The sequence below is a fragment of the Flavobacterium suaedae genome (genome assembly GCF_014642915.1).
Lineage (GTDB): Bacteria > Bacteroidota > Bacteroidia > Flavobacteriales > Flavobacteriaceae > Flavobacterium > Flavobacterium suaedae.
Genome location: NZ_BMJE01000002.1, coordinates 346,029 through 403,699 on the forward strand (window position 1 = coordinate 346,029; position 57,671 = coordinate 403,699).

Here is a 57,671-nt window from a genome sequence, read left to right on the forward strand (position 1 = left end):
TTTCTCAAAAACTTGATAACTTATTAAAAGAAGCTAAAATAGATGGAGAGTTAATGGCTAGTTTAGGAAACAGCATTAAAAACTTCGAATCTGCAGCTAAAGGGATTTCTCCAACAGTAGATTCTATCGCTTCTCAGAAAAAGTATAGTGAAGAAATGTCTTCAGCAGCAGCTCAAATGGAGTCATTAAACAGTCTTTATAAAGTACAGTTAGAGAGCGCATCTCGTAACGCTGAGGCTAATAAAGAAATAGCTGAAAATGCAGCTAAATTACAGCAGGAAATGGCTAATATGACTAAGAATATCGCTTCACTTAATAATGTATATGGCGGTATGCTTTCAGCAATGGGTAACAGAGCCTAATTAGTAGGTTTATTGTAATTTAAACTAACAAAAAACTTAAAGAAGACTAATTAAATGGCAGGAGGAAAACAAACCCCAAGGCAAAAGATGATTAACCTGATGTATCTGGTTTTCATCGCGATGTTAGCATTGAACATGTCAAAAGAGGTACTATCCGCTTTTGGACTGATGAATGAACAGTTTGAGGAAGCAAATGCTCAAGCTATTAGAAGTAATGAAGCTTTATATGAAGCTCTTAAAGCAAAAGCAAACGAAAATTCATCTTTTGAAGCTGCACAACAACTATCTCAAAAGGTAAAGGGAATTTCGAATCAATTTTATGCTTACCTTGAAAAAATTAAAGGAGACATTACCAGTGAATTTGAAAGGGAAGAAGTGAATGGAGAAATGAAACTCCCTTACGAAGCGATGGATAAAGGTGATATGATTGACGAAAAATGGTTTCAAGGTGATGGTTTATCTCCAAAAGGGAAAGAAATTATCGCTACTATCGAGAAATATAAAAATGACATGATAGCCGCTATTGGTAATGATGTAAAATATGTTCCGATTGCAAAAGAGATTAAAAGTAAATTTGATCTTTCTGATGTTGTAGATGGTGATAATGTAAAGAAAAACTATCTTGACTACCATTTTAAAGGCTTCCCGGCAATAGCTTCTTTAACAAAGCTTACTGCTATGCAAAATAACGTAGAAGTTATTGAAGCTAATGTTTATAATATTGCTCTAGGTAAAGCAGCTTTAGAAGCCACTTCACTAAATAAGTATCAGGCTATTGTTGTTCTTGACAAGAATGCTTATTTTCAAGGTGAAAAAGTAACTGGTAAAGTAGTACTTGGGCGATATGATGAAAACACAAAACCTGTGTCTTTTGAAGGTCCTGGTAAAATAGACCCTGCTACAGGTCAGGCAATGATTGAGTTAAATGCTGGCGCTATAGGAGAACAAACTATTGAAGGTAAATTTAACTTTATTGAGGACGGTAAGCAGGTTCCACTTGCTTTTGAGGGTACATATGTTGTAGTTCCTCGTCCTAATGAGGCAACAATATCTGCTGATAAAATGAATTCTGTATATAGAGGTGTTGAAAACCCAATGACAATTTCATTTGCAGGTATCCCTGATAGTGATGTTTCCGCGAGTGCTCAAGGACTTAGGAAAGCAAGTGGACAAGGTAAATACAATTGGGATGTTACAGGTGTTTCAGGTACTGAAGCTACTGTTACGGTAACCGGTAAATTACCTGATGGGAAAGCGGTAACCTCTAAAAAAGTTTTCAAAGTAAGAGATATTCCTGCACCGGCAGCTTCACTTAGAGGTAAAACAAACTCAGCTAAAGGACGTGCTCAAGATTTAGCAGTGTCTACTGTAAATGTTTCTTTTGAAGATTTTGTTTATAATCTAGAAGTTGACGTTGTGTCATTTGAACTTTATGTTCCTGGTCAGCCTGGTATGATTATACAAGGAAACAGATTTGATGCTAGAGCCCAATCAGCTATTAACAGAGCTAAAAGAGGAGATCAGATAACTATTACAGGTATAAAAACTAAATTAAAAGGTAATAGTAAATACATAATTAAGCCTTCTACACCATTTATTTGGGAAGTACAATAATATAATTAAAAGAACGTTTTTTCTTTTACAGAATAAATTAAGTATATGAAAAGCAGAAATTTTTTATTAGCAACTTTATTTTTTGCAGGTATTGGAACATCAATGGCTCAATCGAACTTATTGAATGCCAAGACACCTGATGAAATAGGACAGAAAACTGCTGAACAGGAATTGTTAGATAATGATAATCCATTACCTTACGGCTATGTAGGTGACAGAGATATATTATTTGCAAGAAAGATATGGGAAACTATTGATTTAAATCAAAGAGTTAACTTCCCAATGCTTTTTCCTGTTGAGGAAAATATAGGTGATGATAGAAGGTCGCTTTTCAGAGTTCTTATTACAGCAATTGAAGACGGAAGTCTTACTGAAGTATATGGAGATTCATACTTTACTGAAAAGAAAAGTTTAGAAGAAATTAAAACTAACTTTTATGTAAGTATGCTTAATAACTATGGTATTGATACTATGAACCAATATCCCGGTGAAACAGAAGAGGATCTTAAAGCGAAAGGTATTCTTACTGCTGAACATTATGATACTCAGGAGGTAACCGCTAATGATGTTGCTGCATATAGAATAGTAGGGACTTGGTATTTTGATAAAAGACAAGGCGAATTAAAATACAGAATATTAGGTATTTGCCCTATGGCTGTAGATGCTCTTAGTAAAATGAGAATGGGAGATGCTGCTGAGCCTATCGAATTGTTCTGGGTATTTTATCCGGGAGCAAGAGATGTGCTTCATCAAGCAAAAGCATTTAATGAGAAAAACTCAGCTATGCCAATTACATTTGACCACTTATTAAATTCACGTCGTTTTAGTGCTGTAATTTATAAAGAAGAGAATGTATACGGAGATAGATTAATCAAAGACTATCTTCAGGAGAATGCGCAAATGCAGCTTCTTGAATCAGAGCGTATCAAAAACAAGATACGTAACTTTGAGCAAGATATGTGGAACTATTAAGATAGAACATATTTTATATACACTAAAAAACTCTTACCCTTGTGGTAAGAGTTTTTTATTTTTGTACCCATGAAAGACTTTATTATTGTTGGTGCAGGTATAGCAGGGGTAAGCTTTGCTGAAACCTGTCTTTTAAACGGTAAAACATTTACCGTTATAGCGGATAATTCTCAAAATTCTTCAAGGGTTGCGGCTGGAGTGTACAACCCTGTAATCCTTAAAAGGTTCAGACCGCCTGCTGATGCTGAAAAACACCTTAATTATATAAAGCCTTTTTATAAAACTATGGAGGAACGTTTAAATGTTCAGTTTATGCATGAAGTTCCTGTGTATCGAAAATTTGCTTCTGTGGAAGAGCAAAACATGTGGTTTGAAGCTGCAGATAAACCTCTTTTAGAGCCATTTTTAAATACCACAATACAACATAAAAAATACAATGGAGTATCATCGCCTTTTGGTTTTGGGAAAGTAAACCATACAGGTTATATGGATACTAATCATTTTTTGGACTCATATCGTGACTTCTTGAAGAGTGAAAATTTATTTTTGGAGGAGTCTTTTGACTATGATGCTTTAAAGGTAGAAGATGATAGGGTAACATATAAAGACATTACAGCAAAACATATAGTATTTGCAGAAGGTTATGGTATAAAGTCAAATCCGTTTTTTAAAGACTTACCGCTTAACGGTACTAAAGGCGAAGTGCTTGTTATAAAAGCTTCTGAACTGGATATAGATGTGATAATTAAATCTGGGGTATTTGTATTACCTATAGGGGATAACATATATAAAATAGGTGCAACTTATGAGTGGGAAGATAAAACAACTATCCCTACACAAAAAGGGCGTGAAGAACTGGAACAAAAACTACAGGAAATTATAACTTGTGACTACGAAGTTATAGATCAGTTAGCAGGTATTCGTCCAACAGTAAAAGACAGAAAATCATTAGTAGGTACTCATGCAGCGTATACAAATGTTCACTTGCTTAATGGGTTAGGTACAAGAGGTGTTTTATTAGGTCCTCCTATGGCTGCGTTATTGTATGATGCGGTAATTAACGGAAATGAAGTTCCTAAGGAAGTAAACTTAAACAGGTTTACTTCTTAAATTCTTTCCAGTTTTCGCGGTACTTAATAAAAAAGTTAATCCATATATTACGGCTCAGTCGCATAATAATAGGCATGAAAACAATAAGTGTTCCTATAATAGCATAGAAGGAAACCTCTAAAGATGTTTCTAAAAAAACTTTAGCAATAATAAATGCCGCAACACTAAAAGCTACACCAAGACCGTAGCTTACATACATAGCTCCGTAAAAGAAAGAAGGCTCTATTTTATAATGTAATCCGCAATGGCTGCATTCTTCGTGCATTTTGTATACCTTGCTCAGCTTATACGGGTTTTTGTCTAAATACATGCTTTCCTGATGACAACGCGGACAGGTTCCTGTTAAAATACTATATAATTTGGATCCTTTTTTTAACATTTGCAAAATGAATTTGAAGTACTCAAATTTACAACTTAAATAAGATATATTATAATGCTTAACATACATAATTTGTCGGTTTCCTTTGGCGGAACATATCTTTTTGAAGAGGTTACTTTTAGAATGGGTGCCGGTGACAGAGTAGGGCTTGTAGGGAAGAACGGAGCGGGAAAATCGACAATGCTTAAAATATTATCGGGAGACATACCACCTGATTCGGGTGTAATAGCTACCGAAAAAGAAGTGAAAATAGGTTTCTTAAGGCAGGATATTGATTTTGAAAAAGGTCGTACTGTTTTAGAAGAAGCGTATCAGGCTTTTACAGAAATTAAAGAGGCAGAAGCGAAGATAGATGAAATAAACGAACAGCTTGCTACCCGTACTGATTACGAAAGTGAATCATATTCTAAACTTATAGAAGACTTATCGGACTATACACATCATTATGAAGTTATAGGTGGATATAATTATGTAGGTGATACAGAGAAGATTCTTTTAGGGCTTGGTTTTAAGCGTGAAGATTTTGATAAGGCTACCGATACCTTTTCAGGAGGGTGGCGTATGCGTATAGAGCTGGCAAAGCTTTTATTACAGTATAATGATGTGTTGCTACTGGATGAGCCTACTAACCACTTGGATATAGAAAGTATTATTTGGTTAGAGCAGTTTTTAAAATCCTATCCCGGAGTTGTAGTTATAGTATCTCACGATAAAATGTTCTTGGATAATGTAACGAACCGTACTATAGAAATTTCACTTGGTAAAATTTACGACTTTAATAAACCGTACTCTCAATATTTAGAACTTAGAGGTGAAATACGAGAGAAACAACTTGCTACACAGAAAAACCAAGAGAAGAAAATAGAACAGACTGAAAAGCTGATTGAAAAGTTCAGAGCGAAGGCATCTAAGGCTTCAATGGCGCAGTCATTAATGAAAAAACTGGATAAAATAGACAGAATAGAAGTTGATGAAGATGATAACTCAGTAATGTCAATATCATTTCCTGTTTCCATCACTCCCGGTAAAGTTGTGGTAGAAGCTGAAAATGTTACTAAAAAATATGGCGACAGAACGATATTAAAAGACATAGATTTACTTGTAGAACGTGGTAGTAAAATTGCTTTTGTGGGGCAAAACGGTCAGGGTAAATCTACACTTATAAAAGCAATAACAAAAGATATTGATTACGACGGTAACATTAAGCTGGGACACAATGTTCAGTTAGGGTATTTTGCACAGAACCAGGCAGAATATTTAGATGGTGAAATAACACTGCTGGAAACTATGGAAAATGCTGCGAACGATACTAACCGTAGCAGAGTTCGAGATATGCTTGGAGCTTTCCTTTTCAGGGGAGATGATGTAGACAAGAAGGTAAAAGTGCTTTCAGGTGGAGAGAGAAACAGACTTGCGCTATGTAAATTGCTTTTACAGCCTATTAACGTGCTTGTAATGGATGAACCTACAAACCACTTAGATATTAAGTCTAAAAACGTTTTAAAGGCTGCATTACAAAAATTTGAGGGTACTTTATTGCTTGTATCGCACGACAGGGATTTCCTTCAGGGTATGGCTAATACCGTATATGAGTTTAAAGACCAGAAAATAAAAGAGTATTTAGGAGATATTAACTTCTATCTTGAACAACGAAACATGCAGAATATGCGTGAGGTTGAAAAAGGTAAAGAGGAAAAGAAACAAGAACCTAAAAAGGACAAGAAGCAAACACAGGTTTCCTACGAAGACCAAAAGAAAAATAAAGCACTTAAAAATAAACTCTCTAAAATAGAAAACCAAATACAGGATTTAGAGAAGGCTATTAAAAAAGATGATGCTAAATTGGCAGCATATCATGAAAAACTGATGCAGGATAGTGCCTTTTTTGCAGCTTATGAGAAAAAGAAAGAAGATTTGGAAGCTTTAATGGAAGAGTGGGAAGAAGTACATGAAGCGCTTGAAAACGCATAATAAAAAAGGGAGCTTAACAGCTCCCTTTTTTATTTAGTCAGTATTTATTTCAAGTTCTTTCTTGTCATCAGTAACTGTTACATTACTTTCGTTTTCTCCGTCTTTGTTTTTAACACTAACACCATCTTCATTAAGTTTTATAGATGTTCCATCCTCATCCTCTACCTGTGGTTCAGGTGCGGGTGGTGGGGCAGGGCTTTCTGCCGGTGGTGGTGTAGCTGGTGGAGTATCTTGTTTTTTATCCTTACATGAAGCAAAAAGCATCATTGCTAATACTCCTGTAAGCGCAACTATTTTCTTCATAATTTCAGTCTTTTAAAGTTTAATTATTTATAAAAGTAGTTTTTTAAATATTAAAATGTAAGAATTATAACCTTATTTTAAGAAATGATACCTATTTTTTTAGAGTGAGTAATTGCTTCATTACTGTCTTTAAAATAGCATGTCGCCACTCCTAAGTCTGCTATGTTTTGTAATGCGGTTACGGTTTTTCTTTTTTTGTTTCTGCCTGTTTGCCTTATGTAAACAGCTTTTACCGTACAGGGAAAAATTTTACAAATGTTTTCATACAAGTGCGGATCCTGCTGAGAATCGTCGCCTAAAAGTGTATATTGTAAGTGCGGGTAAAACTCAAGTATATGTTTTATTTTCTCAAACTTATGATTGTGACTACCCCTGCCCGTTACTAAAAAATCCAGTAAACTGGTTTTAATATCTTTCAGTAACATAACAGCCCTTGGCATTTTATGTATTTTGGTAAATTTTACAATAAACGTATATAAATTCCACTCACTGCTTGATACATAAAAGAAAGCATTCCGCTCATCTTTATTATCTCTGCCTGCTGTACTTAATGCCTGATAGTGGGGTACTACACCTTCAAAAATATGACGGTCGTTTATATTTTTCCAAAGTAATATGTACAATTTTTTAAAGAAACTCTTAGTATGCGATACTAAGAAAGTATCATCAATATCCGATATAAAAGCTAAGTTACCTTCATAAGGGCGTATATAAGTTCCTTTCTCGGTTACTTCTTCTCCTTTATGGCTTACAGTCACAGAATAATCAGTCCAGCCACGTTCGAGCTCATCTTTTATTGGAATACAAAATTTAAAGTAGCCGTCGTTAAGTGATTTGGTATGTATTTTTTCTCCTTTATAATCCAAATAAACATCTGCATTAGCAATAGTACTAACCATAAACATTTTTATTATGGAACGTGCATTTTTAAATCTCTTTTTTTCAAATTCATAACTATTGGCAATATTAGGTTTAAAAATATGCCCAAAAACAATAAGCTCCTCTCTGTTGGCATAGCCCCTGTAGAGCTTTATAACTGGCTTCATTAAAATTTATATATTTAGTAAGATTATTGATACTACAATTTAATTAAATTTATTCAAAAAAAGTAAATGAGTAATCAAGATGTTTTTTTATTAGTTGTTAACCCTATAGCAGGAGGTAACGATAAAGCAGAATTAATAAATACGGTGCAGGAGTTTGCAGATACTCATAATATATCACTAAAACAATATAAAACTACTGGGGAAAATGATGACAAGGCTATTTTTAAGCTTTGTAAAGAGCATAGACCTGAGCGAATATTGGTAGCAGGAGGAGATGGTACCATAAAAATGGTAGCAGAAGCAGTACAGGATTATGATGTGGTTATAGGAATACTCCCTGTAGGTTCTGCCAATGGACTTTCGGTAGATTTAAATTTACCTGATGCTATTGAAGAAAATTTAGAAATAGCGTGTTCAGGTGATTTTGCTGAAATAGACATGGTAGATATTAACGGTAAGAAAAGCCTTCACCTTAGTGATATAGGGGTAAATGCAGAATTAATTAAAAATTATGAATGCGGAAGCATAAGAGGGAAACTGGGATATGCATTGCAGGTAATAAACACCCTTAAAGAACTTGAGGACCCTTTTGAAGTTACTATAGAGGCTAATAATAAGATTTTAAATAGCCCGGCACGTATGGTTGTGATAGCAAACAGTAACCGTTATGGCACAGGGGTAACTATTAACCCTATAGGTAAAATGAATGACGGTAAGTTTGAAATAATAGTACTTAAAAACCTTGATGTATTGGTTGTAGGTAAAATAATGGCAGGTAAAATACCTGTTGAAAGTAATGAAGATGTAGAGATTATATCCGCTGAGAAAGCAGTTTTAAAAACAAATAATCCTGTAAGCTTCCAGATAGATGGTGAGTATTGCGGTGAGCTGGACAGGCTTGATATAAAAATAGTACACAAAAAGATGAAGATAGCTGTACCGAAATAAACTGATTAAATAGATTATTTAAAAGGAGAGCGTTTTTTCCATGCTATTTCCGGTTCAAAATATTTAAATAGTTTTCCTGTAAAAATGTTTATTAAAGGATTGGTGTGCTTAATTATGCCAAAAGTTTCTATAGCCTCAGCACCAACTGAGCTTTTTATTTCCATTGCAGAACGGGCAAAAACAACCTGTTTAAAATTGTATTTTATGCCGTAGTCAACCATATCATAAAGCATATTAAGGTAAAGCATTTTGTCCTTCTGTATAGTATCATTATATCCTAAAAAATAACTGGCTATTTCACTATCGTTTCTTATCAAAGTACTAAAACCAATCATTTTGTTATCTAAATAATAACCATAAAAATGAAAATGATCATTAAGTTCATTTTTTAAAACTTCAAAATGATTCTCAGGTAGGTAAAAAGTATTGAAAGAGGCTTTGTTAGCAACAGTCATATACAGATTATGAATTTCTTTTTCATGTATCTTTATAGCTGTAGCATTCAGTTCTTTTTTTATTAAACCCGAGCCTTTTTTTCTGGCTCTGTTGTATTGTTTGCGGTATTTAGGGTTTAAATCAGTAATATAATCTTCAATACACTGCCAATTATTCCTAACATAGAAAATCATGTTAGGCTGTGTGCAAAATTGATAATAGTTTTTATATCCCGCAGTTTTAAAATCAGGTAATTCGGGAGCAGTAAAATCTTTAACCGAAATTAAGTTTATTTTTTCTCCCTTTTTATCATATCGTTTTTTTAAGGCAACAAGCGCTTGTTGCAATAAGTGTAAACCATCTGTTTCAGCTATTTTATCAGTAAATATATAAGCGTTTTGCCCTGTAATAGTATTATTACCTGCTATTACAACCTTTGAAGTAAATGTTTTAAATAAGTAATCTTTAAGGCAAAATGTAGCTTTTTCCTCTTTAAAAGTCTTTACATTATTTAAATCGATGTATTGTAGTAAAGCTATTCCTGAAAGCTCTTGATTTTTAAATAGTCCAATGGGGTAACACTCCATTTTTTCGGGAGGAGCTTTTCGCAGAACAGCAAGCATACTTCTGGACAGAAAAATATTGCTGCTCGCTATACTATCCCATTCAGCAGGAAGCTCTTTATATGAATTAAAAATTGTAAAGGAAAGTTTAGTCAAATTTCAGGAGGTTAAAAAATTATCAATACTCTTGTGTATTACATCCGTTTCACTGCTAATATTAAATATTTATTTGTAATAACAAACATTAAATGTAAAGTTTATAAATTTGTTACCATGTACGATTTAGACCCTAATAATTTAGTGGAAGGAGAAGATTACTATCTTACTCCCGAAGGCTATAAAGTTTTTACAGAGAAATATCACCTAAAACGCGGATATTGCTGTAAAAGCGGTTGCAGGCATTGCGCTTATGGCTACGATAAAAAAACAGATAGTTTTAAAGATAAAAAATAGAAAAAGAAATAAACGAACAAACAACAACTATATATGACTTTTAAGGAACAGATACAGGAAGGTATACCGTCGGTTTTACCCGAAGCTAAACAGTATGATCCTACTATAAATCACGCACCAAAGCGAAAAGAAATACTATCAGCAGAAGAAAAGAAACTTGCTTTACGCAACGCGTTGCGTTACTTCGAGCCTAAACACCACGAAGTGTTAATAAAAGAATTTTCTGACGAATTAGAAAAGTACGGGCGAATTTATATGTATCGTTTACGCCCTGATTACGAAATGTATGCAAGACCAATTTCAGAATATCCTGGAAAATCAGAGCAGGCAAAAGCCATAATGCTGATGATACAAAATAATCTGGATTATGCTGTAGCACAACACCCGCATGAGTTAATTACGTATGGTGGTAACGGTGCAGTGTTCCAAAACTGGGCGCAGTACAGGCTTACTATGAAATACCTTAGCGAAATGACCGATGAGCAAACATTGGTTATGTACTCAGGTCACCCAATGGGGTTATTTCCATCACATAAAGATGCACCAAGAGTTGTTGTAACCAATGGTATGATGATACCTAACTACTCAAAACCGGATGATTGGGAAAAGTTCAATGCACTTGGTGTTACCCAATACGGGCAGATGACAGCAGGTAGCTACATGTACATAGGACCTCAGGGAATCGTACATGGCACAACCATTACCGTGCTTAACGGAGGCAGGAAAATTTCTAAAAACGGAGAAGGACTGGAAGGTAAACTGTTTGTAACTTCAGGTCTTGGTGGTATGAGCGGGGCACAGCCAAAAGCAGGTAATATAGCAGGCTGTATTACAGTTTGTGCAGAAGTAAACCCTAAAGCTGTACATACACGTCATTCGCAAGGCTGGGTAGATGAAGTTATTACTGATACAGATGAGCTTGTACAAAGAGTAAAGAAAGCAAAAGAAGATAAAGAAGTAGTATCTATAGCGTACCAAGGTAATATTGTAGATGTTTGGGAAAGATTTGACACAGAAGATATTTATATTGATTTAGGTAGTGACCAGTCTTCATTACACAACCCGTGGGCAGGAGGATATTATCCTGTAGGAATGTCATTTGAAGAAGCAAATGACATGATGGCAAATGATCCTGCGACATTTAAAGAAAAAGTGCAAGAAACTTTACGCAGGCATGCTGCTGCTATTAACAACCATACTGCAAAAGGAACGTATTTCTTTGATTATGGTAATGCTTTCCTTTTAGAAGCCTCGCGTGCAGGAGCTGATATTATGGCTGAAAACGGTATTGATTTTAAATACCCGAGCTACGTACAGGATATAATGGGACCAATGTGTTTTGATTACGGTTTTGGTCCGTTCCGTTGGGTATGTGCATCAGGTAAGCCGGAAGATTTAGCTAAAACAGATGAAATTGCAGCTAATGTATTAAGCGAAATGGCTAAAACAGCTCCAGACGAAATAAAGCAACAAATGCAGGATAACATCCGTTGGATAAAAGGAGCACAGGAAAATAAACTGGTAGTAGGCTCGCAGGCACGTATTTTATATGCAGATGCCGAAGGGCGTATTAATATAGCTAAAGCTTTTAACGAAGCTATTGCAAAAGGCGAGATAGGTTATGTAATATTAGGTCGTGACCACCATGACGTGAGCGGTACAGACTCTCCGTACAGAGAAACATCAAATATATATGACGGTTCCCGTTTTACAGCCGATATGGCGATACACAATGTTATTGGCGACAGCTTCCGTGGTGCTACATGGGTAAGTATCCATAATGGTGGAGGCGTAGGCTGGGGAGAAGTTATTAACGGAGGCTTTGGTATGGTTCTTGATGGTTCTGAAGATGCTGCAAGGCGTTTAGAATCAATGCTTTTCTGGGATGTGAATAACGGAATTTCACGCCGTAGCTGGGCACGAAATGAAGAGGCTGTTTTTGCAATAAAAAGAGCTATGGAAAGCCAACCTTTATTAAAAGTTACACTCCCGAATAACGTTGATGACGCTTTATTGAATTAGTAGGCTAACGGTTAGCAAATAGGTAATTGTTAGCAGTAAAATGAAAAAGAAACAATTAACTCACGGAATTATGAAAAAAATAAAATTGCTATCGTTATTATTTATTACTGCTTTCATAGCTTCCTGTACTTCTATTCGGGTTGCTTCAGACTATGATGATGCTATAGATTTTAGTAACTACAAAACTTATGCTTTTTTTAAAGAAGGTATAGACAAGGCTGAAATATCTGATTTGGACAAGAAGCGAATATTACGTGCCGTAGATGCTGAGATGCAGAAAAAAGGCTTTACAAAAAGTGAAAACCCTGATATGTTGGTTAATATATTTACACGCTCTACCGAGCAGGTAAATGTAAACAACTGGGGCTACAACTACGGTTGGGGCTGGGGTTATACTCCTTGGATGTGGGGTGGCGGTTACAGTACCGTAAATTCATCTACTGAAGGAACACTTTACATTGACCTTATTGATGCACAAAAGAAAGATTTAATATGGCAAGGTGTAGGTACAGGAGTACTTACTTTTGAGCGCGATAAAAAGCAGGAGCGCATTAATGAATTTGTACAAAAAATTATTGCCGAATTCCCACCGCAAAAGAAATAATAGTCTTTATTAGAATGTAAATATTTAAGCCCTTACAACTTGTAAGGGCTTTTTTAATTTACTGAAAATTAAACAACAGTAAATACAGTATCAGAAAAATAGTATTATTTTAGCTGAAAATCTAAAACTTACCAAAAACAAAATGTTATGAAAAAACAATTACTATTCTTTTTATTATTAATTGCAGGCATAGGTAATGCACAGATTGTAGATATTCCTGATGCTGCCTTTAAGAATCTTTTGATACCAATACCCCCTGATGGGCTGGGGTATTATCCAGCAAAAGACGAGGAGGGAAATGCTATGGTTATTGATAGTAATGGCGATGGGGAAATACAAGTAAGCGAAGCAGAAGCTGTATGGGAGTTGAAAATACAGAATGATTATGATATTATTTCTACTGCTGGGATAGAAGCATTTGTTAATCTTCGTAGTCTTACATTTATAGAATGCCAATATTTAAGTGATGTTGATTTAACAGCATTAACAAACTTAGAATATTTAAAATTTGAGGCTACTAGTAGCTATGCTGATCCATATAATATTAATATAGAGGGGTTAATTAATTTAAAAGAATTATATGTACGTTCCGCTTTATATGATACATTTAATACAGGAACATTTAATGCAAATGGTGTAACAGGATTAGAAAAACTTATTTTAGACTCTACTGAAGTTTTCTTCGATGTTACACAACTTACTTCATTAAAATATTTGATAATATCAGATAATTTTAATGCTCCTCCCGAAGTGATAGATTTAACTAATCTTTCTAATCTTGAAACGTGTGCTATTATGAATATTTCTTCAGAGGTAGTATTTGGGGAAAAGCCTAATTTAACTTATTTAAACATTAATGATAATAATTATTCAGCTATAGATCTAAGCGGATGTACAGCACTTACTACTTTAACAGTATACTATCATCCCTCTGATACTCCAAGATTCCTTAATTTGAAAAATGGGATCAGTAGTTACGAAACATTATTTTTAAATTTCTATTCAAACACAGATTCTCCCTTATATATATGTATTGACGAGGGTAACGAGAACCTGTTACCTGAACCAAATGCTAACAATACCCAAATGTTTGTAAGTACTTACTGCGATTTTATCCCGGGAGGTAACTATAATACTATAACCGGTAATTTTACTTTTGATGCTGATAATAACGGGTGTGATGAGAGCGATTTCCTAACTAAAAATTTCCGTGTTGATATAGCTACAGAAAGCGAAGAAGAATTTGCAGTATTCAGTAACAATTTAGGTGAATATAATTTTTATTGGAGCGAAGGTACATTTACATTAGCCCCCAGTATAGAAAATAGCGATTGGTTTACCATAACCCCCTCTACTGCTACAGTAACTTTTGAAGATGATAATAATAACATTGAATCACAAAATTTTTGTGTAACTGCTAATGGAGAGCATCCTGATGTAGAAGTTGTAATTGCTCCTATTGTTCCTGCTCAGCCGGGATTTGATGCGGTATATAAAATAACGTATAGAAATAAAGGAAATCAAACTCTTTCAGGGAGTGTATCAATGACTTATGATAATACTATATTAGACTATGTATCTTCTACATCGGGAGTAGCGGATACAGGAGATGCTTTTATATGGAATTATAGCGACCTGCAGCCTTTTGAAACCAGAATTGTAAACCTTACGCTAAATGTAAATAGCCCTGCTGAGAATCCTGCTGTAAATATAGATGATATATTAAATTTTACAGCAACGGTAACACCAATTACAGGTGATGAAAATGAAGGAGATAATACCTTTACATTAAACCAAACAGTAATAGGTTCTTATGATCCTAACGATATAACCTGTCTGGAGGGTGAAACAGTACACATGAGTAGAATAGGGGAATACCTGCATTACAACGTGAATTTTGAAAATACAGGAACAGCACCTGCTACTTTTGTAGTAGTAAAAGATGCAATTAACGAAGAGCAGTTTGATGTAAGTACATTACAGTTAATGTACGCCTCTCACAATGTGCAAACCAAAATAGAAGGTAATCAAGTGGAGTTTTACTTTGGCGACATAAACCTTGCTGCAGATGGCGGAAAAGGAAATGTAGTATTCAAAATAAAAACACTGGAGACATTAGAAGCGGAAGATGTAGTTACACAACAAGCTAATATTTTCTTTGACTATAACCTGCCAATTGTAACCAACGAAGCCAATACTATATTTGCTACCCTAAACAACACTGTTTTTGCTAAAGACAGCACTGTAAAACTATACCCTAACCCAACAGCAGATAATGTAACTATATCAGCAAAAGGAATGGTAAAGTCAGTAGAGTTATACGATGTTCAGGGAAGACTGTTACAAGTAAATGCAATAAACGATACGCAAGCTATTATTAACCTATCATCGCAACCATCAGGTTTATACTTTGTAAAAGTAATTACAGAAGAAGGTTCTGTAGTTGAAAAACTGATTAAGCAATAAGAAATGTAAACTTATATATAATGAAAGCCGTAGCCTTGTGTTACGGCTTTTTACTTTAAAGTATTTTGTTTATTTTTTAATATACAGTTTTTATACCCTGGAATAAAGATATAATTTTTATCATTTGCTTTATATTGATGATAAATTCGTAATTTTACGCTATAATTTCAATCGTCAGGAATATGAATACGTCAATAGAGACAAATCCATTAATAGACAAGCTGCCAAAACATTTAAAACAGTTTATAAAGCCACAGGATTATGAGGATTACACACCCATAAACCAAGCGGTTTGGCGTTATGTTATGCGTAAAAATGTAGACTATTTGAGTAAAGTAGCACATAGCTCATATCTTGAAGGACTGAAAAAAACAGGAATAGAAATAGACAGCATACCAAGTATGTACGGTATGAACCGTATACTTAAAGAAATAGGCTGGGCTGCCGTAGCAGTAGATGGCTTTATTCCGCCGAATGCCTTTATGGAATTCCAAGCATATAATGTACTGGTAATAGCATCAGATATTCGTCAGTTAGAACATATTGAATATACACCGGCACCGGATATTATACATGAAGGAGCAGGCCATGCACCTATTATTGCCAACCCTGAATATGCCGAGTATTTACGTCGTTTTGGCGAGATAGGCTGTAAAGCGATATCCTCAGCAAGAGATTATGAGATATATGAAGCAATACGCTTACTATCTATATTAAAAGAAGCAGAGGGTACACCGGAAGAAGAAATTGAAGCTGCTGAAAAGCGTGTTGATGAATTACAAAAAGATTCTGGCGAACTTTCAGAAATGGCGCTTATTCGTAACCTGCATTGGTGGACAGTAGAGTACGGTTTAATAGGTACTGTAGAAAATCCTAAAATATACGGAGCAGGATTACTTTCATCAATAGGAGAAAGTACCTGGTGTATGACGGATAATGTAAAAAAACTGCCTTATACTATAGATGCTGCTTATCAAAGTTTTGATATTACTAAACCGCAACCGCAACTTTTTGTAACACCTGATTTTGCACACCTTAGTTTAGTGCTGGAAGAATTTGCTAATAAAATGGCTATACGAAAAGGAGGGCTAAGTGGTATACAAAAATTAATAGAATCGAATGCTTTAGGCACTATAGAACTTAGTACCGGCTTACAGGTTTCAGGAACATTTACTAATGTTATAGAGGAAGATGGAAAACCTGTATATATGCAGGCTACGGGACCAACAGCATTATCATACAGAGAGAAAGAACTGGTAGGGCATGGTACAGAATACCATGCAGAAGGTTTTGGTAGCCCTGTAGGTAAGCTAAAAGGTATTAACCTTGCCATAGAGGACATGAGCCCGAGAGATTTAAAAGCTTATGATATTTATGAAGGACAGCGTGTAACACTTGAATTTGAAGGTGATATTACCGTTTCCGGAGAAATAATTACAGGTACACGAAACCTACAAGGTAAGATTATACTAATCAGCTTTAAAGATTGTACCGTTACGCATAATGACACAGTGCTGTTCCAACCGGAATGGGGTATTTATGATATGGCAGTAGGAAAGAAAATAGTTTCGGCATTTTCCGGTCCTGCTGATGTAAATAGTTTTGATTTGATAACACACGTTCCGTCAAGCCAGACTATTAAAGCTAAAAAATCTCCTGAGAGGCAAGAACTGGAAGGTTTATATCAAAACGTTAGAAACATAAGAGAAGGTAAAGATGCTTCACTTTCTTTGAAAGAAACGTTTGAGAAAGTAAAACAAAATCATAGTAATGACTGGTTGCTTTCAGTAGAAATAGCTGAGTTATTACATAAAGATAATAACAGCGAACTACTAAATGAAGTGTTACTACATTTAGATGATGTTAAAAATAGACGCCCTGCAATAAAACATCTTGTTGAAGGCGGATTGGAATTAATACTTGAAAAAGAGAAATCAATTTAATAATTACAGCTATTTGGTTTAATCAAAAAAGGGAGCTTTTATAGCTCCCTTTTTCTTTATAATAGTGTTTCTTATTTTGCTAAAAGTCCTGCTCTTTTCAGTAAAGCATCTGGTTTTGGTTCCTGCCCCCTAAAACGTTTGTATAAAAGCATAGGATGCTCTGTACCGCCTTTAGAAAGTACATTCTCTTTAAATAATGTAGCTGTTTCTTTATCGAATATTCCTTTTTCTTGGAATAATTCAAAAGCATCAGCATCTAGTACTTCTGCCCATTTATAACTATAGTATCCTGAAGAATAACCTCCTTGGAATATATGGCTAAATGCAGGGCTCATGGCATTTTCTGACACATCAGGGTAAAGTTGTGTAGCTGCAAATTGTTCCTGTTCAAATGTTTTTACATCGGTAATACCGGCGGGGTTAAAACCATGCCATCCCATATCCAGCATACCAAAGCTAAGCTGGCGTAAAGTTGCCATGCCTTCCATAAAACTTGCACTTTCTTTTATTTTCTCAATGTATTCCATTGGTATAACTTCGCCTGTTTTGTAGTGGTGCGCAAAAAGTGCTAATGCTTCAGGTTCGTAGCACCAGTTTTCCATTACTTGGCTTGGTAATTCTACAAAATCCCAATACACGCTAGTCCCTGAAAGGCTTGGGTAGGTTGTGTCTGCAAGCATACCGTGCAGTGCATGCCCAAACTCATGGAATAGGGTAGTAACCTCGTTAAACGTAAGTAACGAAGGTTTCGTTTCCGTTGGTTTGGTAAAGTTGCATACTATAGATATGTGCGGACGTTCATTCACACCGTCTTTTACATACTGTGGTTTGTAGGAAGTCATCCATGCACCATTACGTTTCCCTTTACGCGGGAAGAAATCTGCATAAAATATAGCGACTAAATTACCTTCTTCATTTTTAACCTCATAGGTAGTAACGTCTTTATGGTATTTATCAATGTCGTTAACCTCGGTAAAAGTTAAACCGTATAGTTTGTTAGCAACCGTAAAGGCACCATTTAAAACTTTTTCCAGTTGAAAGTAGGGTTTTAGCTTTTCATCATCAAGGTTAAAAAGCTTTTGTTTTAATTTTTCAGTGTAGTAAGCACCATCCCATTTTTCAAGGTGGCTTATCCCGTCAAGTTCTTCGGCAAATTGCTCCAGTTCATTAAACTCTTTTTGTGCGGCAGGCTTTGCTTTTTCCAGTAAATCGTTAAGGAAATCAGTTACTTTTTCAGGGCTTTCTGCCATACGCTCTTCCAGTACAAAATGCGCATGAGAATCATACCCTAAAAGCTGTGCACGCTCATAGCGTAACTTTACAATTTTAAGTACAATTTCCTGATTGTCGTATTCGTTTTTCTGGAAACCTTTTGCACCAAATGCGATAGCCAGTTTTTTACGAAGTTCGCGGTTATCAGCATAGGTCATAAAAGGGATGTAGCTAGGATAATCTAAAGTGATAACCCAACCTTCTTTATCCATGCTTTTAGCAACTTCGCGTGCGCTTTCTACAGCTCCTTCAGGTAATCCCGAAAGGTCTTTCTCATCAGTAATATGTAAATGGAAATTATTTGTTTCCACCAGTACATTTTCACCGAATTTCAGACTTAGCATTGAAAGCTCTTTATCAATACTTCTTAGTTTTTCTTTTTTATCCTCAGGCAGGTTAGCTCCATTTCTTGAAAAGCTTTTATAGGTATTGTCCAGTAATGTTTGTTGCTCCGGTGTAAGGGTTAGGCTTTCTTTCTTATCATATACAAATTTTACTCTTTCAAAAAGTGCTTTGTTGAGCCTTACGTCATTACCAAATTCTGAAAGTAATGGGGATACTTCTTGTGCTATTTTTTGTAGCTCATCATTAGTTTCTGCTGAGTTCAGGTTAAAAAATATAGAAGATATCCTGTCCAATCTTTCTCCGCTATAGGACATTGCAGCTATAGTGTTATCAAAATCAGGTTCAGCCTGATTGCCAACAATAGCATCAATCTCTTTTTTAGCTTCGCTTATGGCTTCCTGAAAAGCGGGGAGGTAGTCTTCATTATTTATTTTACTAAAAGGTGCAGTATCGTATTTAGTATTGAATTTTTGTGTAAGTATGTTCATAGTATTATTTTAAATACGACCATAGTGTTTTCGTATTTCTGCTGTTATTTTTTTAAAATTTGTTCGATTATCGAATAAAGTAATAACTTCAATTTCGTTATTATTTATTCTATATAGCAAAGAAGTTTGCTTGGTAATTATACACATTCGAAGATTATCATGAGTATTAGACTTTATACAACTCTCCGGAAAATCTGAAATTTGTTCAATCTTTTCATTTAAGATAGTTATAAACTTTTTCTTTACTTTCTCAGACCATTCTTCCTCTAAATATTCTAATATATATCCCAGTTTTCTGTATGCAAGATTTGAAAAAGATACTTTCATAACTAAGAGATTTTTTTATAAATCTCTTCCCACGATGTTTTTTTTCCTTTCTCTAGTTGTTCAAGACCGTATTTTATTTCAAGTTTCTCATCCTCTGATAAATCATCATAAAAATCTTTTTTTTCTTTTATGATTAACTTGCGTATTTTGTCTATGACCTTAGAATCCTCTAAGTCCAAAATCATTTTTACAACTTCTATTTTTGAGGCTTGGATATCCATTAGTTTCTTTCTTTTCTATCAAAGTTACAAAAACTATTCCTTGTTTTTTAGCTCTTCCGAAGCTTTAATAACCTTCTCTTTAAGCGACTGTTTATACGCTATTATTTTTGCCTGTACTAATTTATCCTGACTGCCCAGTATTTGTGCTGCCAGTATACCTGCATTTTTAGCTCCGTTAAGGGCTACAGTAGCTACTGGTACACCTCCCGGCATTTGTAGTATACTTAATACACTATCCCACCCGTCAATAGAGTTGCTTGATTTTACCGGTACACCAATAACAGGAAGTGGCGACATAGAGGCTACCATACCCGGTAAGTGTGCTGCGCCACCCGCACCGGCAATAATTACTGATACACCGTTAATGTGTGCTGTAGTGCTGTATTCATATAATTTTTCAGGAGTGCGGTGTGCCGAAACAATATCAACTTCTGTTTCTATTCCAAGTTCTTTTAATACATCTATTGCATCCTGCATTACGGGCATATCAGATATGCTGCCCATTATAATTCCTACTTTCATTGTGTTATAGTTATTGCGTACTAATTACTTTTATTGAGTTTTTTACTTCTTCGGCTACACGTCTTGCTTCATCAATATCTCTGTTGGTGATAGTAACGTGTCCCATTTTACGGAAAGGTCGGGTTTGCTTTTTACCGTATATATGCGGGGTAACACCATCTTTACCTAAAATTTGTTCAATGTTTTCATATTTTACATTGCCTGTATAGCCTTCTGCACCTACAAGGTTTACCATAATACCGGCTACTTTGCTATCAGTATTGCCTAGTGGTAAATCTAACACTGAGCGTAAATGCTGTTCAAATTGTGAAGTATAACTTGCCTCAATAGAGTAATGTCCGCTGTTGTGTGGTCTTGGTGCTACTTCATTTACCAGTATATGGTCATCTTCTGTCCTGAACATTTCCACAGCCAGTAAACCTACATGGTTAAATGCTTCCGAAACTTTTAACGCAACATCTCTTGCCTCTTCCGAGGCAGCATCGGGTATACGTGCCGGACAGATAACATACTCTACTTGATTGGCTTCAGGGTGGAACTCCATTTCCACTACAGGATATGTTTTTATTTCTCCCGATGGATTACGTGCCACAATTACAGCTATTTCATGTAAAAACGGAACCATAACTTCGGCAATACACTGTACATCAGGTAATCCTTCAAAGCTTTCCGCAGAGCGAATTACTTTTACACCGTTCCCATCATAACCACCCTCGGTACTTTTCCATACAAAAGGCATTAGTATTTCTTCTTCTTCAACAGCCAGTTTCAAGTCGGTTAAGTTTTCAAAACGTCTGTAGTCAGCCGTTGGTATTTCATTAGCAATGTAAAAGTCCTTTTGGTCGCCTTTATTTTTTATTTGCTTTAAAGTAGCAGGCGAAGGATATACTTTTACACCTTCTTGCTCCAGTTTTTCAAGGGCTTCAATATTTACGTGTTCAATTTCAATAGTAAGTACATCAACTTGTTTACCGAAGTTATAAACGGTATCAAAATCGTTAAGACTACCTTGAAAGAATTTATCACAACCTATTTTACAAGGTGCTTCCTCACTGGGGTCCAGTACATACGTTTGTATATCAAATTTACGGGTTTCGGTAAGTAACATTTTACCCAGTTGTCCTCCACCTAAAATACCCAGTTTAAAATCAGAAGAAAAATAATTCATTTTGTGTGTTGTTTTTAGCAATGCCAAAGATACTCAAAGTGTTAAAAAGTTACAGGATATTAGCAGTAATTTATAACAGTAAAGGCTATAAATATAGCTTATACCTATATTTGCGGTAAATAAAAGCAAGGTATGGCAAAGAATGAAAGCGGAAAAAAAGAGAGCCGTTTCTTTAAAAAGAACCCCGTTCTTAAAATCCGTGAATTTCGATCGTTTATGACGATACGGTTCGGGCTTATTTTTGCCCTGAACATGCAAATAACTATTATATTTTACTGGATATACCATATCACTCAGGATAAATTAGCTTTAGGCTTTGTAGGGCTTTCGGAAGTTATACCTGCTATTGGCTGTTCACTGTTTGCCGGGCATATTGTGGATCTGTCTGAAAAACGAAAAACCTTGTTGACTTGTATAGCTGCTTATGTATTACTGGGAGCCACTTTGTTTTTTCTTACTACTGATTATTCTTTTCAAAATCTAGGCTTAAAGCCGACCCTTTACCTGATATATTTTTTGGTTTTCTGTGGTGGAGTTATTCGCTCGTTTGTAAGCCCTTCTATGTTTTCATTATTCGGGCTTATAGTGCCGAGAAAACATTATGCCAATGCCACTAGCTGGAGTACAATGGGGTGGCAATTGGGTTCTGTAATAGGACCATTAGTAGCAGGGGTAGTTATTGCTTTATTTAATGTTACGGCAGGTATGTTCATGGTGCTTTTGGTGGAACTGCTGATGCTGATACCTATACTTTCCATAGAAACAAAACCAATTATCAAAAAAGAGAAAGAGCCTATTTTACAAAGCCTTACCCAGGGAATAAAATTTGTGGTTAAAACCCCGGCTTTATTAGGAGCACAAATGCTGGATATGTTTTCGGTATTATTTGGAGGAGCGGTAGCTTTATTACCGGTTTACCAAAGGGAAATACTGCATGTAGATGAAGTAGGGTATGGTATGCTTAGGGCAGCGCCGGGCATAGGGGCTATTTTAACTATGAGTATATTAGCCTTTCTGCCGCTGAAAACCCATCCCGGCAGGAAATTGTTTTTAGCGGTTACAGGTTTTGCCTTATCCATTATAGTATTTGGTATCTCGAAAAATTTTATACTTTCCTTTTTTATGCTTTTGTTCTCAGGAATGTTCGATGCGGTGAGTGTAGTGGTAAGAGGTACTATTTTACAATTAGTAACACCCGAACACATGCGGGGGCGTGTAGCGTCGGTAAATACTATGTTTGTAAGCTCTTCTAACGAACTGGGCGATTTTGAAAGTGGTGTTATGGCACACTGGCTGGGTACTGTACGTGCTGTTGTGGTTGGCGGATGTTTAACACTTGGTGTGGTTGCTGTTACCTTTTTTAGCGCTCCGCAATTACGAAGGTTTGGTTTTGATGATGAAGAAAGTGAAGAACCGGAAACTACTTAACCTTTTCTGTTTTCCTGTTTAGTAATGTGTTGTAAAACATATTTAGCGGCGGCTTTATAAGCAGCGGTATGTTCGCCTGCGTTTTGGGGTAATATGTGTTTTAGTTCAGGATAAATCCAGTCTTGCTTTTTCCCCAGAATGTATAAAGCTCTCATAGCATAGGCTTTAGCAGCTACTTTTTCATCAGGGTTAATTAGCCAGTCAAAACAGGCTTCGGTAATAACCTGAATATGTTTACTATCTAAAAAACTGGTGTTTTTTTCGTTTTCCTGTACTGCGAATAAACAGACTTTTGAAATTGTACGGATAGCACTGCTATCTCTGTATTTTGGTAGGGTTTTACAAAACTCATCTAAAAATTCTTGTAACCATTCTATTTTCACTTCAAATATAAGTTCCAGTATCCAGCAGGCTTTGTGATGGTTTTCATCATCAATATTTACAGCCATAGCAAATACCTCAGGTAATAATGCTTTGTCCTGTAACACCATTTCTGAAAACTCATCACGTGCATTTCTATACGCTTTTATAGTAGAAAGCCTTTTGGTAAATTCAAAGTTCATACTTGATAAAAATGGGTTTTCCTCAAATGTATTAAAATCAGAAGATATAGTTCACGGAAAGGTTGCCATAATAATTTACAGGCAGGGCAGGGTAGTAGTAACGGGGCGAAGCACCATTAAACCCTGTAGCATTAACCAAAACCATACTGGCATAATGGGTGTCTGTTACATTGTTTACTCCAAAGGCGATGTTAGAAGTTAACCCCTTTAAAATAGCAAACTGGTAGCCTGCTTTCAGGTTCAATAAGTTGTAAGAACCAGAATAAAGGCTGTTAGCATCATTAAGCGGCATACCGTCTAGATAATAATAATCTGCAGTGAGGTATAGTCCGAAATCCATTTCCGCCCTTAACCCGGCATTGATTTTATTTTTAGGTACTCCTGTAAGTTCATTGCCGGAATAATCATTACCGTTATCATTAAATTCTTTAAATTCATAGTTCCCTATGGAAGCTGCAAAGTAAGGCTGAAGATTACATTTACGGCTTACTTCCCAATAGTAATTAGCGCCTATTTCTATACCCCGGTGTAAAGTTTCGCCTGCATTAACCCCTACATACTGGTCTTCACCTACACGTTGGGCTACTAATAAATCATTAACCTGCATGTTGTAAACTGCAAATTCAGTAAATAGTTTTTTGTTAAGGAAATAAAACTTCCCGCCTACTTCAAAGTTATAGCCATTTTCAGGTTTAATATCAGGGTTTATAGTTCCCTCGGGGTTCAATGTTTCCTCTATGACAGGCAGGGAGAAGCCCCTGCTGGCAGAAACATACAGCGTTTGTAATGTAGTTGGTTTGTATAATAGCGAAACCTGTGGCGACCATATACCATCATAACTGTAATCGTCATTAGAAATTACTTCCTGTGGAAAAGTGTTTTTAAGTTCAAAGCTGGTTTTATTATAATTAATGCCTGCCTGTAGTTCCAGTTTTTTTATGATAGAAAATCGCAATTGGGCGAATACATTTATAAAGTTTCTGTCTTGTTCTGTACCTGTTAGCCTATTACCTTGCAGGCTGCCGTTTCCGTTGTTCGCTTCGTATAAATTTTCGTAAGTATCTGCCTCATAACCATCTTTAAAGTATTCCATTCCGGCAATAAAGTTTACCTGTCTTTCAGCGATAGTATACTGCCCTGTAAACTGAGTCCTTGCGCCATAAGCAAGTGTGTTTTGCGAAAGTATATTAAACGGTCTGGGTTCATAATTGTCTTTTACATTTACAAAAACAGAAGTAGCGTTGTTAAGCCCTGCCATTGGCTGCCATTGATAGGAAAGCCCGCCTAAGTAAGAATCATACTGTTCATAGCCTTTTGCTGATTTCCATGTATAAGCTGCGGTCTCGGGGTTGTTTTCAAAAGTTTCCTTATCCACCGAACTGGGTATGTAGGCTTTCATATAGGTATAATTACCAAAATATGTAAGGCTGCTTTTTTCCTTTTTTAAAAGTTCCCCTGCAAGGGTTATACCCTCTCTGTTATATTCACTATTTTCACGGTAGCCGTCTGTTTCCAGCTTATGGTAACTGATGTTTACATTTCCATTATCGGTAGCATAGCCATAGTTTACGGTATTTTTCATGAGTCCGAACGAACCATGTGTGGTGCTTACGCTAGCCGTGTTTCCGTTTACTGTAGTATGTTTGGGTTGTAACAATATGGCTCCGCCAAGCCCTGCACCATATAGGCTGGAAAGTGGGCCTTTTATCACCTCTGCCTGTTGCAGCAGTTCCATATCAATATCTTCAATAGTGGTTTCACTATCTCCCGATGTAAGCGGAATGTTACCGTAAAAAGCACGGATTTTATTGGTGCCGTATTGTGTTCTGGCTCCGATTCCTCTTATAGTAATTCGATTAGTATTAATAGCTCCTGACTGCATATATACTCCAGGCAGTGTATTTAATACAGGAGCAATGTTGGTATTGTTATTACGCTGAATTTCTTTGACAGAAAGCACACCAATAGCAGCAGGAGCATTTAGCAAGCTGTCATTTATATGAAAATCACTTATAGTAATTTCTTTAAGTTGATTATTGTTGAAAAGGCTATCCTGAGGTTGTTGTGCCATAATAGGCATGGTTATAAACAGGAGTAATAACCATTGTTTTTTTAGGGTGAGCATAAAGTGAAGTGTAGGTATTAAAATATAAATCCTATGATTTAATGAACCATAGGATTTATTTTAAGTTATGTTACAGCTTAGTATGAAATTATTTGTTGGCAGATATTCTCCATATGGTATTCCCGGCATCATCGTTTACTAACATAGAGCCATCTTTAATTACGGTAACGGCTACCGGACGGCCATATACTTGCGATTTTTCCCTATCAGCAATAAAACCTGTCATGAAGTCTTCCGGCTTACCGGCTGGCTTTCCATTTTTAAAAGGAACAAATAGCACTTTATACCCTACCAGATTAGAGCTGTTCCACGAACCGTGTTGCCCTACAAAAGCTCCGTTTTTATATTTAGCAGGAAAAGCATCCTTATCATAAAAAGCAATTCCTAATGATGCAGTATGGCTACCCACGGCTACATCGGGCACTATGGCTTTTTCAACCAGTTCCGGTTTTTTGCCTTTCATTCTTGGGTCTTCTATCTGCCCGAAGTAAGAATAAGGCCAGCCATAAAAGCCGCCTTTTTTAACACTTGTAATATAGTCGGGCACAAGATGGTCACCTAAATCATCACGTTCGTTAACAGCCGTCCAAAGTTCATTATTTGCAGGGTTCCAGTCCATTCCCACAGGGTTACGTAACCCGTAAGCATATATTATTTCGCCACTTCCGTCAGGATTTATTTCCAGTATATCAGCACGCCTTTTTTCTTCCTCCATTCCATATTCCCCAACATTACTGGCAGAACCTACAGATATATATATTTTAGAACCATCGGCATTGGTAAGCAGGTTTCTTGTCCAATGGTGGTTGTATCCGCCTGCGGGTAAATCAACTATTTTTTCTCCTTTACCTTCCAGTTTCAGTGCTCCTGTTTTATAGGGGTAGCGGTATAAACCGTCAGTGTTGGCTACATAAAAGTAATTGCCTACTATTAGCATTCCGTATGGTTGATTAAGCTCATTAACAAAAACTTTTCTTGTTTCATATTCACCATCGTTATTACTATCACGGAAAACGGTAATTCGGTCTGCACTACTGTGCGTGTTAGACTCCGCAACAAAAATATCGCCATTAGGTGCTTGATAGGTGTTGCGTGGGTTTTCTAAGTCTGTCGCAAATTTAGTAACAGTAAACCCTGCCGGAACTTTTGGGCCTTCGCCCTTCGGCCAGTCGGTCATTCCACTGCGTTTCGCTACCGATTCGGTACTGTACGGCGCAGGTAATTCAAGCTCTCCTACAGCAGTTTCTACAACTGTAACGCTATCCGAAGTTGTTTTTTCTGTTTCGTTTTGTGCTAATACGTTATTATCTTCATTTTTTACTTTTTCCTCTTTACAGGAGTAAAGCGAAAGCATACCTGCAAGGGCTAAAATTATAGTTACTTTTTTCATTTGTTGTGTAATTGTGTGATTTTAGATAGACGAATTTAATTATTTGGAAATGGTTTTGTTGGCTAATTCACATAATATTAGGCTAATTTTAACAGCAATAAAGTTTTATAAATTGATTTTAGTTTTATAGCTTGCTCTTTCCTAATTGCTATATTTGCATATTATATCAGTAATAAAAAAATAAATTGATACAACTTCACGACAAAACATTTGTTCCTTTTATTGATGCAGCCCAAATAGATGATGCTGTAGCTAAAGTAGCATGTCAGCTTGAAAACGACTTTAGAGGTGAAACTCCTGTTTTTGTGGCGGTACTTAACGGTGCTTTTATGTTCGCATCAGATTTTATGAAACATTACAAAAGCAATTGCGAAATCAGTTTTGTAAAATTGGCTTCTTATGAAGGGACATCATCAACTAATGATGTAAAGCAATTAATAGGGCTTAATCAGGATTTAAAAGGGAGATTGGTTGTATTAATAGAAGATATAGTTGACACAGGTAATACTGTTGTGGAGCTAAAAAAGATTTTTGAAGAAAAAGAAGTGAAATCGCTTAAAATAGCAACACTTTTCTTTAAGCCTGAAGCATATAAAAAAGACATTAAACTGGATTATATAGGGATTGAAATTCCTAACAAGTTTATTGTAGGCTATGGGCTGGATTATGATGGCTTAGGTCGTAACTTACCTGAAATATACCAATTACAATAATAAACAATACACAAAACTAATGATTAATATCGTTCTATTCGGTAAGCCGGGAGCCGGTAAAGGGACTCAGGCAGAATTTTTAAAAACACGTTATAACCTTACACATATTTCTACAGGAGATGTATTTCGTTACAACCTGAAAAATGAAACAGAACTTGGTAAGCAAGCTAAAGTATATATTGACAGAGGAGACCTTGTACCGGATGAAATCACTATTAATATGCTTAAAGATGAGGTTGAAAAAAATACAGATACTAAAGGTTTCTTGTTTGACGGTTTCCCGAGGACTATAGACCAGGCAAAAGCACTGGATGAGTTTTTTGAAAGCAAAGGTTGGAATTTAACTGCTACTGTAGCACTTGAGGCTGACGATGAAATATTGGTACAACGCCTTTTAGAAAGAGGAAAAACAAGTGGAAGAGCTGACGATCAGGATGAAAAATTAATAAGAAACCGTTATCAGGAATATAACGAAAAGACAGCTCCACTAATTGATTACTATAAAAAACAGCATAAGTTTTATGCCGTAGACGGTATAGGTTCTATACAGGAAATAACCGAAAGGTTAACCTTGCTTATAGATAAGCTTATTTAAAATTTTACCGATTGGAAATAGCTATAATATTATTTTTAATACTGCTTAACGGTGTCTTTTCCATGTCAGAAATCGCTTTGATATCTGCACGGAAAAGTCGCCTTGAAACGGCTGCAAAGCGAGGTAATTCAGGTGCGCAGGCTGCGCTTAACCTTGCTAATTCACCTAATAAATTTCTTTCTACTGTACAAATAGGTATAACACTTATAGGTATACTTACCGGTATATATAGTGGTGATAAAATAACAGATGATGTAGAAAACTTTTTTACACAGTTTGAGATTTTAAAACCGTATGCCGAACGTATTGCGGTAGTATCAGTAGTGGTAGTTCTTACGTTTTTTACTTTGGTACTGGGTGAGCTTTTACCAAAGCGTATAGGACTTATTTTCCCGGAGGGTATAGCGAAGTTGGTTTCGTTACCAATGAAGTTTATCTCTAAAGTAACAGCGCCTTTTGTATGGTTGCTTACTTCTTCAACGGATGTGCTGATGAAAATATTTAATATTCGCCCGACAGCGGATGGTAAAGTAACAGAGGAAGAAATAAAAGCAATTATAAAAGAAGGTACAGAAGGCGGAGAGGTACAGGAAATAGAGCACGATATTATGGAACGTGTGTTCCATATAGGGGACAGAAAAGTAAACTCCTTAATGACGCACCGTAAATCGGTAGCATATTTAACTTTTGATTCTGACAAAGACAGAATAAAAGAAATTATGCTGGAAGAAATGCATTCTATATATCCTGTATGTGAGGATAACCTGGATGATGTAGTAGGTGTAGTATCATTAAAAGATATGTTTGCCAATTACGAGAAACCAGGCTTTAACCTTAAAAATATAACTAAAGAACCTGTTTATTTAATAGAACATACATCGGCATACAAAGCGCTTGAAATATTTAAAGAAACAAAGGTACACTATGCTTTTGTTACTGATGAATATGGCGTTTTCCAAGGAGTTATAACACTTAATGATATTCTGGAAGCGTTAGTAGGTGATGCATCGGACTTTTATGATGATGAATTTAAATTAATAGCTAAACCTGACGGGACTTGGATTGTAGACGGGCATTACCCTTTACATGACTTCTTAGCTTATTTTGATTTGGATGAGTTAATGAGCGAGTATGATGTTACTACAGTAAGTGGGCTTATAATGACTGAACTGTCCTACATACCACAGGCAGGCGAAAAACTGGCTTGGAACCTGTTTGAACTTGAAGTCTTAAAAATGGATGGTGTTAAAATAGATAAGGTAAAAGTTAAGTCGTTAAAAGAAGAATAATACAAAAATAATAGCCGTAAATTGAAAAAATGACAGAAGGGAATTTTGTAGATTATGTAAAGATATATGTAGCTTCCGGTAAAGGAGGGAGAGGTTCTACACACTTACATAGAGAAAAATATATAGATAAAGGAGGTCCTGATGGTGGAGACGGTGGTCGCGGAGGGCATGTGTTTATAATAGGAAATAAAAACCTATGGACATTATATCACTTAAAATTTGCCCGCCATATAAAAGCAGGTCACGGAGGAGATGGTAGCAGTTCCAGAAGTACAGGTGCAGACGGAGAGGATAAATACATCGAAGTACCATTGGGAACAGTGGTTCGTGATAAGGAAACAAACCAAGTGCTTTTTGAAATAACAGATGACGGAGAAAAAAAGATATTAGTAGAAGGAGGGAAAGGAGGACTTGGTAACTGGCACTTCCGTAGCTCTACAAACCAAACACCACGCTATGCACAGCCCGGTATACCGGGACAGGAGCTTGATATTATATTAGAACTTAAAGTACTGGCAGATGTAGGTTTAGTTGGTTTCCCAAATGCAGGTAAGTCTACATTATTATCAGTACTTACAGCAGCAAAACCAAAAATTGCTGACTACCCGTTCACCACTTTAAAGCCAAACTTGGGGATTGTAGCCTACAGAGATTTTCAGTCGTTTGTAATTGCTGATATACCGGGAATTATAGAAGGTGCGGCAGAAGGTAAAGGGCTGGGGCATTACTTCCTTCGTCATATAGAGCGTAATTCTACTTTATTGTTTTTAGTTCCTGCCGATGCAGAGGATATTAAGAAAGAATATGATGTATTGTTAGATGAGTTGCGCAGGTATAACCCTGAAATGATGGATAAAGACAGGCTTATAGTAGTATCTAAGAGTGATATGCTTGATGATGAATTAAAAGCGGAGCTTAAAGAAGAACTGGATGAAGCTTTTAAAGGAATTCCGTATATGTTTATATCATCGGTAGCGCAACAAGGTCTTACTGAGCTTAAAGATAAACTTTGGAAAATGCTGAATGATTAAATAATCAGCTGTAAATATATTGTAAAAGAGGTGCTTAAAAAGTACCTCTTTTTTTATTCTTAAAATTCTTACCTTTTTATTGATTCATTTCTTCTTTCATCGTTTTAATAGGTGCTTACTTTAATAAATTCTTAAAAAAAAGTATCTTCGCGCTAAGAAAAATAAAAAAATAGGGGTTTAACTGTAACAAAATCGGCAGGAAAGCAACCTATTAACTTTACTATTATAACTATTAATTTAATACACTTACAATTCAAATGAAAAAACTGATTTTATTCGTAACCATGTTTGTTATGGTGTTGCCTGTAAAGGCAGACGAAGGTATGTGGTTCCTTATGCATATTGAGCGCCTTAATTACAGGGATATGCAAAAAATGGGACTTCAGCTTACGCCTGAAGAAATTTACAGTATAAACAACCATAGCCTTAAAGATGCAATTGTTCAGTTTAACGGTGGTTGTACTGCAGAAATAATATCTAAAGAAGGACTGGTTTTAACCAACCACCACTGCGGATATGATAAAATAGCAGAACTTTCTACACCGGAAGCTAACTATCTTAAAAATGGTTTCTGGGCTGCATCACGTAAAGATGAGCTTAAGCCAAAAGATTTATATGTACGTTTCTTTGTAAGAATGGACGACGTGTCTCAAAGAATTCTTGGCAAAGTAAATGACCAGATGACTGAAGAAGAAAGAGAAAAAATAATTAACCAGGAGATTGCTAAAATAGAGCAGGAAAATAACGAAGGCGGTAAATATACCGTGTCTGTTCGTTCTTTTTACGAAGGTAATGAGTACTACTACTTTGTTTACCAGGATTATAAAGATGTTCGTTTAGTAGGTACTCCACCGGAAAGCATTGGTAAGTTTGGTGGTGATACAGATAACTGGGAGTGGCCTCGTCATACAGGAGATTTCTCTATGTTCCGTATCTATGCAGACGAAAATGGTGAGCCTGCTGAATACTCTCCTAACAATGTGCCCTTAAATCCTAAACATTATTTACCTGTGAGTACAGCAGGTGTGCAAGAAGGCGATTTTGCTATGATATTAGGATACCCTGGGCGTACTAACCGTTGGATGCCATCAGGAGGTATAGAGCAAAATGTAAAATATGCTTATCCAGCATGGGTGGAAGCTTCTAAGCTTGGTATGGACAAAATGAAAGTTCATATGGATAAGAGTGATAAAGTAAGACTTGATTATGCTTCTCAATATGCACAAGTAGCGAACTACTGGAAAAACCGCCAGGGAATGATTGATGCTTTAACAAAGCATGGAACGGCAGCTACTAAAGCTAAAGCTGAAAAGAAATTTAATAAGTGGGCAAATAAAAAGAACAACAAAGAAAAGTATGGTGATGTTATAGCAACTATAAATAATTACTATGCTAAAACTAACGAAAAAGCCCGTCATGATAATTACTTAATAGGTCTTTTAAGAACCAGTACTTTTGCTGTTTTACCATACCAGTTAGCCAGATCTTTAGAGCATTATGCTAACTCAAATGAAAATGGTCGTAGTGCAATGCGCCCTCAGTATGAGGCAGGTATTGAAGAAACATATAAAACACTATACTTACCATTGGAAAAAGACGTACTTGCTGCACAGTTACATTTATATGCAACAAAATCTGAAGGTTATCCTATAGCTGAGTATATAAAAGAAATAGGAGAGGCTAATAATTACGATTATACAGCTTTTGTAAACAAAGCATTTGAAGAAAGTATTTTTACATCAGAGGAAAGACTTAACGCATGGTTGGAAAATCCTGATATGGAAGCTGTAAATAACGATCCGTTATACAAACTGTCTAGTGCTATCCTTGATAAGTACAGAGCACAGACAGATGAACAAAAGCAACTTGAAGATGATTTTTCAAGAGCGTTCAGGTTATTAGTTCAGGGAATGAGAGAAGCAAACCCGGACGCTAAATATTACCCTGATGCTAACAGTACACTAAGGCTTACTTACGGTAAAGTAAGAGCGTTACCGGAAGATAAAAGAAATGATGCTGAAGTTAACTACTATACTACAATGAAAGGTGAAGTAGCTAAATACAAGCCAAACGATCATGAGTTTGATTTACCTGGCAAACTTTTAAAAATGTATAAGGATAAAGACTTTGGTCGTTATGCTGATAAAAACGGATATATGCCTGTAAACTTCCTTACAGATAATGATATTACAGGAGGTAACTCAGGTTCGCCGGTACTTAACGGTAAAGGTGAGCTTATAGGTCTTGCATTTGATGGTAACATTGAAGCTATGGCAGGAGATGTTATTTTTGATAAAGACCTGCAAAGAACAATTAACGTTGATATCCGTTATGTACTTTGGATAATAGATAAGTTCTCAGGTGCAAAACACATAGTAGACGAAATGACACTTGTAGATTAATTAAAATTTAGTTGGTTTAAATAAAAAAGCCCGGCATTGCCGGGCTTTTTTATGTATGATTTTTCAGTTAAGGCTTGGTTATTACTCTCATACCTTCAGAATGCCCTGCAAATTCAGGGGCATACATACTTTGTATTGTGCTTATACCATTAGAGAATTCCCCGGCATTGTTTACCCTTACGTCATACTCTAAAACATATATTCCTTTTTCAATTCTGTCAAAAAAGAAATGAGTTGCAGCATCTCGTGTGGTATTATAATAATATAAACCATTTTGGTTTTTATGTCCTGATATTGTATTCACAGGTTCAAAACCGGCAGCACGAACATCTTTTAAGTGTACATACTCCATATCTTCCTTAATATTTAAAACAATACGTATAGTAACCAAATCACCTATTTTCATTGGGTTTTCAGGTGCTATTTTTTCCAGTTTATTACCTTCAGAGCTTCTTGTTTTTATATATAGCTCTCTTTTTATATTCATAATACCCTCCTGTGCTTGATTCACTTTGTCACTATCTTCAAAATACTGCCAATATAAACCACCGTAACCAGGTACTTTATTATTGTTCTTTATTGTAATAGTAGATAGGTTTTTAGTTACTTCATCTTTATTCCAGCGTAGTTTTATATAACCTGTACCTGCTTCGGTTTTAGCTTCCTCTAATTTTTTAGTAAAGGTTTCTTTATCACCAAAATCAATATCAGTATTATTTTCTATAGAAAGCCAGTTAGTACCGCTAGAAAGTAAAGCGTATACAGCATCAGCAGTACTTTTTGTTGTAGACCAGTTTTTATTCTGCTTATTTTTTATCAACCAAGCCTTCATAGCATCAATACTTTCAACATCAGTACTATCAATTTCCGCAAAGGCTTCAATAAGTAATGCCTGTGTTTCTACAGGAGAGTTATACCAATACCAACCTGATGTGTTATTTTTCCAGTACATACCTTTTTCCTGATTTAAAACAGCCGTATCCCTAAGGCTTTGTACTATATTATTTGCCGTTTTTTCTCTTTCAAAACGATATAATACTAAAGCAGATAGACCTTTTTCATATAAAGAGTATTCCAACCACTTTTTTTCTATAATAGCGAGGTATTTATCGATTATCTTTTTTGTATCAGGAGTTAAAGGATGCATTTCTCTATGAAAGCTACGAGCATATAGATAATGCAATACAGAACTGCTTACAGTTAACTTATCTTTTTTTCTATAAAGTTTATAGCGTTCTTCAAACTTTGAATCTAAATATTTAATACTAGGTTTAATAGTGTGGTAAATACTATTGTTAGTAGTATCTTTTATAGCTCCCATTTTTTTTAAGTGCCCAAAGCCTGCGATAATATGCCTTGTAATAAACTCATTACCTTCACCGCCTTCAAACCAAGGGAAAGCACCGTCTGTTAACTGTTTTTCGTCCAGTTTATTTAAAGTAAGTGTCGACTCTGTTTTTACCCTGTCAAGGTCAAATAACATTGCAATTCTGTTTTTCTTTTCCTGCTCGCTCAGGTTATCCAACATCCAAGGAGACTCTGTCATTATAATAGACTTTAATTCTTCATTTTGCTCCAGTTTATTAAATGATTTTCCTTGTTTATGCCATTCTTCAAAAACTTTTGCTATTTCGGGGTTGCTTTCCACTATATGAGTAGCAATTGTGTTAGCATAGTAACGAGAGAAAGTTTGTTCTGAACACTCGTGTTCAAACTCCATTAAGTAAGGTAAAGATTGTAACGCTATCCAGGTAGGGTTTGAGGTGTACTCTAAGGTAATACCATGGTGTACAAGGGTAGAGGAGGTATTGTTTTTAAGGTTTTCCAATGTGTATTCTTTAGTAAACTCTCCTTTTACCCATAACGGAATACTTTCTGTTACAAGTTCCCTATTAGTTAATACAGGGATAATACTTTCTTCACCATCACTAAAATCACCTGATTTTGCTACAATTTTGTATTGTATTGCCTGTATACCCAGTGGTGCTTTTATTGTCCAGCTTACAGTACTGTTTCCTTTTGGTGTAATACTAAAGCGTTGTACTTTTTCAGCTTTAAAAGCTGTGGCTTCAATAGGCTGCATAGTGGTAGCGTCATAAAGTTCCAGCATAGCACTACCAATTTTTTCTATAGGTGTAGTATTAGTAACCTTAGCTATTAAGGTTATTTCATCGCCCTCTCTTAAAAAGCGAGGCATATTTGGCATAATCATCAGGTCTTTTTGAGTATAGGTTGTATATTCAAAATATCCTGATTCAGCCTTTTTATTGTGGGCAAATAGTCGCATTTTCCATACAGAAAGTGCTTCTGGGGATGTAAATGAGAAACTTAAGTTTCCTTCATTATCAGTACGAAGATTAGGTAGGAAGAAAGCTGTTTCTTTAAGGTTTTTTCTTGTTTTTACTTTTTCAAGCTCATTCATTTCCTCTTGTATACCTTTTGTGGTTGTAATTATAATTACACCGTTAGCACCCCTATTTCCATATATAGCTGTTGCTGCATCATCTTTAAGAATACTGTAACCGGCAATATCATTAGTGCTAATACTTCTAAAACCATCTTCATCTACAGGGATTCCATCTACAATAAATAAAGGTTGTACATTACCGTTTATATTTCCTACTCCTCTTAATATTATAGTAGATTCACTACCGGGTTGACCGCTTCCAGTAGCTATACTGAGGCCTGCCACTTGCCCTTGGAGGCTTTGTATTAGAGAGGCCCCTGTTCTGTCTTCTATAGATACTGTTGTCATTGCTGCTGCTGAAGTTACCGGTGTTACTGAGCGATATTTATCCACTACAACACCCTCAAGCCTCATACTCGATTCTTTTAATCCTATTTTTAGTGGGTTTTCATCAGCTACTTTTGTAATATGGCTTTCAAACCCGACAAATGATGTTTCAATAATGTCTCCGGCAGAGGCAGGTATACCAAACTGACCATCAATATCTGTTTGAACACTTATTGAAGTAGTTTTATTGAAAATACTTACTCCCGGAATAGGCCCAAGTTCATCACTAACAATACCTTTAAGTATAAAGTCACTATCGCCTAGTGGTATACTGTCATAATTTATATCATTATAGTAATAATGTATACTGTTATTACTAATGTCAAAACCATAATTATTTAATTTTTCACTGGTAAAGTTAGCATTGTAGTATTTTTTATAATCCTTAAAACTACTTTTGTTCCCCCCAGTGTTTACGTGTTTATATGGCATATTATTATAACTGTATATTCTATCATGGTCTTCTTTCAAAGGATTCCAGTAACTTCTGTAATTAGCAATATAATCTATAGAAGTGTCGTACATTGAGGCTAATACCTCCATAGGAATATTAGCATCGTTTTTTATAGTAAAAGACCAAGTTTCTTCTTTACCGGGTTGTAATTTGTCTTTAATTACAGTGGTAATAAATTTAAAGGGATCTTTTAATGGAGCTATTTCTTTTGAAAAAGAAAACTCTTTATGTTCGTTTTCCCAAACGTAATCTATACTGATTTCTACCTGTCCTTTACCCTTCTTGTCTATAGGTAACTTTACTGTATTTAAACCGTTATTAACCTTATGGATTTTTGAATAAACAATTTCATTCAAATACATCATTCGTATGCTTACATATAGTTTTGGTATAGGTGTGTACAATTCAAGAGCTATATAGCCATCTTCTTTAAAGTTAGTGTTAGTTGTTTTGTATTCTATGACTTTAAGGTCTGAAAATTTAGTTTCTCTGAAACTAAATTTAGCAGAATTTTTAGCTATATAACCCAAAGAGTCCTTTGTTTTTACCTGTACCATATAGTTGCCGGTTTCCCAATCTTTAAAATTTAATATTACAGGAGTATTCTCTTTTACAATTAATGAATCGGAATAAACCAGTTCTTCATCGTCTGGGTTACCATCAGGAGAGCTATATGATAAATGAGGGAAGTTTTCTATAAAAACATTTTTTGCGATAGATTGTATTTCCGGCGTTCCCCATGGTCTACTTCTTAGCAACCTGTTTTCGAGGTTTTTTAGGTTATATATTTTTACTTTACACATTACAGGTTCAATCCCATAATTGTTATTACGGGCAGTAATGTTAATAGGTAAATTATTCTCAGTATTACCAAAGTAATTTGATTGCGCATTAACACTTAGACTAATAGTTTGGTAACCTGCATATACAGTTTTTGAACATTCATGAGTTTCTCCACTAATGTCAGTAATGGTAGCATTTACGCGATAATTAAGTTTAGAGGGGTTGTTGTCATTTGTTTCTAAATCTTTCGGAGGTGTTGCTGTAAAGCTAATTTTAAAGTTACCATTTATGTCAGTGGTTGTTTCTCCTTCTTTACTGTAATAAGTATCATATTCATAGTTATTTCCTTTAATGAAATAAGAAACCTTTGCTCCTGTAACGGGTGCTCCGTTATATGTTACAGCTTTACCGGAAACAGTAACAGAGTCATTCACTCTGACAGCTTTTTTAAAAGATTCAAAATTAACCTCAAAAGAGGGGCGTTTATATTCTTCTACTCCAAATGATATATCAGTTTCATCAAAGTAGAAATAGTCATTATCCCAGTATTCATCGTCTTTGTCTCCAATTTCTGAAGTCTCTAATACTGATATTGTAAATTCTCCGGGCATTTCATTTTTTGGGATTAAAAATTCTCCCGAAAACGAACCAAATTCATTTGTTGTGAAACTCATTGTTTTTATAACATCATAATTATCATTCTCTATTTCTACATCTACAGTCAAGTTTGGTATTGTTTTATAAATACCGTTAGTTTCAGCTATAACTATCCCTTTAAAGTACACTGTTTGCCCCGGTCTGTATATCGGTCTGTCTAAAAATATTTTAGTTTCAGCATTAATATCATTTTTGTCATCATCGTCATCATTTATATACTTATAAGACGTTGTAACATAGGTTCGTGTAGTAAGTGTATCACCTTTAAAAATAATTGTAGTTTCTTCAGTTCCGTATACAGTGTCTTTTAATGCAATTTTACCATTTCGGTCTGTATAAAAGTTCTCATTCTTACGAGTTATTTTTGCCCGTTTAACAGGCTTCCCTATACTACGATCTAAAATATGAAGGAGGTTTTTGTAATCATTTGTATCTTCAGAAATAGCGGTTATATTGGATGCCTGAATAATGCTGAAAGTATCATATTTATCTGCTTCACTGGAGTTATCGGCAGATTGAATATGAAGTAGATAAACACCCTTTTTTAATTTAGGTAATATAATTTCAGTTTCATATTCAAAATATCCATAATCAGTAGGTGTTGTGTAAAGCTGTTCGGTAACAGGTTTACGTGATTTAATTATTTCTTTATAATAACGATAATATGGAGTATCCTTTATCGTGTCAGTAAAGTATACCGGATAGGCAGAAATTTTAAATGATTTTACATTTCTATACTTAACTTTAGCCAAAATACTTCTTTCGGGTATTACATAGCTTTCAGTAGTCAGTTGTATTTCTTTTAATGTGATGTGGTGTTTTAAGTTTTCAGCTTGTGTGGTAATGTCATTGTATTTACAGTTTTTTATAATGTAGTTGCAGTTTGCAACAGCTTTTATAAAATAGTCCTTATTACTCCCTTTATTTGCTAAATCATAATATAACTCAGCTTGAACAAGTTTGGCACGATATGTATAGTAATTTTCTTTTAGCCATGTATTTATATAATCAGTAATAGTTTTAAGGTAAACTTCATTTAAATTGGCATGATGTTCTTTTCTGAAAAACTCAAGTCTTCTTAAAACAGCTCTTTGCAGGCTGGTAGTGTCTTTTTTGCTTTTATATAAACTTTCTAGTTGCTGTAATAAAACTATTTTTTTATTAAAGGGGCTAAGAGTATCATTAGGAGTGTATTTTAAAAAATCAGCAGTTTTACTATATAGCAGAGAGTTCTTTTCGTCGTAGTTGTAATAACTACCTTCATTTCCTAATAAAGAGATATAGCGTTCTACTAAAAAGTCATATAGAGATCTCTTTTCTTCTGTGTAGTTATAAATAGAGTTTATAACTTCATTGTAGTTGCTTAAAGGAGTATTATACAATATACTTTGCTGTGCTACACTACTGTCATAAGCAGCTTTTATTTCTGTTATAAAATTATCACGACTCCATTCAAAGATGTTCTCAGGAGTAGCATTCTTCAAAGTAGTCATTTTGTATATTTTATATTTTCGGTCATTATAAATAACCCCAAGATTTTCAGCATAAATGCTTTGTAAAAGCGCCTTAGTAGGAATGCTTACATTTTGTTGCTCTTCAAGTAACTTTTGCAGTATTAATTGTTTAGAGTTTTCTTCAAGAGTTAGAGAATATTTTGAAAGAAAGAAAAACGTTTTAATTAGTTGAGGTTCGTTATTGTTTTTCTTGGCTAAAGCATATATTTTTTCAACTTGTTCTTTAGCAGGTTTAACTCTGCCTACTTTTTCGTATTCACTAACTTTTTTCCATTCAGACGAATAATTTTGAGCAAAAGCAGAGGTACAGCAAAATAGAAATGCTGTAAAATAAAGTAATAATTTCATGTTTGTAGGTTTGGTGCAACAATATACTGAAATTTGTTTTCTGTAAGGTTTAGCATCTGTATAATCATTTTATTATTTTTGATTTTTAATACAGCCCTTTATTAAGTAGAGTTTATTTTTACGTATAAAGATGGAAACCTTCATTTAATTTTTTACAAGAAATAATGCATATACATTTTATAGCAATAGGCGGTGCAGCTATGCACAATTTAGCATTAGCGCTTCATGAAAAAGGATATAAAGTAACTGGTAGTGATGATGCCATATTTGAGCCAAGCAAAAGTAGACTGGACAAAAAAGGACTATTGCCAAATGAAATGGGCTGGTTTCCTGAAAAAATTACTACTGATATTGATGCTGTAATACTGGGTATGCATGCAAAACCTGATAATGCCGAATTATTAAAAGCACAGGAGTTAGGCTTAAAAATATATTCGTATCCTGAATTTTTATACGAGCAATCTAAAGGGAAAACACGTGTAGTAATAGGGGGCTCTCACGGTAAAACCACTATTACCAGTATGATATTGCATGTAATGCATTACCATAATATAGAGGTAGACTACATGGTAGGCGCACAACTGGAAGGTTTTGATACAATGGTACACCTTACCGAAGAAAATGATTTTATAGTACTGGAAGGTGATGAGTATCTTTCATCACCTATAGATCGCAGACCGAAGTTCCATTTATACCAGCCTAATATTGCGTTGTTAAGCGGTATTGCATGGGATCATATAAATGTGTTTCCCACTTATGAAAACTATGTGGAGCAATTTGAAATCTTTATTCAGCAGATAACCAATGGTGGTATATTGGTGTATAATGAAGATGATGCTGAGGTAAAGAGAGTAGTAGAAGCGTCAACTAACCCGATACGCAAAATACCATACAATACCCCTGAATATACAGTAGAAGATGGTACTACTTATTTAGAAACTCCTGATGGTGCTATGCCTATAGAGATATTCGGAGAACATAATCTGAATAACTTGGCAGGAGCTAAATGGATATGCCAAAATATGGGTGTTGACGAAGCTGATTTCTACGAAGCCATAGCAACTTTTAAAGGTGCAAGTAAACGTTTAGAAAAAATAGCAGAGAGTGATAAAAATGTAATTTATAAAGATTTTGCGCACTCACCAAGTAAGGTGGCTGCTACGACCAAAGCAGTAAAAGACCAATACCCTGACAAGACTTTAATAGCGTGTTTAGAACTACATACCTATAGTAGCTTAAATGCAGAGTTTTTAAAGCAGTATGAAGGCGCCTTAGACAGTGCAGATGTAGCAATTGTATTCTACTCGCCGGATGCTGTTAAAATAAAACAACTTGACCAGGTAACACAAGAACAAATAGCAAACGCCTTTAAACGTGATGATTTAATTATTTATACCAATCCTGCTGCGTTTAAAGAGTATTTATTCCATTTAAAATATGATACTAAAGGAACTGCTTTATTATTGATGAGTTCCGGTAATTATGGAGGATTAAACTTTGATGAACTTAAAAGTATAATTTAATATTACTTTGTTGGGTTATACCTGTAATGTCCTGATATGTTATAGTTAAAAAGGCAGTCTTCCAGTTCTTGCCCTCTGCCTATATTATGTACGATCATATAGCGTTTACCATCTGCTGATTTTCTGTTTACTACAATACCAATGTGAGGCAGGCTAGGCGTAAGCATCCATGTAACAAGGTCTCCCGGTTTGTAATCATCAGCATTTTTGGTAACAGGTAATGAAGTACCCTTTCGCGTAAAAAACACCTGTAAGTTAGGTACACGCCTATGGTCTATATTCGTATCAGTTGATTTTAAACCCCAGGTTTTCGGATATTTAGAAAAGTTAGCTTTCATATCCTCGTGTACCTCTTTTTGTAAATCAATCCCGAGTTTCCTGTAAGCCCGTATTACTACATCGGTACATACGCCAATATTTTTAGGTACATCGCCATTCGGGTAAGGAATTTGCCTGTAGCTACCGTCATACACAACATGATCTTTGGTGAGTGACAGCGCAGCATTAGAAAGCTGTAGCGAGAAAGTATCCTGAGTATAAAAAGTTAAAAAGAACAGAACAGATAGAATTGCTTTCATAATAAGTTGGTTTGTAAATAAAACGTAATCATTTTATTTGTAGTATAAATCTGGTTTTTAATTATTTATATTCGCAAGCCATATCCCGCTATAAAATGGAAGAACTACAAAGCCCTTTTTCTATAAAACACTGGGCAGAGGATGATAAACCTCGCGAAAAACTAATGCTAAAAGGTAAAGCTGCTCTTAGCGATGCAGAACTTATAGCAATATTAATCGGTTCGGGTAGCCGTAATGAAAGTGCAGTAGACTTAAGCAAGCGAATATTAGCAAGTGTAGACAATAACCTTACAGCATTAGGTAAGCTATCGTTACAACAATTAATGCAGTTTAAAGGTATAGGCGAAGCCAAAGCCATAACTATTGCTGCTGCCATGGAACTCGGGCGCAGACGCAGGGATGAAGAAGGACCGGACTTAAAACAAATAACTTCAAGCCGCACTGCTTTTGAAGTAATGCATCCAATAATTGGGGAGTTGCTGCATGAAGAGTTTTGGGTTATTTTCCTTAATAATTCCAATAAAATAGTTTATAAATCGCAACTTAGTAAAGGTGGTATTACAGGTACAGTGGTAGATGTTCGGATTGTATATAAAATGGCTTTAGAGCATAATGCAGTAGCTGTTATATTGGCTCATAACCATCCTTCGGGTACATTAAAGCCTAGTGAGCAGGATAAGCAAATAACACAGCAATTAAAAGTAGCAGGACATGCACTGGATATAAAAGTTTTGGATCACTTAATTATTACCGAAAAAAGCTATTACAGTTTTGTTGATGAAGGTATTTTATAAGCCCTGTATTTTCGTTAACTTGCATGGCATATAAAAGTTTACTTTATGATAAGTACAAAAAATGTTCACTTTTCCTATGGCAAAGGGACAGATTTTAATTTCCCTGATGTTACTGTTGATGGTGGCGACACACTTTTAGTAACAGGAGGGTCAGGAAAAGGAAAAACAACACTATTACACCTGCTGGGTGGTTTACTGAAACCCCAGTCAGGAGAAATAAATATAGAAGGAACTAATATTGCTACACTACCAAGTGGTAAGCAGGATAGTTTCAGGGGTAAAAATATAGGGCTTGTATTGCAGCAGGCATACTTTGTAGAGTCACTAACTGTTGAAGAAAATGTAGTTTTAGCTTCTTGGCTGGCTACAGGAAAAAAAGCTCCGCAAAAAGCTAAAGACTTATTGGAGCAGTTAGGGCTTAAAGACCAACTGCATAAATTACCATCGCAGCTAAGTATAGGGCAGCAGCAACGTGTGTCTATAGCACGAGCTTTGATAAATGAGCCTAAACTACTTTTGGCTGATGAACCTACCTCTAGCCTTGATGATGAAAATGCTTTTACGGTTGCAGATATGCTTTCTTCTTTGGCAAAGCAATTTGGTACTGCATTAATAATAGTAACGCACGACCAAAGACTTAAAGACCGTTTTCCTAACCAAATTAACTTGACATGATAACAAAAATAGCTTGGAGAAATATTTGGTTTAAACCACTTAATACACTGCTTAGTATTATACTCCTTACAGCAAGTGTGGCGATAATTACATTGTTGATATTATTACAAGAGCAGTTTGAAAAGAAATTTGAAAGTAATGTAGAGGGGATTGACTTAGTGCTTGGTGCACAAGGTAGTCCGTTACAACTTATACTTTCATCAGTATATCAGGTAGATGCACCTACGGGAAATATTAATTATGCCGAAGCAAAACAGTGGATGGATAACCCATTTGTAGAAACGGCTATTCCATTAGCTTTTGGGGATAATTATAAGGGGTATCGTATTGTTGGTACTACAAAGGATTACTTAGATAAGTATGATGCACAACTAAAAGAAGGCAAAGTATTTAAGCAGAATTTTGAAGTTGTAGTGGGTAGTACTGTAGCCAAAAAAATGCAACTGAAACTGGGAGATAAATTTTATGGTTCGCATGGCGATAGTGAAGAGGGAGAAGTACATAAAGACCATGCTTATATAGTAACAGGTATTGCAGATGAAACAGGTAAAGTAATTGATAACCTTATTTTGTGTAATATACCTAGCGTTTGGGCAATGCACGACCACAGCCACGGGCATGAACATGATGGTGAAGCGCATGAGCATGAAGGGCACGACCACGACCATAATCATGGAGAAGAAGCTCATAACCACGATGAAGAGCATAATCATGAAGGAGATGTTCACGAACATGAGGAGCATGAACACAGTGATGCGGATAACCACAGCCATGAAGATGCACATGAGCATCATGACCATGACGAAGCAGCACATAATCATGAACATGATGAAACACATATAAGTGAAGAAGGTAAAGAGATAACAGCGGTTTTATTAAAAATGAGAAACAAACCGGCTATACTTTCCTGGCAAATGATAATACCAATGAATACTAAAATGCAGGCAGCATCTCCGGGTAAAGAAATAAACCGCTTATTTGGGTTGTTTGGTATTGGGCTGGATGCATTACGCTACCTTGCTTATGGTATAATGCTGATTTCAGGTATTAGTATTTTTATAGCATTATTCAATACACTTAAAGAAAGAAAGTACGAATTTGCTTTATTGCGGGTTAATGGTGCAAGCCGTTTCCAGTTACTTTCATTGGTACTTATAGAGAGTTTACTTTTATGCATAACAGGCTTCCTGTTTGGAACGATTGTTGGAAGAATAGCATTGGTATTAATTTCAGGTTCATCGCAAGAAGAATTTAAAATGTCATTTAACCCACTGGAATTTGTTTGGGATAAAGAAGGCTACCTGTTGTTGCTTACTATACTGGTAGGTATAGTAGCAGCATTAATACCAGCAATAAAAGCATATAGTTTAAACATATCAAAAACATTAGCAAATGCGTAAAACAATTTTTGTTCTGTCAACACTTATACTTTCTGTTTTCATACTAACATCAGCAGGAAATCCTACTGCAAAGTTTAGGGAGTATGGTTCTGAAACAAAGGGTATAGTTAACGACAATATAGCAGATACCTTAACATGGAAATTACTGGGACGTATTGATTATAAGAAAAAGCCCAGTAAAGAATATCCTGAAGGGGTTATGTATCCTATTATAAACAGCACATTAAAAGCAAAAAATAAGAAAGAGATAGTAATGACGGGGTTTATTATCCCTATAGATAATAAAACGTACGCACTTAGTAAAAATGTATTTGCTTCATGCTTTTTCTGTGGGCAGGCAGGACCTGAAACCATTATGGGTATTCAGTTTAAAGACCCGTCAACACGACTTAAAACAGACCAGTATGTAACCCTGAAAGGTACATTCAGGTATAATGACAGCGATGTTAACGACTGGATTTACCATATAGAAAATGCAATAATAGTAGACGGAGACTAATGCGGATAGTTAATAAGGAAAACATATTTTTTGACTTGGATCATACCTTGTGGGATTTTGAAAAAAATTCTGCACTGGCTTTTAAAAACATATTGCAAAAACATAATATTGATGTTGATGCAGATGCTTTTATTAAAGAATATGTGCCTATTAATATGCAGTACTGGAAACTGTACAGAGATGGTGATATAAATCAGGAAAAGCTTCGCTACGGAAGGCTTAAAGATACTTTTACTTTGCTGGAGAGTGATGTGCCTGATGAAATGCTTGATGTACTTTCGGAAGATTATATTGCAAATTTGCCTTTAAATAATCATTTATATGAGGGTGCTTTTGAGGTGTTGGAATACCTGAAACCAAAGTATAAATTGCATATTATAACTAATGGTTTTCAGGCTGTACAGGATATAAAGTTGAAGAACTCTAATATTCATCACTATTTTGAAACAGTAACCAATTCAGAATTGGCAGGTTGTAAAAAGCCAAATCCTGATATTTTTCACTATGCCTTAAAAATTGCTAATGCTGAAAAGCATAGTAGTGTTATGATAGGCGATTGTATAGAAGCTGATGTACAGGGAGCGATAGATTGTGGTATAGATGCTATATATTTTAATGAGTTTAAAAAGGAAACAAGCCCTTCTGTAAAACAGGTTAACCATTTACTGGAGTTAAAAAACTTACTTTAATGAAAATAAAGACACTCATATTATTTTGTGCATTTTTGGTAACCGGAAATTTACTGGCACAAACAGTAAACGATTATAAATATGTAATTGTACCGGAAAGATTTGAATTTCAGAATGAATCAGGAGAGTTTCAATTGAACTACTTAACTAAAACGCTTTTCGAAAAAAAGGGCTTCACTGTTTTTTATTCAGGAGATAAATTGCCTGATGAGATAGCTTTAGATAAATGTAAAGCCTTACATGCTGACGTTGTTAAAAATTCGGGTGTTTTTACGACAGGGCTTATTATAAAATTAAATGATTGTAATGGTAAAGCCTTATTTACCTCAATAGAAGGAAAAAGCAAAAGAAAACAAATAGGGCGTGCGTATCATGAAGCCTTAGCCAAGGCTTCTGTATCTATTGATGCTATGGGGTATAGTTACAATGCAAAAGATGATGAAGTGGCATCATGGGAAAAAGCAGATGAATCTTATATGGCACCCCAACCTAATATTGATGGTATAAAAACGAAACATATAGTGACTAAACATACATTGTTTGCCCAACCTATTGCAAATGGTTTCCAGTTAGTAGACAGTACACCTAAAGTTGTAATGAATATATATCCTACATCTGATAAGGGTGTTTATATTGCAAAACAAGATCTTACAATAGGCGTATTGCTTAATAAAGGAGGTGTTTGGTTTTTTGAATATTACCAAGAAAACAAACTGGTAAAGAAAAAGCTGGATATTAAGTTCTAATATCCATACTTATCTTTCCATCTGTTTTTTAAAAACTCTCGTGTACTATTTTCTCGTGAATTTTGCCCCGGGTCATAAAACTTTGTGTTTTTAACTTCATCGGGTAAAAATTCCTGTTCTGCAAAATTGTTAGCATAATCATGAGCATATTTGTACTCATCACCATAACCTAACTCTTTCATTAGTTTGGTAGGAGCATTGCGCAGGTGTAACGGTACAGGTAAATCGCCTGTTTGTTTTACCGCTTGTTGTGCTTTGCCTATAGCCATGTAGGTAGCGTTGCTTTTAGGAGAAGTAGCTAAATAAACGGCACACTGGCTTAATATAATACGTGATTCGGGATAACCAATTGTAGATACTGCCTGAAATGTATTATTAGCCATAATTAAAGCAGTGGGGTTAGCATTACCAATATCTTCACTTGCTAATATCAGCATACGGCGTGCAATAAATTTTAGGTCTTCACCACCTTCAATCATTCGGGCTAACCAATATACAGCACCATTAGGGTCACTACCACGCATTGACTTTATAAAAGCAGAAACAATATCGTAATGCTGCTCTCCTGTTTTATCATATAACACAGTATTTTTTTGTACAAGTTGTGTTACCCTGTCATTAGTAATTTCTATTGCATCACCCTCAGAAGCATTAATTACCAGTTCAAAAATATTAAGGAGTTTTCTTCCGTCCCCACCCGATAGCTTTAATAACGCTTCCGTTTCTTTAAGCTGTATATTTTTCTTTTTAAGTACTTCATCTTTCTCCATAGAACGGTGCAAAAGTGTCTCAAGATCTTCTGGGGAGAAAGCATTTAGTATATAAACCTGACATCTTGACAATAAAGCGGGTATTACCTCAAAACTTGGGTTTTCAGTGGTAGCCCCTATAAGTGTAACCCAGCCTTTTTCTACTGCAGCCAATAAAGAGTCTTGTTGCGACTTACTAAACCTGTGAATTTCATCAATAAAAAGTATAGGGTTTTTAGCGGTAAATAAACCACCGCTTTGTTTGGCTTTTTCTATAACTTCACGTACATCTTTTACTCCTGAGTTAATAGCACTTAGTACATAAAAGGGACGTTTAGACTCTTCTGCCATAATTTGGGCAAGGGTTGTTTTACCCGTACCGGGAGGCCCCCACAATATTAAAGAAGGTATTATACCCTTTGCTATTTGGTGGGTAAGTGAACCCTGTGGACCTACTAAATGTTGCTGACTAATATATTCTGATAAATTTTGCGGACGTATGCGTTCTGCTAAAGGTGCTTCCATAATGTAAAATTACATATTATGACAAAATAGCACAGTATTAAAATTGGTTAAATTGTTGACAAGGTATAGAAAGAGTTTTAAAAAATATGGCAACAGTTCACGATAATCAATTTAAGTTTACCCCTTCTGTAGTAACATGGCCTTTGTACTTTGTACTGTTGCTTTGGGTAATTTACTGGGTAGAAGTAAAGTATAATATATACCTTTCGCATTACGGTATTTTGCCACGCACTTTTAAAGGGCTTCGCGGAATTATTTTAAGTCCGTTTTTACATGGTAGTTTAGAACATTTATATAATAACTCTATAGCACTATTGGCACTTATTGCTGCCTTGCGTTACTTTTACAGGGAGCATTCTCTTAAAATAATAGGCTACGGTATACTGCTTTCGGGTTTTATAACTTGGCTTATCGGTAGGGAATCCTACCACATAGGCGCCAGTGGGCTTATATATGTTTTAGTGAGTTTTATTTTCTTTAAAGGTATACAAACGGGGTATTACAGGCTTGTAGCTTTGTCGTTAACTATTGTAATGCTTTACGGGAGTTCTATATGGTATATTTTTCCCGATGTAAAAGACGGGATTTCCTGGGAAGGGCATTTAGGAGGTTTTATAACAGGATTTCTTTTTTCACGATTGTATGATGCTCCTGCATATCGAAAACCTGTGGTGTATGACTGGCAAAAACCCGAGTTTGACCCTGAGCAAGACCCTTTTATGAGGCGTTTTGATGAAAATGGAAACTTTGTAAATCCGCCAAAACCTGAAGAGCAGGAAATAGAGGAAGAACAAGCCACTCAGCAACACTCAACAGCACAACACCCGCGTATTAATATAGTGTATAACTATACAAAAAGCAGGGGAGAGGAAATTGATAATGATAGTGAGGAAATTGAAGAGCAAAGTTGAAAGAAGTGATTAACTTCTTTGTCTTACAGCTTCATATAAAAATGCGCCACAAGCTACAGAAACATTTAGCGATGATATAGTGCCAAACATTGGTAACTTCGCTTTTGCATCTACTATTTTTAATACCGAAGGATTAACCCCTCTGTCTTCTGAACCCATTACAATTGCTGTAGGTTCGGTAAGAGATACATTATAAATAGTATCATCTGTTTTTTCGGTAGCAGCAACGGTTTGTACTCCTGAACTCTGCAGGTAAAAAATAGCATCTTTAATATGTTCTACTTTACAAATAGGCACATTAAATACTGCTCCGGCTGATGTTTTTACAGTATCGCCATTTACAGGTGCAGAACCATTTTTTTGTATAATAATACCATCTACTCCTGTACATTCGGCAGTACGGATTATGGCTCCAAAATTACGAGCATCCGAAACCTGATCCAGTATAAGGAATAAAGGTGTTTTATCTTTACTTAAAACACTTTCTACAAGCGTTTCCAAATCATGAAATGACACAGGTGAAATAACCGCAACAGCACCTTGGTGGTTATTATGGGTAAGACGGTTCAGTTTTTCAACAGGAACATAGCTAAAATTGATGTTATTCTTTTTAACCAACTTCATCAGCTCTCGCATTAAGTCACCCTGGGCTTCCTTTTGTATGAAAACTTTATCTATTTCGCTACCTGACTGAATTGCTTCAATAATAGCCCTTATACCAAATATTTGCTGTGGTTTTTCCATGGGGCAAAGATAGTAACAATAAGTAATGCAAGTATATAGTATAGGTTTTTTATTTAAGCAAAAAATATTGCTCTGCAAGTAGTAAAAGTTAATTAACAAATAAATAAACTGAGTAATAATTATCTTACGTTTTAGTAACGCTACTATAATTAAGCTGTAACCTTGTTTTGTTGTTGCGAGTATACTTTTGCGCTTTATTGATTTATTCCCAAACAACAACACATCTTATGAAGAAGTTTTACTTATTGCTGATGCTTTTTGGAAGCCTGTTCCTAAAAGCACAAGAGTTACATCCGTATTTACAGGCACCAACATCCAACTCTATTTATGTAAACTGGAAAACAGAAGACAACACCGAATCTATTGTAGAGTACGGTAACAGTCCTGAAGCCTTAACTACTATAGTTAATGGTACAACAGATGTTTTTTCAGATACAGGATATGATGCTAATTATTACTATCACACTGTTAAAGTAGAAGATTTAGCACCAAACACTAAATACTATTATCGTATTAGAACCGGTGTTTTAACTTCTGAAGTTTATTCTTTTAAAACTATGCCGTTAGCAGGTGAAGCTGCAACGGAAGACGGACACCTTCGTTTTTTAATTTTAGGAGATAACCAAATGCGTAATGTACCGCGTTTTGATTCGCTTGTTTCTGCTGCAAAACGAAAAATTGCAGAGAAGTGGGGTGCTGGCTTAGACCCTGCTGATAACATAGCAATGACTGTTATGGTAGGTGACCAGGTTGATGTTGGTACACTTGACCATTATGAAAATGTTCACTTTAAAAAGAACTCGGGACTTTCAGGTTATTTACCGATACAAACACTTGTAGGTAACCACGAAACCTATGGTACACTTGCTATGCAGGCGTATTATGACCATTACATTCTTGATGAAATATCATATCAGGGTATTTCTTCAGGAACAGAAGACTATTATGCTAACCAGGTAGGTAACACATTATTTATTGCTCTTGATACAGAGCATACCGGTATAGAGCAACTTTCGTGGGTAACACAAGTTCTTGATGCTGCTAATAATGATGAAACTGTTGACTGGATTATATCATTAGGGCACAGACCGTATCAGGCAGAGCAGTATATTGGTGATATATCGCAATGGGTACGAAATACAGTAATGCCTATTTTAGTTACTTCGCCAAAGCATATACTACATATAGGGGCACACCACCACCTGTATCACAGAGGTCAGCTTAAAGATACACCAACCTACCAAATTATATCAGGGGGTGTAGCTTGGGATCAGTACTGGGGTATGGCTGCTGAGGAGAACTATGAAGATGTACAGAAAACCATATCAAACTGGATTTACCAGATTATAGATATTGATGTAAACAATAATACGTTTGATGTAGAGGCGTACTCAATAGGTAGTGTTTACAACTGGAAAAACAACCAGCTTATGGATGAGTTCCACCATTATAAAGGTGTGCCTGCTCCTGAGCAACCGGAAATTGTAAATGACTTTACAGGAAATGATGTAGAGCTTCCTTTGGAAATAGAAAGTTCAGAATATACCACTACTTCAGATGAGTTATTAAACAGTACACAATTCCTTATCGGTAAAAACGAAGATTTTACTATTGTAGAGAAAGATGTTTACCGTGATTTTGAAGATTTATACGGTCCTGTAGGAACTCAGGTAGATACTTCTGCAAACGTTAATTTAGGTGTTGATATTACTAAACTTACACTTGCAGAGAGTGAAATACCAAACGGACAGTATTTTGTTAAGGTACGCCACAGAGACCGTAACCTTGGATGGTCGCAATGGAGTGAAACAAAATCATTCAACATTATAAACAGTACTTTTGCTAATACACAAATACAGCTTGATACTATAGCATATCAGCCTAACACACCTATAACAGTATCTTATTCTGATACTCCGGGGAATAGTACTGATTGGATTGCCTTATATAAAGATGAGCAAACTCCGGGTAGTGCAAGTCCTTCTCAAGATTGGTCTTATACTAATGGACAAGTTAGTGGTACTATAGTGTTTGACGGTCTTACAGATTACGGAATGTATTATGCTACATTATTTGAAAATGACAGCTATACGGAAATAGTAGACAGGCAAACTTTTTACGTAGGACCTTTTGTAGAGGTTACTACAGACCAGGAAGTTTACGATTCAGGAAGTGATGTAATAGTTAGTTTTGAAAACGGGCCAAACCTTGATAACGATTGGATTGGTATATATAAAGTAGGGCAAACACCAGGTAGTATAAACTCAACACAGTGGGAATATGTTACTACAGCAGATGGCGAGTTTACTTTTGAAGGTTTGGCAGATGGTTATTATTTTGTTCAGTATTTCCTTGAAGACGGTTATCAAAGTATAGGGGAGAAGGTTTTCTTTCAGGTAGGTAGCCAGATAACACAGTTAGCCATAAACAAAACAGTTTATAACTTAAATGAAAACATTATTGCTACATGGACAGATGCTCCGGGTATAATAAAAGACTGGTTAGGTATTTATCACGGTGGTGATGACCCTAATGTAGATGAACTTGTAAGTTATACTTATTTTGACGGTCAGCCGGAAGGAAGTAAAATTATTTCAGGAGAAGCACTTCCAACAGAAGTGGGAGAGTACTTTATAGTGGTATTTACTAATGACTCTTACAACGAAGTTTCTAACAGAGTTACTTTTGAAGTAGAGGACGAAAGTGCGCATGTTGAAAACTGGGATAATGAACAACCGCTTATGGTTTACCCTAACCCGGCAAAAGCAGGTGAGAAAACATACATTACTTGTAAGTACCCAATTGACCAGATAGATGTTTTTGATATGACAGGTAATCTGTTCTATACCTCTAAAAATATTAAGGATTATAATTTCTCATTAATAAACCAAAGTTTACCAACAGGAACTTATATCCTAAAAATACATTCTAATAAAGTATATAACGTAAAAGTTATAATAAACTAAGGTTTTTTAGTTTTGTAGTGTAGTTGTAAAAGCCTCCTGATTTCAGGAGGCTTTTTCGCTTTATTTCTTTATGTTTAAAACTTAGCTTTAAAACTTAAGTGTACAATAGAGTTAGAAAGTTTTATAGGCTGGTCTTTCGTACTCCCGTTAGCATACACCAAATTGAATAATCCGTTTTTGGTAAGTATCCCGAAACCAAAACCAAGCCCTAAAATGTTTTCCTCTATATCTGAAGTTTTATCCTGAAAATAACCATAGTCAGTAATAGAGTGTACATACATGCTTGGTGTTAGTTTATATCGGTACTCTGCCATTAAAGCAGAATATAAACTTGCCTGCAAACTGTTTTCATTAAAACCTCTAAAAGAGTTAATACCCCCAAACCGGTGTAACTCATTAATAATATAGGAGTCACTTTTCAGGTAGTACGTTTCGTTTTTAATAGTAATGATGTTTTCTTTATTTAAATATATATTATGAGAGATGTCCGCCTGTATAAAGTATTGTTTTAAAGAATTGGTATCAGTATCCCTGCTTCCCAATCCACCCTTTATAATAGCTTTTGTTTTTTCAGGAAAAAGAAAGTCGTTAAAAGAATAGCCTGTAAACTCATAAGTAGAAGTCCAGAATGTATTAGTGTAATCACTAATTGTACTGTTGTTTAGATTTTGAATATCGGTAGACTCTGTTTGACGATAACCTAAATATAATTTTGAGTTATAATTAAAGTAGTACCCTACATTTAAATCGGTAATTGTAGTTTGAAAAGTACTGTCCTGTTTAAAAATGTTTAAACTACCTTTTATACCTATCGGGGTTTTAAATATATAAGGCAATTCAAGAGAAGTGTCAAAAGTAGTTTGTTCTTCTCCGTTATTTTTCCAATATAAATTAAATCGCTCACCGGAGTTTAATACATTAACCAGTAACAGTTCCAAGTAACCATTAAAGCGAACACTTCCACTATTGTCATCATTACTAAAACCTATAAAGCCATCAAAAACATTTGGCTTTGCCTTTTCAAGATATACATATACTTTAGTGGAGTCTTCTTTAAAAAGTATTTCAGGATATTTTATTTGGCTAACAAAAGGTATAGCATTAAAATCCCTGTATACCCTTTGTAGGTTATCTTTATTAAAAACACGTTTCCTGTATTTTTTTACAATGCTTCGTTTTATCCCTTCGGGGAATTTTTCGTAGCCTTCTATTATAAGTCCGTCCAGTTTCCGCTTTTTCTCAATACTTATGTTTAAGGAAGCGTTTAAAGTGTTTCCTTTTTTAGAATAGTCGCTCAGCTGTAGGCTACTTAAAGAATAACCTTTCTTTTCCAGCAAGGCTACGTTGTTTTTCATAAAACTTTCTACTTCTGCTATAGGCAGCTTTAAAGTGTCATTGCTTATATTCAGTAGTTCCTTTTCCTGAGAGGCTAAGTTTTGCGTGTTTATGTTTATAAGTTCTGTTTTACTACCAATTGAAAAAGTATATATAAATAAGGAGTCATTAGCTTTACTATGAGATAATAATTTATTCTCCAAATACCCTCTTTTCAATAGTAATTCAGATATTTGCCCCGCTTCATCAGCTACTGATTTAGCATTTTCGTGTACCTTATTATAAGGTATAGAATCTATAACCTTATTTTCAGATTCAGTAAGCCCTTCTGCTTTTAAGTAAAATGATTGCGCATTTACTACAAAAGAGATTATGAAAAGTAAAAATGTGACAAGGGTATTTTTCAATGTAAATTGACAATTAGGAGTAAAAGTAACGCAAAAATATCTCAAAAAATATAAAGGGCGTTTTTTACTCGGAATTCGTTTGAAAATTAATAGGTTAAGATTTGTTTTATTAATTATAATTCCTACATTTGCAGCCCCGGAAAAAGCGGGTTTTTTAAATATAAGAAATTTTTTAATAATAATTATGCCTACAATTCAACAATTAGTAAGAAAAGGAAGGGCCCAGATAACTAAGAAGAGTAAATCGGCTGCTTTGGATTCTTGTCCTCAAAGAAGAGGGGTATGTACACGTGTATACACTACTACACCTAAGAAACCGAATTCTGCAATGCGTAAAGTTGCAAGGGTTCGTTTAACAAACGGTAACGAAGTGAATGCATACATACCTGGAGAAGGACATAACCTACAAGAGCACTCGATAGTATTAGTTAGGGGTGGAAGGGTAAAAGATTTACCAGGTGTTAGATACCACATTGTTCGTGGTGCTCTGGATACTGCCGGTGTAAGCGGAAGGTTACAGAGAAGATCTAAGTACGGTGCAAAACGCCCTAAAGACAAAAAGTAATTTTAAAGAGTTTTTAAACAGAAGACATGAGAAAAAGACAGGCTAAAAAAAGACCACTTTTACCAGACCCGAGGTTTAACGACCAGCTTGTAACGCGTTTTGTAAATAACTTAATGTGGGATGGTAAAAAATCAACTGCTTTTAAAGTGTTTTATGATGCTATTGACATTGTAAACGAGAAAAAGCAAGACGAAGAAAAATCAGCGCTTGAAATGTGGAAAGATGCCTTAACTAACGTTATGCCGCACGTGGAGGTGAGAAGCCGACGAGTAGGTGGTGCTACTTTCCAGATACCAATGCAGATTAGACCCGATAGAAAAATCTCCATGGCTATGAAATGGTTGATACTTTATGCGAGAAAGAGAAATGAGAAATCTATGGCTCAAAGACTGGCTTCAGAAATTTTAGCAGCAGCTAAAGAAGAAGGAGCAGCTGTTAAGAAGAGAATGGATACTCATAAAATGGCAGAGGCTAACAAAGCATTCTCTCACTTTAGATTCTAAAACATAAAGAAATAAATTAAAATGGCAAGAGATTTAAAATACACAAGAAATATAGGGATTGCTGCTCACATTGACGCAGGTAAGACTACGACAACTGAGCGTATCCTTTTCTATACCGGTATGTCTCACAAGATAGGTGAGGTTCACGACGGTGCTGCTACCATGGACTGGATGGAGCAGGAGCAGGAAAGAGGTATTACTATTACTTCTGCTGCTACAACTTGTACGTGGAACTTCCCGATGGAGCAGGGGCAGATATTACCTGAATCTAAACCATACCACTTTAACATTATCGATACTCCGGGACACGTTGACTTTACAGTTGAGGTAAACCGTTCGTTAAGAGTGTTAGATGGTCTTGTATTCTTATTTAGTGCTGTTGATGGCGTTGAGCCACAATCAGAAACTAACTGGAGACTTGCGGATAACTACAAGGTGCCTCGTATGGGGTTTGTTAACAAAATGGACCGTCAGGGTTCTAACTTCCTTGCAGTATGTCAGCAGGTGAAAGACATGCTTAAGTCAAACGCTGTGCCTATCGTTCTTCCTATAGGAGACGAGGCTGACTTTACAGGTGTGGTTGATTTAATTAAAAACCAGGCAATAGTATGGCATGATGATAATTTCGGATCTACATTTGATGTTGTGCCAATTCCTGAAGACCTTGCAGATGAAGCTAAGCAATTAAGAGCTCAGCTTATCGAAGAAGTTGCTGCTTATGATGAAAATCTTCTTGAGAAATTCATGGAGGATGAAGATTCTATAACAGAAGAAGAAATCAACAACGCATTACGTAGAGCTACGATTGATATGGCTATTATACCAATGCTTTGTGGTTCTTCATTCAAAAATAAAGGAGTTCAGTTCATGCTGGATTCTGTTTGTAAATTCCTTCCTTCGCCACTTGATAAAGAAGCGATTGATGGTATTAACCCTGATACAGAAGAGCCTATTTCTCGTAAGCCTTCTGTAGAAGAGCCGTTTGCTGCTCTTGCATTTAAAATTGCTACTGACCCTTATGTTGGTCGTTTAGCATTCTTTAGAGCATATTCTGGTCGTCTTGATGCGGGCTCTTATGTTCTTAATACCCGTTCAGGTAATAAAGAGCGTATATCTCGTATCTATCAGATGCACTCAAATAAACAAAACCCAATTGAATTTATTGAAGCTGGGGATATTGGAGCTGCTGTTGGTTTTAAAGATATTAAAACGGGAGATACTCTTTGTAATGAGAAGCACCCGATAGTTCTTGAAAGTATGGTGTTCCCTGATCCGGTAATCGGTATCGCTATTGAGCCTAAAACTAAGGCGGATGTAGATAAAATGGGTATGGCGCTTGCTAAACTTGCAGAAGAGGATCCTACGTTTACAGTAAGAACTGACCATGCTTCCGGGCAAACTATTATCTCAGGTATGGGTGAGCTTCACTTAGATATACTTGTAGATCGTCTTAAACGTGAGTTTAAGGTAGAGGTTAACCAAGGTGAGCCACAAGTTGAGTACAAAGAAGCTGTTACACGTTCTGCTGATCATAGAGAAGTTTATAAGAAACAGTCTGGTGGTCGTGGTAAGTTTGCGGATATTGTATTTAAGATTGAGCCTGCTCAAGATGTAGATGGTAAGCCTGCTGTAGGACTTCAGTTTGTAAATGAAGTAAAAGGTGGTAATGTTCCTAAGGAATTTATCCCTGCAGTAGAAAAAGGTTTCAGAGATGCTATGAAATCAGGGCCTTTAGCTGGTTACGAAGTGGATAGCTTAAGAGTTACTTTATCAGATGGATCTTTCCACCCTGTGGATTCGGATGCACTTTCATTCGAATTGGCTGCTAAAATGGGTTACAAAGCTGCTGCTAAGGCTGCCGGTGCTGTAATTCTTGAGCCAATTATGAAGTTAGAAGTGTTAACGCCGGAAGAAAACATGGGTGATATTGTTGGTGACCTTAACAGAAGAAGAGGTCAGATAAACAGTATGGATGACAGATCAGGTTCTAAAGTAGTTAAAGCAGAAGTTCCACTTTCGGAAATGTTTGGTTATGTAACTACATTAAGAACGTTATCTTCAGGTAGAGCAACTTCTACAATGGAGTTCTCTCACTATGCTGAAACACCTTCTAATATTGCTGAAGAGGTGATTAAAAAAGCTATCGGAAACGCTTAATTTAAAAGAAAATGAGTCAGAAAATCAGAATAAAATTAAAATCATACGATCACAACCTTGTTGATAAATCATCAGAAAAGATCGTTAAAACAGTAAAGAGTACAGGTGCTGTAGTTACAGGTCCTATACCTTTACCTACAAACAAGAAGATTTTTACTGTATTACGTTCTCCACACGTAAACAAAAAATCAAGAGAGCAGTTTGAAGTAAGTTCATACAAAAGACTACTTGATATTTACAGTTCATCTTCAAAAACTATTGATGCACTAATGAAGTTAGAACTTC

Annotated in this window: 47 protein-coding genes (2 of these 47 cut by a window edge); 30 read left to right on the forward strand and 17 right to left on the reverse strand. The window is 35.6% G+C overall.

Annotation, left to right across the window (positions count from 1 at the left end; genetic code table 11):
- The 4 genes from porL to IEW45_RS04555 all read left to right on the forward strand — a co-directional run.
- On the forward strand, positions 1-362 hold the 3' portion of the coding sequence (gene porL, locus IEW45_RS04540; RefSeq protein WP_373283161.1) for a type IX secretion system motor protein PorL/GldL. The gene continues 268 nt to the left of window position 1, outside the view; 362 of the gene's 630 nt are visible here — the last part of the coding sequence; its start codon lies beyond the left edge, outside the window; its stop codon occupies positions 360-362.
- Positions 363-416: 54 nt separating this feature from the next.
- Positions 417-1,976 (forward strand): type IX secretion system motor protein PorM/GldM, encoded by a 1,560-nt coding sequence (porM, locus tag IEW45_RS04545; RefSeq protein ID WP_188620043.1) that lies wholly within the window; start codon positions 417-419, stop codon positions 1,974-1,976.
- A gap of 45 nt (positions 1,977-2,021) precedes the next feature.
- A complete protein-coding gene (gene porN / locus IEW45_RS04550; protein WP_188620044.1) occupies positions 2,022-2,948 on the forward strand; it encodes a type IX secretion system ring subunit PorN/GldN in 927 nt (308 codons plus the stop codon).
- A 69-nt stretch (positions 2,949-3,017) separates the two neighbouring features.
- The gene (locus tag IEW45_RS04555; RefSeq protein ID WP_188620045.1) at positions 3,018-4,058 is read left to right on the forward strand and encodes an NAD(P)/FAD-dependent oxidoreductase; all 1,041 of its coding nucleotides are present in this window, start codon (positions 3,018-3,020) and stop codon (positions 4,056-4,058) included.
- On the opposite strand, the gene IEW45_RS04560 is transcribed toward IEW45_RS04555, so the two are convergent.
- Positions 4,048-4,437 (reverse strand): DUF983 domain-containing protein, encoded by a 390-nt coding sequence (locus IEW45_RS04560; RefSeq protein WP_188620046.1) that lies wholly within the window; start codon positions 4,435-4,437, stop codon positions 4,048-4,050. The two genes, IEW45_RS04555 and IEW45_RS04560, sit on opposite strands and share 11 nt — an antisense overlap.
- Before the next feature lie 54 nt (positions 4,438-4,491).
- On the opposite strand from IEW45_RS04560, the gene IEW45_RS04565 reads away from it, so the two are divergent.
- On the forward strand, positions 4,492-6,408 hold the full coding sequence (locus tag IEW45_RS04565) for an ABC-F family ATP-binding cassette domain-containing protein (RefSeq protein WP_188620047.1): 1,917 nt from the start codon (positions 4,492-4,494) through the stop codon (positions 6,406-6,408).
- A gap of 33 nt (positions 6,409-6,441) precedes the next feature.
- On the opposite strand, the gene IEW45_RS04570 is transcribed toward IEW45_RS04565, so the two are convergent.
- Both IEW45_RS04570 and IEW45_RS04575 read right to left on the reverse strand, forming a co-directional pair.
- Entirely contained in the window at positions 6,442-6,711 is a 270-nt protein-coding gene (locus IEW45_RS04570) for a hypothetical protein (RefSeq protein WP_188620048.1), read from the reverse strand.
- A gap of 77 nt (positions 6,712-6,788) precedes the next feature.
- Positions 6,789-7,757 (reverse strand): App1 family protein phosphatidate phosphatase, encoded by a 969-nt coding sequence (locus IEW45_RS04575; protein ID WP_188620049.1) that lies wholly within the window; start codon positions 7,755-7,757, stop codon positions 6,789-6,791.
- 66 nt (positions 7,758-7,823) lie between these two features.
- Here IEW45_RS04575 and IEW45_RS04580 point away from each other — a divergent pair, with 66 nt between their 5' ends.
- Positions 7,824-8,705, forward strand: coding sequence for a diacylglycerol/lipid kinase family protein (locus IEW45_RS04580; protein WP_188620050.1), 882 nt, complete (start codon positions 7,824-7,826; stop codon positions 8,703-8,705).
- Between the two features lie 14 nt (positions 8,706-8,719).
- Here the strand turns inward: IEW45_RS04580 and IEW45_RS04585 are convergent, their stop codons facing one another.
- Positions 8,720-9,859 carry a peptidogalycan biosysnthesis protein gene (locus IEW45_RS04585; RefSeq protein ID WP_229665891.1) on the reverse strand — a complete coding sequence of 380 codons (1,140 nt, stop codon included), beginning with the start codon at positions 9,857-9,859 and terminating at the stop codon, positions 8,720-8,722.
- 117 nt (positions 9,860-9,976) lie between these two features.
- Between IEW45_RS04585 and IEW45_RS04590 the strand changes: the two genes are divergently transcribed.
- From IEW45_RS04590 to IEW45_RS04610, 5 genes are all read left to right on the forward strand, one after another.
- Positions 9,977-10,156, forward strand: coding sequence for a C1orf53 family protein (locus IEW45_RS04590; protein ID WP_188620051.1), 180 nt, complete (start codon positions 9,977-9,979; stop codon positions 10,154-10,156).
- A 33-nt stretch (positions 10,157-10,189) separates the two neighbouring features.
- A complete protein-coding gene (gene hutU / locus IEW45_RS04595; RefSeq protein WP_188620052.1) occupies positions 10,190-12,178 on the forward strand; it encodes a urocanate hydratase in 1,989 nt (662 codons plus the stop codon).
- A 70-nt stretch (positions 12,179-12,248) separates the two neighbouring features.
- Complete coding sequence (locus tag IEW45_RS04600; RefSeq protein ID WP_188620053.1) at positions 12,249-12,782, forward strand: DUF4136 domain-containing protein; 534 nt, start codon at positions 12,249-12,251, stop codon at positions 12,780-12,782.
- 147 nt (positions 12,783-12,929) lie between these two features.
- Entirely contained in the window at positions 12,930-15,248 is a 2,319-nt protein-coding gene (locus IEW45_RS04605; protein WP_188620054.1) for a T9SS type A sorting domain-containing protein, read from the forward strand.
- A gap of 182 nt (positions 15,249-15,430) precedes the next feature.
- Positions 15,431-17,191: an aromatic amino acid hydroxylase gene (locus tag IEW45_RS04610; RefSeq protein WP_188620055.1), complete on the forward strand. Its 1,761-nt coding sequence runs from the start codon at positions 15,431-15,433 to the stop codon at positions 17,189-17,191.
- Between the two features lie 71 nt (positions 17,192-17,262).
- Here the strand turns inward: IEW45_RS04610 and IEW45_RS04615 are convergent, their stop codons facing one another.
- From IEW45_RS04615 to IEW45_RS04635, 5 genes are read right to left on the reverse strand one after another with little or no spacing between them, the layout of a single operon-like run.
- The gene (locus IEW45_RS04615; RefSeq protein ID WP_188620056.1) at positions 17,263-19,296 is read right to left on the reverse strand and encodes a M3 family metallopeptidase; all 2,034 of its coding nucleotides are present in this window, start codon (positions 19,294-19,296) and stop codon (positions 17,263-17,265) included.
- A gap of 9 nt (positions 19,297-19,305) precedes the next feature.
- Positions 19,306-19,623, reverse strand: coding sequence for a type II toxin-antitoxin system RelE/ParE family toxin (locus IEW45_RS04620; RefSeq protein WP_188620057.1), 318 nt, complete (start codon positions 19,621-19,623; stop codon positions 19,306-19,308).
- A 2-nt stretch (positions 19,624-19,625) separates the two neighbouring features.
- A complete protein-coding gene (locus IEW45_RS04625; protein ID WP_188620058.1) occupies positions 19,626-19,844 on the reverse strand; it encodes a hypothetical protein in 219 nt (72 codons plus the stop codon).
- A 33-nt stretch (positions 19,845-19,877) separates the two neighbouring features.
- A complete protein-coding gene (gene purE / locus IEW45_RS04630) occupies positions 19,878-20,366 on the reverse strand; it encodes a 5-(carboxyamino)imidazole ribonucleotide mutase (protein ID WP_188620059.1) in 489 nt (162 codons plus the stop codon).
- Between the two features lie 10 nt (positions 20,367-20,376).
- Complete coding sequence (locus IEW45_RS04635; RefSeq protein ID WP_188620060.1) at positions 20,377-21,534, reverse strand: 5-(carboxyamino)imidazole ribonucleotide synthase; 1,158 nt, start codon at positions 21,532-21,534, stop codon at positions 20,377-20,379.
- A 132-nt stretch (positions 21,535-21,666) separates the two neighbouring features.
- On the opposite strand from IEW45_RS04635, the gene IEW45_RS04640 reads away from it, so the two are divergent.
- Entirely contained in the window at positions 21,667-22,962 is a 1,296-nt protein-coding gene (locus tag IEW45_RS04640) for an MFS transporter (protein WP_188620061.1), read from the forward strand.
- Here IEW45_RS04640 and IEW45_RS04645 read toward each other — a convergent pair.
- From IEW45_RS04645 to IEW45_RS04655, 3 genes are all read right to left on the reverse strand, one after another.
- A complete protein-coding gene (locus tag IEW45_RS04645; RefSeq protein ID WP_188620062.1) occupies positions 22,959-23,525 on the reverse strand; it encodes a HEAT-like fold family protein in 567 nt (188 codons plus the stop codon). The two genes, IEW45_RS04640 and IEW45_RS04645, sit on opposite strands and share 4 nt — an antisense overlap.
- Positions 23,526-23,562: 37 nt before the next feature.
- Complete coding sequence (locus IEW45_RS04650) at positions 23,563-25,650, reverse strand: TonB-dependent receptor (protein WP_188620063.1); 2,088 nt, start codon at positions 25,648-25,650, stop codon at positions 23,563-23,565.
- An 88-nt stretch (positions 25,651-25,738) separates the two neighbouring features.
- The gene (locus tag IEW45_RS04655; protein WP_188620064.1) at positions 25,739-27,040 is read right to left on the reverse strand and encodes a PQQ-dependent sugar dehydrogenase; all 1,302 of its coding nucleotides are present in this window, start codon (positions 27,038-27,040) and stop codon (positions 25,739-25,741) included.
- Between the two features lie 185 nt (positions 27,041-27,225).
- Between IEW45_RS04655 and hpt the strand changes: the two genes are divergently transcribed.
- The 5 genes from hpt to IEW45_RS04680 all read left to right on the forward strand — a co-directional run bounded on the left by hpt (position 27,226) and on the right by IEW45_RS04680 (position 33,070).
- The gene (gene hpt / locus IEW45_RS04660) at positions 27,226-27,753 is read left to right on the forward strand and encodes a hypoxanthine phosphoribosyltransferase (RefSeq protein WP_188620065.1); all 528 of its coding nucleotides are present in this window, start codon (positions 27,226-27,228) and stop codon (positions 27,751-27,753) included.
- A 19-nt stretch (positions 27,754-27,772) separates the two neighbouring features.
- A complete protein-coding gene (locus tag IEW45_RS04665) occupies positions 27,773-28,348 on the forward strand; it encodes an adenylate kinase (protein WP_188620066.1) in 576 nt (191 codons plus the stop codon).
- A 62-nt stretch (positions 28,349-28,410) separates the two neighbouring features.
- On the forward strand, positions 28,411-29,637 hold the full coding sequence (locus IEW45_RS04670) for a hemolysin family protein (RefSeq protein WP_229665905.1): 1,227 nt from the start codon (positions 28,411-28,413) through the stop codon (positions 29,635-29,637).
- A 29-nt stretch (positions 29,638-29,666) separates the two neighbouring features.
- Positions 29,667-30,668, forward strand: coding sequence for a GTPase ObgE (gene obgE, locus IEW45_RS04675; RefSeq protein ID WP_188620068.1), 1,002 nt, complete (start codon positions 29,667-29,669; stop codon positions 30,666-30,668).
- A gap of 257 nt (positions 30,669-30,925) precedes the next feature.
- On the forward strand, positions 30,926-33,070 hold the full coding sequence (locus IEW45_RS04680; RefSeq protein ID WP_188620069.1) for a S46 family peptidase: 2,145 nt from the start codon (positions 30,926-30,928) through the stop codon (positions 33,068-33,070).
- A 67-nt stretch (positions 33,071-33,137) separates the two neighbouring features.
- On the opposite strand, the gene IEW45_RS04685 is transcribed toward IEW45_RS04680, so the two are convergent.
- Positions 33,138-39,620 (reverse strand): alpha-2-macroglobulin family protein, encoded by a 6,483-nt coding sequence (locus IEW45_RS04685; protein ID WP_188620070.1) that lies wholly within the window; start codon positions 39,618-39,620, stop codon positions 33,138-33,140.
- Positions 39,621-39,784: 164 nt separating this feature from the next.
- Here IEW45_RS04685 and IEW45_RS04690 point away from each other — a divergent pair, with 164 nt between their 5' ends.
- On the forward strand, positions 39,785-41,143 hold the full coding sequence (locus IEW45_RS04690; RefSeq protein WP_188620071.1) for a UDP-N-acetylmuramate--L-alanine ligase: 1,359 nt from the start codon (positions 39,785-39,787) through the stop codon (positions 41,141-41,143).
- A gap of 2 nt (positions 41,144-41,145) precedes the next feature.
- On the opposite strand, the gene IEW45_RS04695 is transcribed toward IEW45_RS04690, so the two are convergent.
- Positions 41,146-41,721, reverse strand: a complete 576-nt coding sequence (locus IEW45_RS04695; protein WP_188620072.1) for a DUF1287 domain-containing protein — start codon at positions 41,719-41,721, stop codon at positions 41,146-41,148.
- A gap of 95 nt (positions 41,722-41,816) precedes the next feature.
- On the opposite strand from IEW45_RS04695, the gene radC reads away from it, so the two are divergent.
- Genes radC through IEW45_RS04725 form a run of 6 tightly spaced genes read left to right on the forward strand, consistent with a single transcriptional unit; the run spans position 41,817 to position 46,524 of the window.
- Entirely contained in the window at positions 41,817-42,515 is a 699-nt protein-coding gene (radC, locus tag IEW45_RS04700; protein ID WP_188620073.1) for a RadC family protein, read from the forward strand.
- A 45-nt stretch (positions 42,516-42,560) separates the two neighbouring features.
- On the forward strand, positions 42,561-43,190 hold the full coding sequence (locus IEW45_RS04705; protein WP_188620074.1) for an ABC transporter ATP-binding protein: 630 nt from the start codon (positions 42,561-42,563) through the stop codon (positions 43,188-43,190).
- On the forward strand, positions 43,187-44,590 hold the full coding sequence (locus IEW45_RS14810; RefSeq protein ID WP_229665892.1) for an ABC transporter permease: 1,404 nt from the start codon (positions 43,187-43,189) through the stop codon (positions 44,588-44,590). Before IEW45_RS04705 ends, IEW45_RS14810 begins: the two co-directional genes overlap by 4 nt.
- Positions 44,583-45,089, forward strand: coding sequence for a hypothetical protein (locus IEW45_RS04715; RefSeq protein ID WP_188620075.1), 507 nt, complete (start codon positions 44,583-44,585; stop codon positions 45,087-45,089). Before IEW45_RS14810 ends, IEW45_RS04715 begins: the two co-directional genes overlap by 8 nt.
- A complete protein-coding gene (locus tag IEW45_RS04720; protein ID WP_188620076.1) occupies positions 45,089-45,778 on the forward strand; it encodes a YjjG family noncanonical pyrimidine nucleotidase in 690 nt (229 codons plus the stop codon). Before IEW45_RS04715 ends, IEW45_RS04720 begins: the two co-directional genes overlap by 1 nt.
- The gene (locus IEW45_RS04725) at positions 45,778-46,524 is read left to right on the forward strand and encodes a hypothetical protein (RefSeq protein WP_188620077.1); all 747 of its coding nucleotides are present in this window, start codon (positions 45,778-45,780) and stop codon (positions 46,522-46,524) included. Before IEW45_RS04720 ends, IEW45_RS04725 begins: the two co-directional genes overlap by 1 nt.
- On the opposite strand, the gene IEW45_RS04730 is transcribed toward IEW45_RS04725, so the two are convergent.
- The gene (locus tag IEW45_RS04730; protein ID WP_188620078.1) at positions 46,521-47,798 is read right to left on the reverse strand and encodes a replication-associated recombination protein A; all 1,278 of its coding nucleotides are present in this window, start codon (positions 47,796-47,798) and stop codon (positions 46,521-46,523) included. The two genes, IEW45_RS04725 and IEW45_RS04730, sit on opposite strands and share 4 nt — an antisense overlap.
- Positions 47,799-47,884: 86 nt before the next feature.
- Here IEW45_RS04730 and IEW45_RS04735 point away from each other — a divergent pair, with 86 nt between their 5' ends.
- Positions 47,885-48,709 (forward strand): rhomboid family intramembrane serine protease, encoded by an 825-nt coding sequence (locus IEW45_RS04735; RefSeq protein WP_188620079.1) that lies wholly within the window; start codon positions 47,885-47,887, stop codon positions 48,707-48,709.
- 9 nt (positions 48,710-48,718) lie between these two features.
- On the opposite strand, the gene rlmB is transcribed toward IEW45_RS04735, so the two are convergent.
- Positions 48,719-49,453, reverse strand: a complete 735-nt coding sequence (rlmB, locus tag IEW45_RS04740; protein WP_188620080.1) for a 23S rRNA (guanosine(2251)-2'-O)-methyltransferase RlmB — start codon at positions 49,451-49,453, stop codon at positions 48,719-48,721.
- Between the two features lie 227 nt (positions 49,454-49,680).
- Between rlmB and IEW45_RS04745 the strand changes: the two genes are divergently transcribed.
- A complete protein-coding gene (locus IEW45_RS04745) occupies positions 49,681-52,419 on the forward strand; it encodes a fibronectin type III domain-containing protein (RefSeq protein ID WP_188620081.1) in 2,739 nt (912 codons plus the stop codon).
- A gap of 74 nt (positions 52,420-52,493) precedes the next feature.
- Here IEW45_RS04745 and IEW45_RS04750 read toward each other — a convergent pair whose 3' ends face one another.
- The gene (locus IEW45_RS04750) at positions 52,494-54,161 is read right to left on the reverse strand and encodes a BamA/TamA family outer membrane protein (RefSeq protein ID WP_188620082.1); all 1,668 of its coding nucleotides are present in this window, start codon (positions 54,159-54,161) and stop codon (positions 52,494-52,496) included.
- Between the two features lie 184 nt (positions 54,162-54,345).
- On the opposite strand from IEW45_RS04750, the gene rpsL reads away from it, so the two are divergent.
- The 4 genes in view from rpsL to rpsJ are tightly spaced (at most 26 nt apart) and all read left to right on the forward strand, a layout consistent with a single transcriptional unit that may run on beyond the window.
- Positions 54,346-54,726, forward strand: a complete 381-nt coding sequence (rpsL, locus tag IEW45_RS04755; protein WP_188620083.1) for a 30S ribosomal protein S12 — start codon at positions 54,346-54,348, stop codon at positions 54,724-54,726.
- A 26-nt stretch (positions 54,727-54,752) separates the two neighbouring features.
- Positions 54,753-55,229: a 30S ribosomal protein S7 gene (gene rpsG / locus IEW45_RS04760; protein WP_188620084.1), complete on the forward strand. Its 477-nt coding sequence runs from the start codon at positions 54,753-54,755 to the stop codon at positions 55,227-55,229.
- A gap of 21 nt (positions 55,230-55,250) precedes the next feature.
- Positions 55,251-57,386, forward strand: a complete 2,136-nt coding sequence (gene fusA / locus IEW45_RS04765) for an elongation factor G (protein ID WP_188620085.1) — start codon at positions 55,251-55,253, stop codon at positions 57,384-57,386.
- An 11-nt stretch (positions 57,387-57,397) separates the two neighbouring features.
- On the forward strand, positions 57,398-57,671 hold the 5' portion of the coding sequence (gene rpsJ, locus IEW45_RS04770) for a 30S ribosomal protein S10 (RefSeq protein ID WP_188620086.1). It continues 32 nt past the right edge of the window; 274 of the gene's 306 nt are visible here — the first part of the coding sequence; the start codon lies at positions 57,398-57,400; the stop codon falls past the right edge of the window.

Bases quoted from the DNA above. Each gene is read 5' to 3' on its own strand.
- rlmB (WP_188620080.1), bottom strand. From the start codon at position 49,453: ATGGAAAAACCACAGCAAATATTTGGTATAAGGGCTATTATTGAAGCA.
- IEW45_RS04725 (WP_188620077.1), top strand. From the start codon at position 45,778: ATGAAAATAAAGACACTCATATTATTTTGTGCATTTTTGGTAACCGGA.
- IEW45_RS04645 (WP_188620062.1), bottom strand. From the start codon at position 23,525: ATGAACTTTGAATTTACCAAAAGGCTTTCTACTATAAAAGCGTATAGA.
- IEW45_RS04600 (WP_188620053.1), top strand. From the start codon at position 12,249: ATGAAAAAAATAAAATTGCTATCGTTATTATTTATTACTGCTTTCATA.
- obgE (WP_188620068.1), top strand. From the start codon at position 29,667: ATGACAGAAGGGAATTTTGTAGATTATGTAAAGATATATGTAGCTTCC.
- IEW45_RS04625 (WP_188620058.1), bottom strand. From the start codon at position 19,844: ATGGATATCCAAGCCTCAAAAATAGAAGTTGTAAAAATGATTTTGGAC.
- IEW45_RS04655 (WP_188620064.1), bottom strand. From the start codon at position 27,040: ATGAAAAAAGTAACTATAATTTTAGCCCTTGCAGGTATGCTTTCGCTT.
- IEW45_RS04665 (WP_188620066.1), top strand. From the start codon at position 27,773: ATGATTAATATCGTTCTATTCGGTAAGCCGGGAGCCGGTAAAGGGACT.
- IEW45_RS04670 (WP_229665905.1), top strand. From the start codon at position 28,411: ATGTCAGAAATCGCTTTGATATCTGCACGGAAAAGTCGCCTTGAAACG.
- IEW45_RS04690 (WP_188620071.1), top strand. From the start codon at position 39,785: ATGCATATACATTTTATAGCAATAGGCGGTGCAGCTATGCACAATTTA.
- porN (WP_188620044.1), top strand. From the start codon at position 2,022: ATGAAAAGCAGAAATTTTTTATTAGCAACTTTATTTTTTGCAGGTATT.
- fusA (WP_188620085.1), top strand. From the start codon at position 55,251: ATGGCAAGAGATTTAAAATACACAAGAAATATAGGGATTGCTGCTCAC.
- IEW45_RS04730 (WP_188620078.1), bottom strand. From the start codon at position 47,798: ATGGAAGCACCTTTAGCAGAACGCATACGTCCGCAAAATTTATCAGAA.
- IEW45_RS04685 (WP_188620070.1), bottom strand. From the start codon at position 39,620: ATGAAATTATTACTTTATTTTACAGCATTTCTATTTTGCTGTACCTCT.
- IEW45_RS04650 (WP_188620063.1), bottom strand. From the start codon at position 25,650: ATGCTCACCCTAAAAAAACAATGGTTATTACTCCTGTTTATAACCATG.
- IEW45_RS04705 (WP_188620074.1), top strand. From the start codon at position 42,561: ATGATAAGTACAAAAAATGTTCACTTTTCCTATGGCAAAGGGACAGAT.
- IEW45_RS04560 (WP_188620046.1), bottom strand. From the start codon at position 4,437: ATGTTAAAAAAAGGATCCAAATTATATAGTATTTTAACAGGAACCTGT.
- IEW45_RS04565 (WP_188620047.1), top strand. From the start codon at position 4,492: ATGCTTAACATACATAATTTGTCGGTTTCCTTTGGCGGAACATATCTT.
- IEW45_RS04640 (WP_188620061.1), top strand. From the start codon at position 21,667: ATGGCAAAGAATGAAAGCGGAAAAAAAGAGAGCCGTTTCTTTAAAAAG.
- radC (WP_188620073.1), top strand. From the start codon at position 41,817: ATGGAAGAACTACAAAGCCCTTTTTCTATAAAACACTGGGCAGAGGAT.
- IEW45_RS04720 (WP_188620076.1), top strand. From the start codon at position 45,089: ATGCGGATAGTTAATAAGGAAAACATATTTTTTGACTTGGATCATACC.
- IEW45_RS04695 (WP_188620072.1), bottom strand. From the start codon at position 41,721: ATGAAAGCAATTCTATCTGTTCTGTTCTTTTTAACTTTTTATACTCAG.
- IEW45_RS04575 (WP_188620049.1), bottom strand. From the start codon at position 7,757: ATGAAGCCAGTTATAAAGCTCTACAGGGGCTATGCCAACAGAGAGGAG.
- rpsG (WP_188620084.1), top strand. From the start codon at position 54,753: ATGAGAAAAAGACAGGCTAAAAAAAGACCACTTTTACCAGACCCGAGG.
- IEW45_RS04590 (WP_188620051.1), top strand. From the start codon at position 9,977: ATGTACGATTTAGACCCTAATAATTTAGTGGAAGGAGAAGATTACTAT.
- porM (WP_188620043.1), top strand. From the start codon at position 417: ATGGCAGGAGGAAAACAAACCCCAAGGCAAAAGATGATTAACCTGATG.
- IEW45_RS04620 (WP_188620057.1), bottom strand. From the start codon at position 19,623: ATGAAAGTATCTTTTTCAAATCTTGCATACAGAAAACTGGGATATATA.
- IEW45_RS14810 (WP_229665892.1), top strand. From the start codon at position 43,187: ATGATAACAAAAATAGCTTGGAGAAATATTTGGTTTAAACCACTTAAT.
- IEW45_RS04735 (WP_188620079.1), top strand. From the start codon at position 47,885: ATGGCAACAGTTCACGATAATCAATTTAAGTTTACCCCTTCTGTAGTA.
- IEW45_RS04610 (WP_188620055.1), top strand. From the start codon at position 15,431: ATGAATACGTCAATAGAGACAAATCCATTAATAGACAAGCTGCCAAAA.
- IEW45_RS04615 (WP_188620056.1), bottom strand. From the start codon at position 19,296: ATGAACATACTTACACAAAAATTCAATACTAAATACGATACTGCACCT.
- hutU (WP_188620052.1), top strand. From the start codon at position 10,190: ATGACTTTTAAGGAACAGATACAGGAAGGTATACCGTCGGTTTTACCC.
- rpsL (WP_188620083.1), top strand. From the start codon at position 54,346: ATGCCTACAATTCAACAATTAGTAAGAAAAGGAAGGGCCCAGATAACT.
- IEW45_RS04570 (WP_188620048.1), bottom strand. From the start codon at position 6,711: ATGAAGAAAATAGTTGCGCTTACAGGAGTATTAGCAATGATGCTTTTT.
- IEW45_RS04605 (WP_188620054.1), top strand. From the start codon at position 12,930: ATGAAAAAACAATTACTATTCTTTTTATTATTAATTGCAGGCATAGGT.
- purE (WP_188620059.1), bottom strand. From the start codon at position 20,366: ATGAAAGTAGGAATTATAATGGGCAGCATATCTGATATGCCCGTAATG.
- IEW45_RS04745 (WP_188620081.1), top strand. From the start codon at position 49,681: ATGAAGAAGTTTTACTTATTGCTGATGCTTTTTGGAAGCCTGTTCCTA.
- IEW45_RS04580 (WP_188620050.1), top strand. From the start codon at position 7,824: ATGAGTAATCAAGATGTTTTTTTATTAGTTGTTAACCCTATAGCAGGA.
- IEW45_RS04635 (WP_188620060.1), bottom strand. From the start codon at position 21,534: ATGAATTATTTTTCTTCTGATTTTAAACTGGGTATTTTAGGTGGAGGA.
- IEW45_RS04680 (WP_188620069.1), top strand. From the start codon at position 30,926: ATGAAAAAACTGATTTTATTCGTAACCATGTTTGTTATGGTGTTGCCT.
- IEW45_RS04555 (WP_188620045.1), top strand. From the start codon at position 3,018: ATGAAAGACTTTATTATTGTTGGTGCAGGTATAGCAGGGGTAAGCTTT.
- IEW45_RS04715 (WP_188620075.1), top strand. From the start codon at position 44,583: ATGCGTAAAACAATTTTTGTTCTGTCAACACTTATACTTTCTGTTTTC.